At 72.1% G+C, this 54809-nt stretch carries 54 protein-coding genes and 1 tRNA gene; 32 read left to right on the top strand and 23 right to left on the bottom strand.

Annotation, left to right across the window (positions count from 1 at the left end; translation table 11 throughout):
• Positions 1–239: 239 nt before the first annotated feature.
• Positions 240–315, bottom strand: a tRNA-Ala gene (locus QSJ97_RS17890).
• 111 nt (positions 316–426) lie between these two features.
• Here QSJ97_RS17890 and QSJ97_RS17885 point away from each other — a divergent pair.
• The 4 genes from QSJ97_RS17885 (at position 427) to chrA (ending at position 2719) form a co-directional block, all read left to right on the top strand.
• Complete coding sequence (locus QSJ97_RS17885; RefSeq protein WP_285673414.1) at positions 427–720, top strand: YggT family protein; 294 nt, start codon at positions 427–429, stop codon at positions 718–720.
• A 28-nt stretch (positions 721–748) separates the two neighbouring features.
• Entirely contained in the window at positions 749–1030 is a 282-nt protein-coding gene (locus QSJ97_RS17880) for a DUF167 domain-containing protein (protein ID WP_285673413.1), read from the top strand.
• A gap of 100 nt (positions 1031–1130) precedes the next feature.
• Positions 1131–1478 (top strand): rhodanese-like domain-containing protein, encoded by a 348-nt coding sequence (locus QSJ97_RS17875; protein ID WP_285673412.1) that lies wholly within the window; start codon positions 1131–1133, stop codon positions 1476–1478.
• Positions 1475–2719, top strand: a complete 1245-nt coding sequence (chrA, locus tag QSJ97_RS17870; protein WP_285673411.1) for a chromate efflux transporter — start codon at positions 1475–1477, stop codon at positions 2717–2719. The genes QSJ97_RS17875 and chrA overlap by 4 nt, the downstream gene beginning before the upstream one ends.
• Positions 2720–2723: 4 nt before the next feature.
• Here the strand turns inward: chrA and QSJ97_RS17865 are convergent, their stop codons facing one another.
• The 3 genes from QSJ97_RS17865 to QSJ97_RS17855 form a co-directional block, all read right to left on the bottom strand.
• Positions 2724–3350, bottom strand: a complete 627-nt coding sequence (locus QSJ97_RS17865; RefSeq protein ID WP_285673410.1) for a VOC family protein — start codon at positions 3348–3350, stop codon at positions 2724–2726.
• On the bottom strand, positions 3350–4471 hold the full coding sequence (locus QSJ97_RS17860) for a hypothetical protein (RefSeq protein WP_285673409.1): 1122 nt from the start codon (positions 4469–4471) through the stop codon (positions 3350–3352). The genes QSJ97_RS17865 and QSJ97_RS17860 overlap by 1 nt, the downstream gene beginning before the upstream one ends.
• Positions 4472–4655: 184 nt before the next feature.
• Positions 4656–5936: a restriction endonuclease gene (locus tag QSJ97_RS17855; protein WP_285673408.1), complete on the bottom strand. Its 1281-nt coding sequence runs from the start codon at positions 5934–5936 to the stop codon at positions 4656–4658.
• A 235-nt stretch (positions 5937–6171) separates the two neighbouring features.
• Between QSJ97_RS17855 and QSJ97_RS17850 the strand changes: the two genes are divergently transcribed.
• Positions 6172–6765 (top strand): VanZ family protein, encoded by a 594-nt coding sequence (locus tag QSJ97_RS17850; RefSeq protein WP_285673407.1) that lies wholly within the window; start codon positions 6172–6174, stop codon positions 6763–6765.
• On the opposite strand, the gene QSJ97_RS17845 is transcribed toward QSJ97_RS17850, so the two are convergent.
• Together QSJ97_RS17845 and QSJ97_RS17840 are read right to left on the bottom strand one after the other, a co-directional pair.
• On the bottom strand, positions 6737–7096 hold the full coding sequence (locus QSJ97_RS17845) for a hypothetical protein (protein WP_285673406.1): 360 nt from the start codon (positions 7094–7096) through the stop codon (positions 6737–6739). The genes QSJ97_RS17850 and QSJ97_RS17845 overlap by 29 nt on opposite strands.
• 39 nt (positions 7097–7135) lie before the next feature.
• Entirely contained in the window at positions 7136–8101 is a 966-nt protein-coding gene (locus QSJ97_RS17840) for a sodium:calcium antiporter (RefSeq protein WP_285673405.1), read from the bottom strand.
• A 246-nt stretch (positions 8102–8347) separates the two neighbouring features.
• Here QSJ97_RS17840 and QSJ97_RS17835 point away from each other — a divergent pair, with 246 nt between their 5' ends.
• Genes QSJ97_RS17835 through QSJ97_RS17820 form a run of 4 tightly spaced genes read left to right on the top strand, consistent with a single transcriptional unit; the run spans position 8348 to position 11240 of the window.
• Positions 8348–8854, top strand: coding sequence for an acyltransferase (locus QSJ97_RS17835; protein ID WP_285673404.1), 507 nt, complete (start codon positions 8348–8350; stop codon positions 8852–8854).
• A 24-nt stretch (positions 8855–8878) separates the two neighbouring features.
• On the top strand, positions 8879–9139 hold the full coding sequence (locus QSJ97_RS17830) for an acyl carrier protein (protein WP_285673402.1): 261 nt from the start codon (positions 8879–8881) through the stop codon (positions 9137–9139).
• Positions 9136–10500, top strand: a complete 1365-nt coding sequence (locus tag QSJ97_RS17825; RefSeq protein WP_285673401.1) for an AMP-binding protein — start codon at positions 9136–9138, stop codon at positions 10498–10500. The genes QSJ97_RS17830 and QSJ97_RS17825 overlap by 4 nt, the downstream gene beginning before the upstream one ends.
• Positions 10497–11240, top strand: a complete 744-nt coding sequence (locus tag QSJ97_RS17820; RefSeq protein WP_285673400.1) for an SDR family NAD(P)-dependent oxidoreductase — start codon at positions 10497–10499, stop codon at positions 11238–11240. Before QSJ97_RS17825 ends, QSJ97_RS17820 begins: the two co-directional genes overlap by 4 nt.
• A 169-nt stretch (positions 11241–11409) precedes the next feature.
• Here the strand turns inward: QSJ97_RS17820 and QSJ97_RS17815 are convergent, their stop codons facing one another.
• Genes QSJ97_RS17815 through QSJ97_RS17795 form a run of 5 tightly spaced genes read right to left on the bottom strand, consistent with a single transcriptional unit; the run spans position 11410 to position 16981 of the window.
• Positions 11410–12423: a glycosyltransferase family 2 protein gene (locus QSJ97_RS17815; RefSeq protein WP_285673399.1), complete on the bottom strand. Its 1014-nt coding sequence runs from the start codon at positions 12421–12423 to the stop codon at positions 11410–11412.
• A gap of 12 nt (positions 12424–12435) precedes the next feature.
• Positions 12436–13374, bottom strand: coding sequence for a glycosyltransferase family 2 protein (locus tag QSJ97_RS17810; protein WP_285673398.1), 939 nt, complete (start codon positions 13372–13374; stop codon positions 12436–12438).
• Between the two features lie 24 nt (positions 13375–13398).
• Positions 13399–14145 (bottom strand): SDR family oxidoreductase, encoded by a 747-nt coding sequence (locus tag QSJ97_RS17805; protein WP_285673397.1) that lies wholly within the window; start codon positions 14143–14145, stop codon positions 13399–13401.
• 2 nt (positions 14146–14147) lie between these two features.
• On the bottom strand, positions 14148–15554 hold the full coding sequence (locus QSJ97_RS17800; RefSeq protein ID WP_285673396.1) for an FAD-binding oxidoreductase: 1407 nt from the start codon (positions 15552–15554) through the stop codon (positions 14148–14150).
• Positions 15555–15565: 11 nt separating this feature from the next.
• Positions 15566–16981 (bottom strand): UbiA family prenyltransferase, encoded by a 1416-nt coding sequence (locus QSJ97_RS17795; RefSeq protein WP_285673395.1) that lies wholly within the window; start codon positions 16979–16981, stop codon positions 15566–15568.
• A gap of 363 nt (positions 16982–17344) precedes the next feature.
• On the opposite strand from QSJ97_RS17795, the gene QSJ97_RS17790 reads away from it, so the two are divergent.
• Positions 17345–18988: an O-antigen ligase family protein gene (locus QSJ97_RS17790; protein ID WP_285673394.1), complete on the top strand. Its 1644-nt coding sequence runs from the start codon at positions 17345–17347 to the stop codon at positions 18986–18988.
• On the opposite strand, the gene QSJ97_RS17785 is transcribed toward QSJ97_RS17790, so the two are convergent.
• The gene (locus QSJ97_RS17785) at positions 18925–20133 is read right to left on the bottom strand and encodes a glycosyltransferase family A protein (RefSeq protein ID WP_285673393.1); all 1209 of its coding nucleotides are present in this window, start codon (positions 20131–20133) and stop codon (positions 18925–18927) included. The two genes, QSJ97_RS17790 and QSJ97_RS17785, sit on opposite strands and share 64 nt — an antisense overlap.
• A 144-nt stretch (positions 20134–20277) precedes the next feature.
• On the opposite strand from QSJ97_RS17785, the gene QSJ97_RS17780 reads away from it, so the two are divergent.
• From QSJ97_RS17780 to QSJ97_RS17765, 4 genes are all read left to right on the top strand, one after another.
• Positions 20278–22548: a glycosyltransferase gene (locus tag QSJ97_RS17780; RefSeq protein WP_285673392.1), complete on the top strand. Its 2271-nt coding sequence runs from the start codon at positions 20278–20280 to the stop codon at positions 22546–22548.
• Positions 22549–22780: 232 nt separating this feature from the next.
• Positions 22781–25396: a right-handed parallel beta-helix repeat-containing protein gene (locus QSJ97_RS17775; RefSeq protein ID WP_285673391.1), complete on the top strand. Its 2616-nt coding sequence runs from the start codon at positions 22781–22783 to the stop codon at positions 25394–25396.
• A gap of 74 nt (positions 25397–25470) precedes the next feature.
• Positions 25471–27018, top strand: coding sequence for a lipopolysaccharide biosynthesis protein (locus tag QSJ97_RS17770; RefSeq protein WP_285673390.1), 1548 nt, complete (start codon positions 25471–25473; stop codon positions 27016–27018).
• Entirely contained in the window at positions 27015–28187 is a 1173-nt protein-coding gene (locus QSJ97_RS17765; RefSeq protein ID WP_285673388.1) for a glycosyltransferase, read from the top strand. Before QSJ97_RS17770 ends, QSJ97_RS17765 begins: the two co-directional genes overlap by 4 nt.
• An 18-nt stretch (positions 28188–28205) precedes the next feature.
• On the opposite strand, the gene QSJ97_RS17760 is transcribed toward QSJ97_RS17765, so the two are convergent.
• The 6 genes from QSJ97_RS17760 to QSJ97_RS17735 all read right to left on the bottom strand — a co-directional run bounded on the left by QSJ97_RS17760 (position 28206) and on the right by QSJ97_RS17735 (position 33799).
• Complete coding sequence (locus tag QSJ97_RS17760; RefSeq protein ID WP_285673387.1) at positions 28206–29417, bottom strand: argininosuccinate synthase; 1212 nt, start codon at positions 29415–29417, stop codon at positions 28206–28208.
• Between the two features lie 723 nt (positions 29418–30140).
• Positions 30141–30662, bottom strand: a complete 522-nt coding sequence (locus QSJ97_RS17755) for an SRPBCC family protein (protein ID WP_285673386.1) — start codon at positions 30660–30662, stop codon at positions 30141–30143.
• An 89-nt stretch (positions 30663–30751) separates the two neighbouring features.
• Entirely contained in the window at positions 30752–31609 is an 858-nt protein-coding gene (locus QSJ97_RS17750) for an ankyrin repeat domain-containing protein (RefSeq protein WP_285673384.1), read from the bottom strand.
• Positions 31606–32178: a hypothetical protein gene (locus QSJ97_RS17745; protein ID WP_285673383.1), complete on the bottom strand. Its 573-nt coding sequence runs from the start codon at positions 32176–32178 to the stop codon at positions 31606–31608. The genes QSJ97_RS17750 and QSJ97_RS17745 overlap by 4 nt, the downstream gene beginning before the upstream one ends.
• Positions 32179–32195: 17 nt before the next feature.
• Positions 32196–33200: an alpha/beta fold hydrolase gene (locus tag QSJ97_RS17740; RefSeq protein WP_285673382.1), complete on the bottom strand. Its 1005-nt coding sequence runs from the start codon at positions 33198–33200 to the stop codon at positions 32196–32198.
• Entirely contained in the window at positions 33167–33799 is a 633-nt protein-coding gene (locus QSJ97_RS17735; protein ID WP_285673380.1) for a uracil-DNA glycosylase family protein, read from the bottom strand. The genes QSJ97_RS17740 and QSJ97_RS17735 overlap by 34 nt, the downstream gene beginning before the upstream one ends.
• A 217-nt stretch (positions 33800–34016) precedes the next feature.
• On the opposite strand from QSJ97_RS17735, the gene QSJ97_RS17730 reads away from it, so the two are divergent.
• The 11 genes from QSJ97_RS17730 to QSJ97_RS17680 are packed head-to-tail and all read left to right on the top strand — an operon-like array spanning position 34017 to position 42824.
• Complete coding sequence (locus QSJ97_RS17730; RefSeq protein WP_285673378.1) at positions 34017–34496, top strand: Na+/H+ antiporter subunit E; 480 nt, start codon at positions 34017–34019, stop codon at positions 34494–34496.
• Positions 34496–34780, top strand: coding sequence for an MrpF/PhaF family protein (locus QSJ97_RS17725; RefSeq protein ID WP_285673376.1), 285 nt, complete (start codon positions 34496–34498; stop codon positions 34778–34780). Before QSJ97_RS17730 ends, QSJ97_RS17725 begins: the two co-directional genes overlap by 1 nt.
• Positions 34780–35274, top strand: a complete 495-nt coding sequence (mnhG, locus tag QSJ97_RS17720) for a monovalent cation/H(+) antiporter subunit G (protein WP_285673375.1) — start codon at positions 34780–34782, stop codon at positions 35272–35274. Before QSJ97_RS17725 ends, mnhG begins: the two co-directional genes overlap by 1 nt.
• A 5-nt stretch (positions 35275–35279) precedes the next feature.
• Positions 35280–35843: a DUF4040 domain-containing protein gene (locus QSJ97_RS17715; RefSeq protein WP_285673374.1), complete on the top strand. Its 564-nt coding sequence runs from the start codon at positions 35280–35282 to the stop codon at positions 35841–35843.
• A 3-nt stretch (positions 35844–35846) separates the two neighbouring features.
• Positions 35847–36266, top strand: coding sequence for a Na(+)/H(+) antiporter subunit B (locus QSJ97_RS17710; protein ID WP_285673372.1), 420 nt, complete (start codon positions 35847–35849; stop codon positions 36264–36266).
• Positions 36266–36643 (top strand): cation:proton antiporter subunit C, encoded by a 378-nt coding sequence (locus QSJ97_RS17705; protein WP_285673369.1) that lies wholly within the window; start codon positions 36266–36268, stop codon positions 36641–36643. Before QSJ97_RS17710 ends, QSJ97_RS17705 begins: the two co-directional genes overlap by 1 nt.
• Complete coding sequence (locus tag QSJ97_RS17700; protein WP_285673367.1) at positions 36640–38241, top strand: monovalent cation/H+ antiporter subunit D family protein; 1602 nt, start codon at positions 36640–36642, stop codon at positions 38239–38241. Before QSJ97_RS17705 ends, QSJ97_RS17700 begins: the two co-directional genes overlap by 4 nt.
• Positions 38222–39760 (top strand): proton-conducting transporter transmembrane domain-containing protein, encoded by a 1539-nt coding sequence (locus tag QSJ97_RS17695; RefSeq protein WP_434220930.1) that lies wholly within the window; start codon positions 38222–38224, stop codon positions 39758–39760. Before QSJ97_RS17700 ends, QSJ97_RS17695 begins: the two co-directional genes overlap by 20 nt.
• Complete coding sequence (locus QSJ97_RS17690) at positions 39757–40047, top strand: hypothetical protein (protein WP_285673365.1); 291 nt, start codon at positions 39757–39759, stop codon at positions 40045–40047. Before QSJ97_RS17695 ends, QSJ97_RS17690 begins: the two co-directional genes overlap by 4 nt.
• A complete protein-coding gene (locus tag QSJ97_RS17685; RefSeq protein WP_285673364.1) occupies positions 40037–41755 on the top strand; it encodes a Na(+)/H(+) antiporter subunit D in 1719 nt (572 codons plus the stop codon). Before QSJ97_RS17690 ends, QSJ97_RS17685 begins: the two co-directional genes overlap by 11 nt.
• Positions 41756–41774: 19 nt before the next feature.
• Positions 41775–42824: an NAD-dependent epimerase gene (locus tag QSJ97_RS17680; RefSeq protein ID WP_285673362.1), complete on the top strand. Its 1050-nt coding sequence runs from the start codon at positions 41775–41777 to the stop codon at positions 42822–42824.
• Positions 42825–42991: 167 nt separating this feature from the next.
• Here the strand turns inward: QSJ97_RS17680 and QSJ97_RS17675 are convergent, their stop codons facing one another.
• The gene (locus tag QSJ97_RS17675) at positions 42992–44608 is read right to left on the bottom strand and encodes a lytic transglycosylase domain-containing protein (protein ID WP_285673361.1); all 1617 of its coding nucleotides are present in this window, start codon (positions 44606–44608) and stop codon (positions 42992–42994) included.
• Positions 44609–44817: 209 nt separating this feature from the next.
• Here QSJ97_RS17675 and dapA point away from each other — a divergent pair, with 209 nt between their 5' ends.
• From dapA to QSJ97_RS17650, 5 genes are all read left to right on the top strand, one after another.
• Entirely contained in the window at positions 44818–45696 is an 879-nt protein-coding gene (gene dapA / locus QSJ97_RS17670) for a 4-hydroxy-tetrahydrodipicolinate synthase (protein ID WP_285673359.1), read from the top strand.
• Between the two features lie 114 nt (positions 45697–45810).
• Positions 45811–46431, top strand: a complete 621-nt coding sequence (locus QSJ97_RS17665) for a hypothetical protein (RefSeq protein WP_285673358.1) — start codon at positions 45811–45813, stop codon at positions 46429–46431.
• Between the two features lie 69 nt (positions 46432–46500).
• A complete protein-coding gene (gene smpB / locus QSJ97_RS17660; protein ID WP_285673356.1) occupies positions 46501–46980 on the top strand; it encodes an SsrA-binding protein SmpB in 480 nt (159 codons plus the stop codon).
• A 1-nt stretch (position 46981) separates the two neighbouring features.
• Positions 46982–47704, top strand: coding sequence for a GNAT family N-acetyltransferase (locus QSJ97_RS17655; RefSeq protein WP_285673355.1), 723 nt, complete (start codon positions 46982–46984; stop codon positions 47702–47704).
• Between the two features lie 17 nt (positions 47705–47721).
• Positions 47722–48726 (top strand): OmpA family protein, encoded by a 1005-nt coding sequence (locus QSJ97_RS17650; protein WP_285673353.1) that lies wholly within the window; start codon positions 47722–47724, stop codon positions 48724–48726.
• A gap of 203 nt (positions 48727–48929) precedes the next feature.
• Here the strand turns inward: QSJ97_RS17650 and QSJ97_RS17645 are convergent, their stop codons facing one another.
• Positions 48930–50621 carry a thiamine pyrophosphate-binding protein gene (locus tag QSJ97_RS17645; protein ID WP_285673352.1) on the bottom strand — a complete coding sequence of 564 codons (1692 nt, stop codon included), beginning with the start codon at positions 50619–50621 and terminating at the stop codon, positions 48930–48932.
• A gap of 133 nt (positions 50622–50754) precedes the next feature.
• Here QSJ97_RS17645 and QSJ97_RS17640 point away from each other — a divergent pair, with 133 nt between their 5' ends.
• On the top strand, positions 50755–51885 hold the full coding sequence (locus QSJ97_RS17640; RefSeq protein WP_285673351.1) for a carboxylate-amine ligase: 1131 nt from the start codon (positions 50755–50757) through the stop codon (positions 51883–51885).
• 75 nt (positions 51886–51960) lie between these two features.
• Positions 51961–53157 (top strand): hypothetical protein, encoded by a 1197-nt coding sequence (locus tag QSJ97_RS17635; RefSeq protein ID WP_285673349.1) that lies wholly within the window; start codon positions 51961–51963, stop codon positions 53155–53157.
• A 12-nt stretch (positions 53158–53169) separates the two neighbouring features.
• Here QSJ97_RS17635 and QSJ97_RS17630 read toward each other — a convergent pair whose 3' ends face one another.
• From QSJ97_RS17630 to QSJ97_RS17620, 3 genes are all read right to left on the bottom strand, one after another.
• Entirely contained in the window at positions 53170–53592 is a 423-nt protein-coding gene (locus tag QSJ97_RS17630; RefSeq protein WP_285673348.1) for a hypothetical protein, read from the bottom strand.
• A 98-nt stretch (positions 53593–53690) separates the two neighbouring features.
• A complete protein-coding gene (locus QSJ97_RS17625; protein WP_285673347.1) occupies positions 53691–54146 on the bottom strand; it encodes a hypothetical protein in 456 nt (151 codons plus the stop codon).
• A gap of 4 nt (positions 54147–54150) precedes the next feature.
• On the bottom strand, positions 54151–54809 hold a 659-nt coding region (locus tag QSJ97_RS17620), incomplete at its 5' end, for a hypothetical protein (RefSeq protein WP_285673346.1).

The raw sequence follows: 54809 nt of genomic DNA, 5'->3' as shown, positions 1-54809 counted from the left end.
GCGGCTGGGCAAAACCGGCAAGCCGCGGGAGAGCTTCGAGAAGATGTTCGAACTCGCGCTCGACTTCCTGTCAAACCCTTGGAAAATCTGGGAAACAGGCCGGTTGGAGATGCGCCGGACGGTGCTTCGGCTGGCCTTTCGGGACCGGCTCAGCTACTGCCGGAATGAGGGGTTTCGAACCCCGAAATTGTCACTACCGTTCAATCTCTTAAGAGAGATCAACATGCCAAATTGCAGATTGGTGGACCCGAGGGGATTCGAACCCCTGACCTCTGCAGTGCGATTGCAGCGCTCTCCCAACTGAGCTACGGGCCCGGTGGGGGTCCGATACGCGCCTCCTCGGCCCCTGTCAAGCCGCCGCGCTTGCCCGTTCCCGATCGGGTCGCTAGGTGTGTGGCGCAGCCCGCAAGCCTCAGGACCCAGCCCATGCAATCCTTCCTCGCGATCTTCAACCTCGCCCTCGATCTGGTCTTCTGGATCATCATCATCCAGGCGATCCTGAGCTGGCTCGTCGCCTTCGACGTGGTCAATCTCCGCCAGCGCTTCGTCTACCAGGTCTGGGGCAGCCTCAACCGCCTGACCGAGCCGCTCTACCGCCCGATCCGCAACATCCTGCCGGACATGGGCGGCATCGACCTTTCGCCGCTGGTGGTGATCTTCGGGCTCTATGCCCTGCGGATCGTCGTCAACAACAACCTCGCGCCGCTGGCCTATGGCTGAGCTGCCCTGGCGCGCCGGGCCGGAGGGGATGCGGCTGACCGTCCGCCTCACCCCGCGGGCCGGGCGCGACGGGATCGACGGGCTGGCCGAGATCGACGGTCGGCCGGTGCTGCGCCTGCGGGTGGCGAGCCCGCCGGTGGACGGCGCCGCCAACGCCGCGCTGGTGAAGCTCGTGGCCAAGACGCTGGGCGTGCCGCGCTCGGCGGTGCGGATCGCCTCGGGCGAGACGGCGCGGATCAAGACGCTGGAGATCGCCGGCGACGGCGCGGCGCTGGCCGCCCGCTGCGCCGCCCTCACGGAGGGCTTCTAGGCGCCCGCGATTGGGTGTATGGTGCAGCACGCGGGATATGGCGGTCTCCCGCGGACAGGCTCAGGCCCAAGTATCGCAGGATGCTGCATGGGAGCCTGCCATGGACCACGCCCTTCCCTCCGCAACCCCGGCCGAGGCGCTTGCCGCGCAGGCCGGTGGCGCGGTGCTCGTCGATCTCCGCAAGCCGGTGGCGCGCATCGCCAGTGGCCAGACGATTCGCGGCGCGGTCACGCGCGATCCCTTCGCCTTCGGCCATGACGATCCGCTGACCGCGAGCGCCGCGCCGGTGATCCTGTTCTGCGTCCATGGCCACGAGGTCAGCCAGTATGGCTGTGCGCTGCTGCTGCTGCACGGGCGGCAGGCGCGCTATGTGACGGGCGGGTTCGCCGCGCTGGTCGAGGCCGGCGCGCCGCTGGTACCGCTCGCGGCCGAGGAGCACGCGCGATGAAACATGCCGATCCCGCCCCGCGCCTCGCCGAGGCGCTGCCGATCTACGTGAAGATCGGGCTGCTGTCCTTCGGCGGCCCGGCCGGGCAGATCGCGTTGATGCAGGGCGAGCTGGTCGAGCGCCGCGGCTGGGTTCCGGCGGCGAGCTTCGACCGCGGGCTGGCATTCTCGATGATGCTGCCGGGACCGGAGGCGCAGCAGCTCGCGACCTGGCTCGGCTGGCGGCTGCACGGGCTGAAGGGGGGCATCGCGGCCGGGCTCGCCTTCATCCTGCCGGGCATGGCGCTGATGATCGGGCTGGCCTGGGTGGCGGCGGCGCATGGCGCGGTGCCCTGGGTGGCGGCGATCTTCGCCGGCATCCAGCCGGTGGTGATCGCGGTGGTGCTGCAGGCGATGCGCAAGCTCTCCGGCCGTGCGCTGGGCTCGCCCTGGCACTGGGCGCTGGCGGTTGCGGCCTTTGCGGCGATCTGGGGGCTGGGCGCACCCTTCCCGCTGATCGTGGCGCTGGCGGCGCTGGCCGGGCTCGCCCTGCCCCACGGCGCGGCGGAGGCCCCGGCGCCGGACGCCCCGCGCGGGCTCTGGCGGCATTTCCTCGCGACGCTGCTGGGGTTTGCCCTGCTGATCCTCGGTGTCTTCGGGGCGAGCCTCGCGCTGTTCGGGACGGAGCCGGTGCTCGACGTTGCCGAGCTCTTCCTCACTGCGGCCTTCGTCACCTTCGGCGGCGCCTATGCGGTGCTGCCCTTCGTCGCCGACCAGGCGGTGGAGAGCTATGGCTGGCTGACCCCGGCGGAGATGCTGAACGGGCTCGCCATCGCCGAGGCGACACCCGGGCCGCTGATTCTCGTCAACACCTATGCCGGCTTCTTCGCCGGCTGGACCGGGACAGAGAGCGCCGGGCTCGGCGTCGCCGCCGCCCTGCTCGCGACCTTCTACACCTTCGCGCCGAGCTTCATGCTGATCCTCGCCTTCGCCCCGGCGGTGGAGCGGCTGCACCGGATCGGCTGGGCGCGGCGGGCGCTGGCCGGGGTCTCGGCGGCGGTGGTCGGGGTGATCGCCAATCTCGCGGTCTATCTCGGCGAGGCGGCCTTCCTGCCGGCCGGACCGGCGGCGCCGGACTGGGCGAAGATCGTGCTCTTCGCGGTGGCGCTGCCGCTGGTGTTCTGGTGGCGCATCGGCGTGCTCTGGCTGGTGGCGGGGGGCTGCCTCGCCGGGCTCGGGCTGCATGCCGCCGGGCTGCTCTGAGGGCTCAGAGCTCGGCCTCTCCCGCGGCGGTTGCGATGCTGGCGGCGAGGCGGGTGGCGCCTGGACCGGGGCGGAATTCGACCGGCGCCGCCCCGGTCACCGGCCCGAAGGCGGCCCCGGCCGCCTCGGCACCGGCGCCCGCGATCTCCAGCCGCCGCAGCCGAAGCCCCTGATCGCCCAGCCGTTTCGCCGGATGCAGCCCGCTCTTCCAGCGGATCGCCAGCGGCCAGGCACCGCCGAGCGGCAGCGCGGCCGCGGTGGTCAGCGCCACCTCCCAGGTCAGATCGTCGCGCGCGAAGGGCAGCCGCTCCAGCGCGAGGCCTGCGGGCGGCGCGAGCCCGTCGAGGGCTTCCAGCGCCACCGCCCAGGTCGCGAGCACCGGGCCCCCGGCGAGCCGCGCCTGCATCGCCGGATCATCGAGCCCGAACCAGCGCGGCCGGGGAGGGGTCCGGCCCTCGGGATCCACCGCGATCACCTCGAGATAGGCATTCCCGAGCCCCCAGAGCGCGTTCCTCGTGCCCATCTCGGCATGGCGGCCGAAGGCGCCCGGCGGCGTGCCGAGCCGTGCCTCCGCCCAGGCGACGCCGCCTGCCAGATCGGCGGCGCAGACCACCAGGTGATCGAGCTGCATCAGTCTTCCTCCCGCCGCGCGCGCCGCGCCTCGAACCAGCTCCGGGCGCCGGCAAGCCCGGCCCGCCCGTGCTGCAGGGCCTTGCGGGCCGCGCGCAGCGCGCCGGCGGAGTGCCGCGGCGCGTGCTTCAATTCGGTGCCGAGCGCCTGTGCCCCGCGGCCGAGCATCGGCAGCGCCGAGGACATCGCCGCCCCCGCCTGCCGGCGCAGATGCCGCGGCAGCTCCGCGGCGGCCGCCTTCAGCCCGTCGGTGCTGGCGAGCTTTGGCAGCACCTGCATCAGCCGGTCCGGCGCCGCCCGGCGCACCGAAAGGCTCTGCGCATCCACCACCGATCCCGGCCCGACCAGCACATAGACCGGCACGCCGGGGCGGAGCCATTCGCGCACCGCGCGCACCCGCGTCACCTCGGTTGCCAGCGGATCGGAGAGCTCCTGACCGTCGGCCAGCGGCGCATCGCCGTCGAGCGCGGCCCAGGCGGCGCCGTGCAGCTTGTCGAATGCCTGGCGCGGGGTCACCGGAAGCGGCGCCAGCACGATCTCCCGCCCGATGAAGGGCGCGAGCCCGCGGGTCATCGCGCCGTGACATTCCGGCAGGCCCGGATTCTCCGGGGCGAAGACATGGATGGCCACCCAGGCCTCGAGCGGGCTGACCCCGGTGAAGGCGGTGCGGGCCGCCTGCCTCGCGCCATCGGGCGACAGCAGCACCCCGGAGCCGCCATAGCGCACCGCCGCCACCGGCCCGATCCCGGCCAGCGTGCCGGCGACCAGCGTCACCACGGTGGCATAGGCCTTGGCCCAGAGCGGCCCGCTGCCGAGGCCGGTGCAGGAAATCCGCAGATGCGTGCGGTGCAGCGCCAGCGCCGGCTCGGGATCCCAGCTCGAGGCCGCCCGCAGCCCCGGATCGAGCGGCGCCGGGGCGAGCTTCGTGCGGTGGACCTCGAAGGGCACCCGGGCGCCCTCGATCTCGAGCGCTGCCGCAGGCTGGCCTTCGGGGCCCGCGATGCGGGAAACCCCGAGCGTGCCGATGCCCGGATACTGATCGGCGAGCAGGCCCGCGACCCGGTCGAGGTCGAGCCGCCACGGCTTGTCGAGTAGCACCTCGGCGCTGTAGCCCGATTCCACGCCCGCCTCCCCGAAATCGCGTCACCGGGAGACTAGCGCGGCCGGCGCGGCGGGAACAGCCTCGAGGACGGCCCGGGCGGGCACGGTGCGCGAAGAAGACGGCGCCGCGCGAGGGGGCGGCGCCGGGTCGCGTCCGGCCGGGGTGGCGTGGCTTGCCGCCCCCGCGCAGGCGGGGGCGCGTCGCTCAGGCCTGGGCCTGCGCCTGCTGGCCCTTGAACAGCGGCACCACCTTCTTGCGATGGGCGACGAAGAAGTGGAGATCCGCCAGATCGCCCTCCTCGAGCAGGCAGATGCCGTTGATCGTGGCTGCCGCGCGGGCCGCGGTGGTGACGCCCGCGGTGGTCACGATGCCGGCGGCGTCGAGGCCGAAACGGTCGCGCGCCTCGATCACCGTGGTCAGCACGTCCTCGTCGAGCGGCTCGCCGGTCTGGCGGCAGCGCAGGCCGACGATCAGGTCGCCGCGCTCGGCGAAGATGTCGATGGCGTCGCTGCCGGGCGAATCGGTGGTCTGGGTCACCCAGCCATGCTCGTCGAGCACGGCGGCGCAATCGCGCGCGAAACCGTGGGTCCGGCGCGAGAGCAGGCGGCGCTTGAGCCCGTCGGACATCCGGGGGCCGCCGGAGGATGCGGCGGGGGCGGGGGCCTCGCGGCTCATCGCCGGGTCGAGCAGCTCATGCGGCATCGGCGGCATGTAGGCCGGCGAGCTCGGCCGGCTGGGCTGGTAGCCGAGCGAGACCTGCCGCGCGCCGATCTCCTCGGGCGAGGGCGGCGCGAGCAGCACCGGCGCCGGGCGCGGCGGCAGCGCGGCGCGCTCGCGGGTCTGGCGCTGCGAATCGCTGATCAGGAACTCCACCTCGGCGGTCACCGTGGCGATCGCCTCGTGGCGGCTCAGCGTGCGCGCCATGAAGGAGGAGGACATCAGGAACCGGTCGGCCTCGTAGGCCCAGCTGCCATATTCCGGTGCCCCGAACTCGTCGCGCGCCACCGAGCGGGCGAAGGCGTTGAGCAGCGAGGCCTCGTTCTGCACCACCAGGGATTTCAGCTGGCGCAGATCGGCGACGCGGTCGATCAGCATGGCGCCGGGGCTCTGCGCGCGGCTCTCGGCCAGCGGGTCGCGCAGGTCCTCGAAGCCGCGGAGCGCCTCGCGGGCCTTGCGGCGCTGCTCCTTGGCGCGCAGCTTGGCAGCGAGGCCGGGATCGGTGTCGGCAGGCAGGCCGGACATGCTGTCGGCCGGACGTTCCGGTGTCGCGCTGCGGGCGCGCTCGACCCGCCGCTCCAGTGTGCGCTTGCCGCGCCGGTCGCTCAGCCAGATCCAGTATCCGGCGGCGGAGATCACGAGCACGACAAGGCCCTGCACCGGCGGAATCGTGGTCCCGCCGTTGGCATACATCAGAATCAGCAGGCCCGGGGTCGGGGCGACGAACAGGGAAACGGCCAGATTGAACAGGAATGTCAGAGCTTTCATAGGACAACTCACCTTCACGACACGAAAACCACACCACTCTTTGATTTATGATATGCCACGGTCTGAAGGGTCAATGGAAACTGCCGGAATCCTTCGAAAACACACTTCATATGCCTCCGAAACGCAACAAAGATAGCAATCTGGCACAAACCATCTCGGTTTGCGGGGCGATGTGCAGGATGCAATTGGGGGGCGATTCGGTCATGGAGCGGCTGCCTTCGGAGCGTAACCACGGATGACCGGCGGCGAGCTTTCTGTCTATTTGTCGTCCGCCCTCGGGTTCGGCGGGCTGGCGGCCGGGGCGCTGCTGGCGGCAGTCCGGGTCGCCGGCAGGCGGATCGGGCTCCGGGGGGCGCTGCTCGCCGCGGCGGCGGCGGCGATGCTGGCACTGGCGCTGCATCCGCTGCCCGATCCGGCAGGGCTCGATTGCAGCACTGGCGGCGTGCCGTGGCGGCTGGCGCCCTTCGCCTTCCTCGACCGGGCGACCGAGCTCGCCGCCGAGGGGGCGCCGCTCCGGGCCTGGGCGGGCGATCTCACGGTGAGCTCTGCGGCGGCGAATCTCGCGATCTTCGCGGTGCTCGGCTGGCTGGCCGCCGGTCTCCCCGCTGTCCGGGCCTGCGGCCGCGGCCGGGCGCTCGTCGCCGTGACGGCGGCCGGTGCCCTCTACAGCCTGGGCCTGGAGACCGCGCAGGCGACCGGGCTGTTCGGGCTCTATCCCTGTCCCTACCGGGCCTTCGACCTGGACGACCTGATCCTCAACACCGCCGGCGCGGCACTCGGCGCAGCGCTGGCAATCGCCGTCAGAGGATCCCGTCGAGCGCCTCGGTGAGATCGAGCCCGCGATCAGTGGCATCGGCGATCAGGATCACCCGGCGCCCGAGAATCGCGGAATGCACGGCGCGTGGCCGGCCGTCTTGCTCCACCCCCTGCGCGCCGAAGGCGATCGAGCGCAGCAGGCCCGCATCCGAGGTCTGGTCGCATTCCTCGGTGATCAGGATCAGGCTGGCATAGGGGTGGAACGGGTGCCCGGTGCGGCGATACCACTCCACCGCGACGAAATGGTGGCCGCGATGGTCGAACCGCGCCTCGGCCATCGAATAGGTGGTGTTGAGCACCCCGCCGGTCTCGCCGTCGTTCCATTCGAGATCCGAGAGTTTCATCGCACCATCTCCGCGCCAGCCAGGCCCCGGCGATCCCTATCAGCCGGAAACATAGACAAGATACCCCCCATAGATCCCATAAATCGCGAGCAGGGCAACGGGGAGCACCCGGCGGGCCGGTGCCGAGCGGGCCAGCGCGAGGAGCACGAGGGTGGCGACGACGAGCAGCGCGGTGTCGATCGCGAGATGCCGCGAATAGACGATCTCGGTGACCAGCGCGGTGACGCCGAGAATGCCGAGCAGGTTGAAGATCTGGCTGCCGGCGATGTTGCCGAAGACGATGTTGGGCCGGCCCTTGCGCGCCGCCGAGATGCAGGAGAACACCTCCGGCAGCGAGCCGCCGGCGGCGATCACGGTCGCGCCGATCACCGCCTCGGGGATGCCGAGATAGGTCGAGATCGCGACCGCGCTGCCCACCGCCATGTCGGCGAGAAAGGCCATCGCAACGCAGCCGCCGACCAGCAAGGCGAGGCTCGCGGCGAGGCTCTTCTCGGGCCCGGAGAAGCCCGGATCGGCCTCCGCCCCGGCGCTGCCGCCGCCATTGAGGCTCTGCCAGACATAGACGACGAAGAGGATCGTCAGCCCAATGCCGGCGACGCGCGGGATCACCGCATGATCGCCGCTGCCAGTCATCACCGTGACCGCGAGCAGCGCCAGCGACGCGGCGAGGCCGATCACCAGCGCCCGGGTATACTCCCCGCCGATCGGCCCATAGGCGACGAACAGCCCGGCCAGCCCGATCCCGAGGCAGACGTTCACGATGTTGGAGCCGACGAGGTTGGAGATCACGATGTCTCCCTGCCCCTCGAGCCCGGCGGCGATGTTGATCGCGAGCTCCGGCGCCGAGGTGCCGACCGCGACGATCACGCTGCCGACCACGAACTCCGGCAGGTTGAGCCTTCCGGCGATGGCGATCGCGCCGGTCAGGAAGAAATCCGAGGCCATGATGAGCAACGCGAGGGATGCGGGCAACGCGACGATGCTGAACCAGAGATCGGCGGTCACGCGGCCCTCCTGCACGGCTGAACGGCCCGGCGGTGCTCGAATGGCCCGGGCGCGATGGGTGCTTAGAAAGGTGCTCGGGCGCTGACTGTCAAGGCGTGGCTCCGTGCCGCCGGGCCGCGGGGCAGTTTTCCGTTGCACCCGCACAGCGGGAGCGCTAGGCCGCAGGCAACCGAGAAACGCCGCCCCTGCGGCCCCTGCGCGGCGCATCGCCCGCGGCGCGCCCGCCGATCCGAGGAGAGACCGCCGATGCGGCGCCCCCTGCTCGTCCGCCTGCGCAACATGGCACATCGCGTCGTCGTGCATGCCGTGCGGCTCTGGTACACGAAGCTCTGGGGCATGCAGATCGGCCGCGGCAGCCGGATCTCGCTCAGCGCCAAGCTCGACCGCACCAACCCGCGCGGCGTGGTGATCGGCGAGCACACGGCGCTGACCTTCGGCGCGGTGGTGCTGACGCATGACTTCGTCAACCGCGAGCACAAGACGACGCGGATCGGCAGCTATTGCTTCATCGGCACCGGTGCGGTGATCTTTCCGGGGGTGACGGTGGGCGATCATTGCATCATCGGCGTCAACTCGGTGGTCATGCGCGATGTGCCATCCAATTCCCTGGTGATGGGCAACCCGGCGCGGGTGATCGAGCGCGGCATCGAGACGCTGGCCTTCGGGATGCGGCCGCGCCCGGGCGAGCGGCTGCCCGACGGGCGGATCTTCGGCGAAGGCGAGCCGCCGGCAGAGCCCCCGGGACCGGGCTGAGGCGAAAGGAAGAGGAGCGGGACGATGCGGGAGAAGATCCGGACGGTGTTCGAGGAGCTCTGGGCCGAGCAGGAGGAGGGACCGGCGCCGGCGCTGGCCGACGACACGGTGCTGCTCGAGACCGGGCTCGACAGCCTCGGTTTCGCGATCTTCGTGGCGCGGCTCGACGAGGAACTGGGCTTCGACCCCTTCTCCGCCGCGGAGGAGGCCTATTATCCGCAGACCTTCGGCGAGTTCGTCGCCTTCTACGAGAAGCACGCAGGCCGGAGCGCAGCGGCGGAATGACCGCGGCGGGCGCTGTGCGGCTCGGCCCGGCGCTGGCGGCGCGCGGCGATGCGGTGCTGCTGCTGCCGGGGCGGGACGTCGCCGGCGCGGCGCTGGCGGCGCGGGTTCCCGGCGCCGCGCTGGCCCCGGCGCTCGGCGCCGGCGCGGCGCTCTGCCTCGACGACCCGGCGGAGCTGATCGGCGCGCTGGCGGCGCTCGACGGGCGGGCGGCACGGCTGCTGCTGCTGGCGCCGGGGCTGCCGGCGGCGCCGGTTTCCGAGCTGATGGCGGCGGCGGGTCTCTCCGCGCTGGTCAGCCGGCGGGAGGATCTGCCCGGCGCCATCGCCCCGGAGGCAGCCTTCGCCGAGGGCAGCGCCCCGGCGCCGCAGGAGACCGACTGGGTGCTCACCACCTCCGGCACCACCGGCACGCCCAAGATGGTGCGGCACCGGCTCGCCGGGCTCGCGCGCACGGTGAAGCCCGCGCCGGAGGGCGCCGCCCCGGTCTGGGGGCTGGTCTACGAGCCCACGCGCTTTGCCGGCATGCAGGTGGTGCTGCAGGCGCTGCTCGGCGGCGGGCGGCTCGCGGCGGCGCCGGAGGGCACCCCGATCTCCGACCGGCTCGCGCATTTCGCGGCCAGCGGCGTCACCCATCTGTCGGCCACGCCCACCCTCTGGCGGCGCATCCTGATGGATCCTGCCGCCGCCGGCCTCGCACCCGGCCAGATCACCCTCGGCGGCGAGATCGCCGACGATGCGGTTCTGGGCGCCCTCGCCCGGCGCTTCCCGGAGGCGCGGATCCGGCACATCTACGCCTCCACCGAGGCGGGGGTGGGCTTTTCCGTGCGTGACGGGCGGGCGGGCTTTCCCGAGAGCTACCTCGCCGGGGCGCCGGGCGGCGCCGCGCTGAAGATCCGCGGGGAGCGGCTCTGGCTGCGGCCGCCGGGCATGCCGCCGGAGCCGATCGGCCCGGGGCCGGCGCGGGACCCGGACGGCTTCATCGACAGCGGCGACCGGGTCGCCGTGGAGGATGGCCGGGTGCGCTTCCTCGGCCGGCAGTCGAGCGCGGTGAACATCGGCGGCGCCAAGATCCAGCCCGAGGAGATCGAGCGGCTCGTCAACGCGCATCCCGAGGTGGCGCTGGCCCGCGTCGCGGTGCGGCCGAGCCCGATCACCGGCGCGCTGCTCACCCTTTCGGTGGTGCCGGTGGCGGCGCCCGAGGACCCGGCGGCGCTGCGCCGCAGCCTCGCCGCCTATTGCCGCGAGCACCTGCCGCGGGAGGCCCGGCCCGCGAAGATCACCATCGCCGGGCCGGAGGCGCTGGACGAGGGCATCACCGCGGCGGGAAAGATCGTCCGCGCACCGGCCGGAGGGGAAGCATGACCGCGACAGAGACCGACACCGCCCGCCGCCAGGTCTGGGTCACCGGGGTCTCGCGGGGGCTGGGGCTGGCCATCGCCGCGCGGCTCCTCGACGAGGGCCATGCGGTGCTCGGCCTCGGCCGCCGCCCCGGCGGGTTCGCCGCGTTGGCCGAGGCCATGCCGGAGCGCGCCGCCTTCGCCGAGATGGATCTCTCCGCGCCGGGCGCGATCGGCACCATCGCGCGGGATCTCCTGCGCATCCACGGCACCCCCTGGGGGCTGGTCAACAACGCTGCCGTGGGGCTCGACGGGGTGCTGGCGACGCAGCACCAGTCCGACATCGAGCGGCTGATCGCCACCAACCTGACCGGCCCGATCACGCTGACCAAGTTCGTCTGCCGGGCGATGCTGGCGCGCTCCGAGGGGCGCATCGTCAACATCTCCTCGATCATCGCCAGCACCGGGTTCCACGGGCTCAGCGTCTATGCCGCCTCCAAGGCCGGGCTCGAGGGCTTCACCCGCAGCCTCGCCCGCGAGCTCGGCAAGCGGGGGGTGACGGCGAACTGCGTCGCGCCGGGCTACATGGAGACCGAGATGACCGCAGGGCTCGCGGGCGGGCGGCTCGAGCAGATCCGCCGGCGCGCGCCGCTCGGCCTCGCGGCGCCGGAGGATGCGGCCGCGGCGGTGGCCTATCTCATCGGCCCTGGCGGCGCGAAGGTGACCGGCACGGTGCTGACGGTGGATGGCGGCAGCACAGCCTGAGGGCGCCGGCCGGGACCGCGTGCCATGGCGGCGCCCTTCGCTCCGGAACGCAGCATGTCCGCCGGCCCGGAACCCCCGTGGCCGCGAAAGGGCGCGAGATCCGGGTGCCCTGCCAAAATCGGAGCCATGCCGGGGCGGCGCCGGTTCCAGAGGCCGGGATGCGGGGCGTTCAGCGCTCCCCGGCCGGGGGGTAGCCGCGGATCCACTCTGCCTGCCGGCGCCAGAGCGCGGCCCAGGGCTCGGCCGCCTCGCGGTGGCGTTGGCGCCCGGTGAGCCGCGCCGCCAGCCCGTAGCCGAGCGCCCTGAGCCCGACCCCGAGCCTGTAGAGGTTGCGCCCCGCCCAGGCCGCAGGGGGGCTCCAGTGCTTGGCGATCAGCGTTGCCTTGCCGGAGAGCAGGCGCAGCGCCTTCTCGGTACGCACCCGCTCGGAGGCGCCGCCGTGGTGGACGATCATCGCCTCCGGCGTGCAGCGCGGCCGGGCGCCGAGGGCGCGGGCGCGGTGGCAGAGATCGGCCTCCTCGGCATACATGAAGTAATCCGGGTCGAAGCCGCCGAGACGCTCCCAGAACGCCCGCTCGATCAGCAGGAAGCAGCCGGAGACGATATCGACCCCGCGCTCGGTGTCGCGCCCCCAGCCGCCGATCCCCTCCGGATTGGTCAGCTCGGAGCGCGGGAACAGGACGGAGAGCCCGGTGGCGAAGGCGGTGAGCGACCAGAGCGAGAGGCGGCCCCAGGCGGAGCTCGGATTGGGGGAACCGTCGGCGAAGATCGTCCGCCCGCCCCAGATCATGGCCTCCGGACGGCGCCGGGCGAAGGCCACCAGCCGCTCGATGGCGCGGTCGCGGACCACGGTATCCGGGTTCAGCAGCAGCAGGTAGCGCCCCCGCGCCGCCTCCGCCGCCCGGTTGTTGCCGCGCCCGAAGCCGATGTTCTCGGCGAGCCGGATCAGGGGAATGTCCGGATGCGCGGCTGCGATGGCATCGGCCGAGCCGTCGGCGGACGCGTTGTCGAGCACGATCAGCTCGTGCGGCAGCTCCGGTGTCTCGGCGATCACCGAGGCGAGGCAAGCCAGCGTCATTTCGCGGGTGTTGTAGCTCACCACGAGGATGGAGACCTCCGGGGCGGGCGGTGGCGGGGGCGGGGCCTCGCCGGCGCCCTCGGCGGCCGGGTCACGGGTGGCCATGGCGCATCTCCCTCAGCGGTTCCAGGTGGCGGCGCCGCGGCGGGCATCGCCGGCCACCAGCAGCGCCAGCATCCGCCGCGCGCGATAGGCCCGGATGCGCGCGAGGGCATAGATGGCCAGCGCCCGCTCGCGCGGGCCGGCGACCCGGTCCTCGCGCAGGATCCGGGGCAGTTCCGCCGGCGGCGAGAGCGCCAGCGCGGCCGCCTTGGCAGCCCAGCGCAACCGGGCACCGGCGCCGCGCGGCAGCTCGGCGAAATCATGCGCCATCTGCCGGTCGATCTTGGCGAAATACTCCGTGAAACTCCGCCGCGCCGGGTGATACACCACCATCTCCGGCACATAGCCGAGGCCGAGCCCCAGCGCGCCGGCACGGCGGCCCCAGTCGCGGTCCTCTGCGACGCCGATGCCGGCGAAGGGGCCGACGCGGGCAAAGCTCTCTGCCCGCATCGCGAGATTGCCGGTGCCGGTGAAGCCCTGCCGCGCGATGTAGTGCTCCATGCGGTAGGCATAGATGCTCTCATAGGCCTCCAGCGCGGAGGTGCGCGGCGCCTCGCGGGGAATGCGGACATCGCCGCCGAGCACCTCCGGCCGGCCGGGCGCCTCGGGGCCGAGCCGCGACCAGATCGCCGCGAGCCAGCCCGGGGCGGCGCGGCAGTCGGCGTCGATGAAGCCGAGCACCGGGGCGCGGGCCGCCGCGGCGCCGCGGTTGCGCGCCGGGCCGGGGCCGGGCTCGGGCTCCGCCAGGAGGCGCGCGAAGGGATGCGCCGCGACCTCGGTCTCGGGCAGCACGGCGGAGCCGTTGTCCACCACGATCGCCTCGAAGGGCGGTGCGTCCGCCTGCGCCGCCAGCGCCGCGAGCCCGCGGGCGAGCTCCGCCGGCTGGTTGAGATGCGGGATCACGACGGAGATCTGCGGGGCAGGGGCGGTGTCGGGGGCGATCGCGGGCTCCATGGGTTCGGCCGGCCTCCGCAGAGGCTAGAAGCTGAGGCGTTTGAAAACGGTTTCCGGCAGCGCGCAGATCACCCCCATCACCAGGCGCCATTTCCACGGCATGTAGACCGCGCGGCCCCTGTCGGCGGCGCGTTTCACGTGGCGCGCGAGCCCGGCCGCGCTGTCGGTAAGCGGCGCGGGAAGGTCCATGCCCTCGGTCATCCGGGTCGCGACGAAGCCCGGCTTGACGGTGAGCACCTGCACGCCCTCGCGCCACCAGCGCTGGCGGAGCCCGGAAAGCACCGCGGTGAGGCCGGCCTTCGCGGCGCCGTACCAGTGGTTCTTGGCGCGGCCGCGCTCGCCCGCCACCGAGGACAGGCCGATGATCGTGCCGCCCCCTGCGGCGGCAAGCCGCCGGGCGGCCTCCTCGAGCGCCGCGGCGGGGCCGATGAGATTGGCGGCGACGACATGCGCGGCCTCCTGCGGATCGGCCTCGGCGCGGGCCTGCTCGCCGAGATAGCCGACCGCCTGGATCACCACCCGGGGCGTTGCCGGCAATGCCTCGAAGAAGGCGGCTATCGCACCGAGATCCAGCGCGTCATAGGCATGCGCCGTGGCGGTCACCCCGTGGCGCAGCGCGAGATCGGCGCAGTCCGCCGCCAGCGTTGCCGGATCGCGCGCCGCCAGCATCAGCGGATGGCCGGCGGCGGCATACTCATGGGCCAGCGCCCGGGCAATGTCTGAGCGCGCGCCGAGGATCAGCACCGGGCTGTCGGCGGGGGGAAGCGGCATTGTCACAATCCGAGCCTTTCCGATTGGGCAGAGGCGAAGCGTCCCGCAAGCCCGCGCTCCTGCCGCAGCGCGCGGAAGGCGGCGGCGCGCGGCTCGGTCGCCTCGAAGCGGGAGCGGGTGAGGCGGGCATCCTTGGCGAGATAGAAGCGCCCCCCGGCCGCGGCGGCGATGGCCTCGAGCCGGTCGGCCAGCTCGTGGCCGCGCCAGCCGGCGGGGATGTCGAGCGCCAGCGTCCAGCCGGCACGGGGGAAGGAGAACGGGCTCGCCTGCGGCCCGAAGCGCTTGAGCACGCCGAGAAACCCGAGCCCGGCGGCGGCGCTCGCATCGAGCATCTCGGCCAGCGCGTCGCGGGCCGGCGCGGCGGGCAGCACGGATTGCACCTGCAGGAAGCCGCGGCGGCCATAGAGCCGGTTCCAGCCATGCAGCGCGTCGAGCGGGTAGAAGTAGCGCTCCCAGTCGGTCAGCCGCGGCCCGGCGGCGGCGCGGCGCTGCCCGGCCGCCCAGTAGAGCGCGTTGAAGGCGCCCATGGTGAGCCCGTTGAGCAGCCATGAGGGCGCGTCCATCGGCACCGTGAGGCTCCTGCGCGGCGGCGTTGCGTAGGGGTCGCGGCCCTCGAGCTCCGCGGCCGTCGCATGGGCGCCGAGATGCAGCAGCATCCGCCCCCGTTCTGGCCCGCGCGCCAGCGTGTCGATCCAGGCCACCGAATAGGGCGGCGCATCCGCACGGGCTTCGGCGGCATCGAAGGCAGCCATGCCGGCATCGAGGCTGCCGGCGGCCACCGTTTCCTCGCGGATCCATCCGCTCTCCACCGGCTGCAGGCGGAGCGCGGCGCGCAGGATGACCCCGGTGAGCCCCATGCCGCCGCAGGTGGCGGCGAAGAGCGCCGGGTCGGTCTCGGGGCTCACCCGGCGGATCTCCCCGTCTGCCCCCATCAGATCGATCCAGCCGAGATGCGCGCCGAAGCTGCCGGCGACATGGTGGTTCTTGCCGTGCACATCGGCGGCGATCAGCCCGCCGAGCGTGGCGTATTGCGTGCCGGGCGTCACGGCGGGAAACCAGCCCCGCGGCAGCATCGCGCGGATCAGGTCGCCGAGCACCACGCCGGCCTCGGCGGTGAGCGTTCCGGAAGCGGGGTCGAAGCCGAGCAGCCGGTCGAACCGGTGCATCGAGAGCGCGAGCCCCCCCTCGGCGGCGAGTGCCGCATCGCCATAGGCCCGCCCCGCCCCGCGGGCGATCGCCGGGCGCCCGGCGCGCAGCAGGGCGGCCAGCTCCGCCGCGTCGCGCGGCGCGGCGAGGGCTCCGCGGCGGCGCGGCACCCGGCCCCAGCCCGCGAGCTCCGCCGACGCGAGCGGCGGGCACCGGCCGGCGGCAGGCGGGGGGGCGAGATCGCGCGCGCTGTCCATGTCCATTGCCGGGCGCCTCAGACCGGCCCCGCGGCGAGCCCGATGGAGGCCAGCAGACAGGCGCAGAACAGGCTCGTCCCGTCGCGGATGGCGAAGACCAGCGGGTCGTCATGCATCTCGCCGCGCTGACCGATCAGCACGATCCGCACCAGCCAGTAGAGCAGCACCGGGCAGGCCGCCCAGAGCATCATCGGACGGCGATAGAGCGCCTGCACATCGGGGCTGGCGATGTAGAGCGCCAGCACCAGCACCGCGGCATGCGCCGCGGCCACGGCGACCATGGTGGCGACCGGCAGATCCTCCGACCGCCAGGCCCGCCCGGCCACCGCCTCGAGCCCCCGGCGCGCGGCATCGGCCAGCTCGGCCTGGCGCTTCACCGCCGCGAGCGCGAGGAACAGGAACCCCGAGAAGCCGATCATCCAGGGCGAGATCGCGATCGCCGCGGCGGCGCCGCCGGCCAGGATGCGCAGCGTGAAGAGCCCGGCCAGCGTCACGATGTCGATCATCAGCCGGCGCTTGAGCACCAGCGAATAGGCCAGCGTCAGCCCGCCATAGGCCAGCAGGCACAGCCCGAAGGCGAGCGGCAGGAAGAGCGCGATGCCCCAGGCCACCAGCCCCAGGCCGAGCGCCAGCGCCGCCCCCGGCGCGAGCCCCGCCGCGCCGCTGGCGAAGGGCCGCCGGCGCTTGCGCGGATGCGCCCGGTCTGCCGCCAGGTCGAGCAGGTCGTTGACCAGGTAGACGCTGGAGGCTGCGAGGCAGAAGGCGACGAAGGCCATCAGCACCGGGCCGAGCACCGCGCCGTCGAGCCGGTGCGCCATGATCGCTGGCAGCAGCAGCAACAGGTTCTTCAGCCACTGATGCGGCCGCATGGCGCGGATATAGGGCAGCGCCCGGGCTGCGGCGCCCGGCGCCGGGGCGAGGTGGCGCGCCTCGGGCGAAAGCGCCTCGGCGGCGCGCCGGAGCCCCGCGCCGGCCCCGGCGGTGATCGGGGTGTGCGCCGCCTGCCAGACCGCCAGATCGGCCCGCGCATCGCCGATATAGTCGAACCCGCCGGCGCCGAAGCGCTCAACCAGGAAGTCGCGCTTGCGCGGACCCTTGAGATTGTGCCCGGGCGTCGTGCCATGGGCCTCGTCGAACAGCCCGAGATGCGCCGCCACCGCCGCGACCAGACCGGCATCGGCGGCCGAGACCAGCACCACCCGCCGCCCTGCGGCGCGGGCGCGCTCGGCCTCCGCCAGCACCGCCGGCTCATAGGGCAGCGTGGCGACATCCGGCGCCGCCAGCGCCGCCAGCCGCGCCTTGAGCCCGGCCCGCCCGCCGCCACCGAGCAGCGCGCCGAGCGCCGCCAGCGGCGCCGCGCTCATGGCCGCGGCGAAGCACTCCACCAGCATGTCGCTGCGGATCAGCGTCCCGTCGAGATCGATCGCGAGCACGCGGCCCGGGGCGGCCCTGCCCGCAGGCGGCGCCGTCTCGCCGGCTGGGTCGTCCCCCGCCGCCGCCGGTAATGCCCTGGAGCCCGTCTCTGTCATGCCACCGGATCGCCCAGCCTCGCCGCGCCGCGCCCGCCGGTGCCTCGCCGGATCGCGAGGCGCGGCCGGACCGGTCCGCAGCCGTCTAGCATGCCCGCCCGCCCATGCAAACGCCGGAGCGCCGTCCCGCGGCGGAACGGTCGTCCCGCGGCGCGGCAACCGCCTGTCTCGTCAAACCGGAAGGCCGCCGCTATAGTCTCGGCCAGGGGTCAGACGACGCGAGGCGGGGCCGCAGCCCGGCCGGATGACGGCGAAGCGCGAGGTTCGATGGCGATCACCGAGACCGACACGCCGGGGCGGCCCGGCGCGCTGCGCCGCGGGCGCCGGAAGGACACGGGCGAAACCGGGACGGGGCGCATCGGCGCCCGCGCCGACCGGGTCGAGGTGCCGGTCCTCGCCTGCCTGTTCATGGCGCTGATGGCGGTGCCGGCCTCGGCCTTCTTCTCGCTCGGCGGGCTCGCCCTCAGCCCGCTGCGGATCTTCCTGATCCTCGTGACGGTGCCGGCGATCCTCGGCTTCCTTTCCGCCCACCGGCTGCGCAACTGGGACTATCTCTTCTTCGGCGCGGTGTGCTGGTACTGCTTCTGCAACATCCTCTCGCGCGGGCTCGGTCAGGGGGTCGAGTTTTCCGGCATCTACTTCGTGCAGAGCATCGGCACCTACTGCCTCGTGCAGATCTCGATCAGGCGGGTCGAGCAGATCGACATCGTGTTCCGGGTCGGCTTCCTGATCGTGCTCTTCCTGCTGCCCTTCGCGGCCTATGAAAGCTATACCGGGCACCGCGTCCTCACCGAGTTCTTCACCGCGATCTTCGGCTTCGAGCCGCGGATGCAGGACGACCGCCGCTTGGGCCTGCTGCGCGCCGCCGCCTCCTTCGCGCATCCGATCCTGTTCGGCGTGTTCTGCGCGACGATCTTCTCCTTCGTCTGGTATTCCGCGTCGAGCATGCCGGTGCGGCTGGCCAAGGCGCTGATCGTCGGGCTGGCCACCTTCTTCTCGGTCTCGTCGGGCTCCTATCTCACGCTCGTGCTGCAGATCCTGCTGATCGTCGGCGAGAGCCAGAGCCGCTGGGTTCCGAACCGTGCCAAGCTGCTCTTCTGGGCGCTGCTGACGGCCTATGTCTTCCTCGAGTTCGCCGCCAACAGCGGGCCCTTCGGCGTGCTCGCCAACTACCTCACGCTCAATCCCGGCACCGCGCATTACCGGATCGCGACCTGGAACCACGGGATCGACGACGTGATGCGCCACCCGATCTTCGGCTTCGAGGCGTCCAACTGGACCCGGCCGCACTGGATGGCGCCCTCGGTCGACAACCAGTGGCTGGTGATGATGATGCGCGGCGGCCTGCCCACTGCGGGCCTGCTGATCCTCTCGCTGATCCTGATGCTGCGGACGCTGATGCTCGAGCCGGACGCGCGGGTGTCGCCGGCCTTCGCGCGGCTGCGGCGGGCCGCGCTCTATGCCATCGTGGCGCTCTGCTTCGCCGGCGCGACCGTGGCCTTCTTCGACAAGCTGGAGCCGCTCTTCGCCTTCTTCATCGGCATCGCGGCGGTGCTGGCGCGGATGGACCCGGCGACCGGCCGGATGCCCGAGGCGCCCACGCGGCGCGAGCGCCGTGCCGGTGCGCGGCCCGCGAAGGCGCCCCGGCCGCTGCGGCGCGCCGGGCTCAGGGTCGGCGCGGCGGGGACCGGCCCGCAGGACGCCGGCACGGGCGATGGCGCGGATGCCGACGAGACGGACGCGGCGGAGGCCGGTGCCGAGGCGCCGCCGAAGCCGAAGTTCCGCAATCTCGCGCGCGAGGGGCTGCCGCCATCCGCGCCCGGCGGCCCCGACCTCTCCGCCGGCGATCAGCCTTCGGGCAGGCGCGGCGGCCCGGCCTCCGGCGCAAGGCGCCCCATCAGGCCGCGATAGCGCGCGGAGAGGCCCTCCTCCGGCGTCTCCGGCGCCAGCAGCGGCCCGACATGCCGGAGCCCCGCCGCCGCGCCGCGCGCCCGTGCCCGGCTCCAGTCGTCGCGCGCCATCAGCCGGTAGGCCGCAGCCCGCCCCGCGAGATAGAGCCTGAGGCGCCAGGCCTCCCGCCCGGGGCGCGGGAACAGTGCCGGGTTCGCCCGCACGTGCCGCATCGCCACATAGGCGCGGTTGAGCACCGACCAGAGACCCACGGGAAAGCCGTCGCCGCGGCGCCCGGGGAAGCGGTGGTGGTAGATCAGCGCCCGTTCGGCGCCGAGCACCGGCCCGTGCGCCATCGCGGCGAAGCTGGCCTCGATGTCCTCGAACCAGGCATAGCGGGTGAGCGTCTCGTCGAAACCGTCGGGGACGGCCCCGCCGCGGGCCAGCGCGGCACGGCGGAACGACATGCGGAACCCGGTCATGTAGGGCACCGCCACCGTGCCGCGCTCGCCGAGCCAGCCGGGCGGTGGGTGCTGCCCGCCGAGCCGCCGCCCGATGGCAAGGAAGGGGTTCGCCCCCGCGGCCGCCTCGGTGACGCGCTGGCGCAGGCGCTGCGCAGTGCGGCGCAGCCTGCCCGGTGGTGGCGCGACATAGGCCGCGCCGAGATCCACCCCCGGCGGCGGCACGCGGGCCTCGGCGGCGCAGACCGCGGCGATGCCCGGGTCACGGGCATAGACCGCCAGGATCTCCGCCATGGCATCCGGATAGAGCAGCGAATCGTCGTCCGGGAACAGCACGACCTCCGCCGCGCCGCCCGCTGCCTCGAGCGCCTCGAGCCCGCGATTGCGCTGCGCCGAGGAGGAGGCCGCGGCACGCAGCAGCATGACCTCCGGTCCGGGTCCGGCATTGGCACCGGCGACCAGCGCCGCCACCGGCGCGGGGTCGTCCGATGCGTCCACGATCACCACCCGCTTCGGCGGCACCGTCTGCCCGCGCAGGAGCGGCAGCGAGAGCGCCACCGCCTCCGGCCGGTTGCGCGTGGCCATCACCGCGTCATAGGCCGGCAGCGCGCCGCCCGGCGCAGCGACCGGCCCCGCAACGGGGTCCGGGTCGACTGCCTCGCGTGCGCCTGCACCGGGCGCCCCTGCGTCTCGCTCCTCGGCCATGTCGCGCCTCGCCCTGCCGTTCCGGCTCCGGGGCTGGCTAGCGCAGCCCGTGGCCGCGTGCAACGCCGGAGCCCCCGTCGGAGCCTTTCGCATCTGCGGCACATCCTCTAGAGAGGCCGGACAGGTTCTCCGGAGACTGCCGCCTTGCCCGACGCCCATCCCTCCGACGCTGCAGCGCCCGCTGCCATCGCGCCCGCCGCCGGGGCTGCCGACGGGCCGGACCTCGCGATCCTGCTGCCGGATTTCGCCGGCGGCGGCGCCGAGCGCGCGGCGATCACCCTGGCCCGCAACTTCGCCGCCGAGGGACGGCGGGTGGAGCTCGTGGTGTTCTCCCGGCGCGGGCCGCTGGTGGGGGACGTGCCGGAGGATGTCGTCATCGTCGAGCTCGGCTGCACCCGCGCCCGCTCGGCCCCGCGCGCCATCGCCGGCTATGTCGACCGCGCCCGGCCGCGGGTGCTGCTGGCCCTGATGATCCACACCTGCGTCGCCGCCTCCATCGGGCTGCGCCTGGCGCGCCACCGGCCGCGGTTCGTCTGGTCGGCGCGCAACCTGCCGCAGGAGGTGATCGCCGAGATGGGGCCGCTGCGCGGGGCGATCTTCCGGCGCCTGCTGCGCGGCTTCGCCGGCATGCCCGACCGGGTCGTGACGGTCTCCGAGGGGGTGGGGGCGGCGCTGGCCGAGCTGGTGCCGGCGCTGGCGCCGAAGATCGTGCCGATCTTCAACCCGGTCATCGATCCGGCCAAGGTGCTGCCGCGCCGACCGCGCGCGCCGGGCACACCGCCCATGGTGCTGGCGGTGGGGCGGCTGGCGCCGCAGAAGAACTACCCGCTGCTGCTCGAGGCCTTCGCGCTGCTGCGCCGGGAGATGCCGGCGAAACTGGTGATCCTCGGCGAGGGCCCGGACCGCGCGGCGCTCGAGGCGCAGGCGGCAGGGCTCGGCATCGCCGGGGATCTCTCGATGCCCGGCTTCGTGCCGGATACGGCGGAGTGGATGGCCCGCGCCGATGTGCTGGCGATGAGCTCGCGCTTCGAGGGGCTGGCCAACGTGGTGCCGGAGGCGATGGCGGTGGGGCTGCCGATCGTCAGCACCGACTGGCCGCCCTCGGCGCGGGAGGTGCTGGAGGACGGTCGCTGGGGCCGCATCGTGCCGCTCGACGATGCCCCGGCGCTGGCCGCGGCGCTGGCCGAGACGCTGCGCGATGGCGGGCCGGATGCGCGCCGGCGGGCGGAGGATTTCACCGTCGACCGCGCCTGCGATGCCTATGCCGAGGTGCTGTTCGGAGCGGCGCCGGCCGCGCCCGCCGCCCCGGCGCTCGCCCGCCGGCGCGAGGACAGCCCCGACGCGGCGATCCTGATCCCCGACTTTGCTGGCGGCGGCGCCGAGCGCGCGGCGCTCAACCTTGCCGCCGCCTGGCAGGCGGAGGGCCGGCGGATCGAACTCGTGGTGTTCTCCGACACCGGCGCGCTGCGGCAGCGCCGGCCCGAGGGCGTGCCGCTGGTCGATCTCGGCTGCGGACGGGCCCGCGCGGCGCCGCGGCCGATCGCGCGCTATCTCGACCGGGCGCGGCCGAAGGCGCTGCTCTCGCTGATGCTGCACACGAACCTTGCCGCGGCGCTCGGCGTCATGCTGGCACGGCACCGGCCGCGGCTGGTCTGGTCGGCGCAGAACCTGCCGCAGCCGGTGATCGCGGCGATGGGGCCGGTGGCGGCACCGATCTTTCGCCAGATGCTGCGCGCCACGGCGCATCTGCCCGCGCATGTGGCGACGGTCTCGCACGGCGTCGGCACCGAGCTCGGCACGGTGATCCCGAAGCTCCGGCCGAAGATCGTGCCGATATACAACCCGGTGGTGGATTTCGCGAAGTTCCCGCCGCGGCCTGCCCGCGTGCCGGGTGCGCCGCCGATGATCCTCGCGGTCGGCCGCCTCGCGCGGCAGAAGAACTACCCGCTGATGCTCGAGGCCTTCGCGGCCCTGCGCCGGGAGATCCCGGCGGCGGAGCTGACCATCCTCGGCGAGGGGCCGGAGCGGGCGGCGCTCGAGGCGCAGGCAGCGCGCCTCGGCATCGCCGGGCATCTGCACATGCCGGGCTTCGTCGATGACCCGGCGAGCTGGATGCTGCGCGCCGATGCCTTCGCCATGAGCTCGCATTTCGAGGGGTTGGCCAACGTGCTGCCGGAGGCGATGGCGGCGGGCCTGCCGATCGTCAGCACCGACTGGCCGCCCTCGGCGCGCGAGGTGCTGGAGGATGGCCGCTGGGGCCGCATCGTGCCGCTCGACGACGCGCCGGCGCTCGCCGCGGCCCTGATCGAGACGCTGCGCGGTGGCGGGCCGGATGCGCGCGCCCGCGCGAGGGATTTCACTGTCGAGCGCGCTGCGGCAGAGTATGGCGCGCTGCTGTTCGGCCCCGGCCGCTGACGCCGCGGGCCGCGGCTTCCGCTGCAGCCACCGCCACCGGCACGAGGAGGCACCGATGAGACCCGCCAGCGCAGCCGTCATCGCCCGGACTTTCGCGCTCGCCCTGATGCTCGCCGCCCCGGCGGGCGCGGTTCCGGCAACGCAAGACTTCCTTGACCGTGAGGGTAAACCCCAAGCTCACGGGCCCGGGTTAGTTGTGGCGTCAACCACAGCTCCCACGGGAACCGACACCATGACCGATACGGCCATCGAGACTGTCACCGTCGCCAGCAGCGCCGAGCTTCGTGCCGCGCTGCAGACCGCCGCCGCCGGCCCGATGCGCATTCTCGTCGCGCCCGGCGAATACGATCTGATGCTGCGCGCCCGCCATGGCGACACCTTCGCGATCTACGACCACCCGGTCGAGATCGCCTCGGCGGACCCGGCGGACCCGGCTGAGTTCACCTGGCTCGAACTCGACGGCGTGGCCAACATCACGCTCGACGGCCTTCTCTTCGACTTCGATGTCGAGGACCGGGGCGAGGAGTGGAAGCCCTTCACCATCGGCGAGGGCGCGCAGGGCATCACCATCCGCAACTCGGTGTTCGACGGCGACATGCGCCCCGGCGACAGCATCCCCGAGGGCGGCGGCTTCCCGATGGGCTACGGCCTCGTGGTGCGCGATGCCGGCGGGATCACGCTCGAGGACAACCTGTTCCGGCAGTTCTTCCGCGGCATCATGGTCCAGGACGTCGCCGACATCGCGATCCGCGGCAATGAGATCACCGAGATGCGCTCGGACGGCATCGTGGTGCCGCAGGCCACCGACATCCTGATCGAGGACAACTATTTCCACGATTTCATGCAGGCCACCGAGACCGGCGACCATGTCGACTTCATCCAGTTCTGGACCGCGACGCAGACCCGGCCCTCCGAGAACATCACGATCCGCGGCAACCTGTTCGACAGCGGCAACACCGCAGACGGCGTGCAGTCGATCTTCATGCGCAACGAGATGGTCGATACCGGCACCCTGCCCTTCGAGCAGATGGCCTATCGCAACGTCCTGATCGAGGAGAACGTGGTCCGCAGCGGCCACACCCACGGCATCACCGTGGGCGAGGCAATGGGGGTCACGGTGCGCAACAACACCCTGCTGCACAACGCCACCGGCTCCTATGGCCCGCCCTCGATCAATGTCGAGAAACCCTCGCTGGACGTGGTGATCGTCAACAACATCGCCAGCAACATCCGCATCGGCGAGGGCGACGAATGGTATGTCGACAACAACCTGATCGTGCAGGACGTCTCGCCCAACCACCAGAACTTCTACGACGAGCTCTTCGTCAACGCACGCGCGGCGCATTATTCCGATCTGGCGGACTGGCAGGCGCTGCCCGGCGGGGTGATCGAGAGCATGGGGGTCGGCGCCAGCCGCACGCGGTTCGAGGCGACCCCCGAGAGCCTGACCGCGCTCGCCATGGTGCGCGAGGTGCCCGGCCGGCACGGCAGCTTCACCTTCGACGGCGGGCTCACCGCCGATGCGGAAGGGCTGGTGGATGCCGCCGAGGCCGAGTTCCTCTGGGATTTCGGCGACGGCAGCAAGGCCAGCGGCATCGCGGCGACGCATGTCTATGCCGAGCCCGGCGGCTATATCGTGCGCCTCGAGGTGCACCATGCCGATGGCAGCATGGATGTCGGCACCAGCTTCGTCGAGGTGCCGGAGACCAGCCTCCTGCATCTCGAGATCGGCGCCGAGGGGCCGGTGGACCGCTCGCCCTTCGCCGAGACGCTCGAGCTCTCCGGGGCGGAGACCCTCACCGAGGGGCGCGATGGCGGCCTTGCGGTGGTGCTCGGCGACGCGGTCTCGCCGCATATCGCCCGGGGCGCGACGCCGCAGCTTCTCGACCAGCTCCAGGGCACGATGATGTTCGGCCTGCGTGCCGCCACCGGCACCCCGGCCGATGCCGGCGTCTTCTTCCGGATGCATGGCGACCGCTTCTTCACCATCGAGGGGGATGGCGAGGTCTCGGTGAGCTTCTCGACTACCCAGGGCAGCCATGCGCTGCGGAGTGTCGGCGCCAACCTGCTCGACGGCAACTGGCACGACCTCGCGGTGGTGTTCGACGCCTTCGCCGGCCGGCTCGAGATATTCGTCGACGGCGTCTCGGTGGGCGTGGGGAGCTTTGCCGGCGCGACGCCGCCGGCCTCGTATTACGACCTGCAGCTCGGCGCGGCGGCCAGCACGGCGCAGTTCGACGGCGCGCTCGACTATCTCGAGATCTCCGCGATCCCGCTGGATGCCGATGCGATCGGCCAGCGCCAGGGCGGGCTCGCGGCGCCGGGGCCGACGGAGACCGGCAGCGCCGGCGCGCCTGGCCCCGATGGCGCCCCGGACGCGGACGCCGATGCCGGCAACGATTCGGGCAACGATACGGGCAGCGACAGCGGCGGCCTCGACGGCGGCACCGGTTTCGCCGGCGAGGTGCCGCCCCTGCCCGCCGCCGAGACCGAGCTCGCCTCGGTGGTCGACCGGCTCTACCTCACCGCCTTCGGGCGGGCTGCGGATGCGGCCGGGGCCGCCTTCTGGGAGGCGGCGCTGTCCGCGGGCCATGTCGCGCCGGACGGGCTCGCCGACCGCTTCGCCGACAGCATCGAGTTCCTCGAGCGGCATGGCGAGGCGTCGGCGGAGGCGCTGGCCGACGCCCTCCTCGCCGCCGCCCCCTGGCCGGAGGACAGCGCGGCTGCGGCGGAGGCCGCCCTCGATGCGCTGGCCGGGGCCGGCGCCGATGCCGGCGATCTGCTCGACTTCGCCGCCTTCGGGCCCGAGGGGCTGGCCGGCGCCTGGCATCCCGAGCTGCTCGCCTGAGGGGGATGGCGCGCCGGGCCCTGCCGGTCTAGACGGACGGCCATGACCGTGATCCCACGCCCGAGCCCGCAGCGATGACCCGCGCCGAGCGCAATGCCCGCGCACTCGCCGCGGCGGATGCGAGCCAGTCGATCGGCCGGCGCGCGGCGCAGGGAGCCGGGATCGCCCTCGCCGCGCAGGCGCTGCGCCTGACGATCCAGATGGGCGCGACCGCCTGCCTCGCGCGGCTGCTGCTGCCGGAGGATTTCGGCCTCTATGCCATGGCGCTCACGCTGACGGGCATGGTGCTGCTGTTCACCGATCTCGGCCTCGCGCAGGCCACGGTCCAGCGCCCCGAGATCGACCAGAAGATGGTCAGCGGGCTTTTCCTTCTCAACCTCGCCATGGCCGGCGCGGTGGTGCTGGCGACGGCGGCGCTGGCGCCCCTGCTGGTGCGGCTCTACGGCGCGCCGGAGGTCGGGCCGCTCGCCCTCGTGGTGGCCACGGCGGCGGTGTTCAACGCCCTCGGCGCGCAGCACCGGGCGCTGCTGATGCGGGGAATGCGCTGGGTCGCGCTGCAGCGGGCCGACCTCCTCGGCCAGTTCGGCGGGAGCCTGCTCGCGGTGCTCCTGGCCTGGGGCGCCGGTGCCGGCTACTGGGCGCTGGCGGTGCAGCCGCTGGCCACCGCGGCGCTGGCCAGCGCGCTGCTCTGGCGGGCGACCGACTGGCGCCCGAGCCTGGTGCGGGATCTGCGGCCGGCGCGCGAGGCGATCCGCTTCGGTCTCAACTACACCGGTTTCAACCTGCTGAACCACTTCCAGCGCAACGGCGACAACATGCTCATCGGCTGGTTCTGGGGGGCCGGGCCGCTCGGCTTCTACACCCGCGCCTACAACCTGATGATGCTGCCCGTGCAGGCGCTGCGCGGGCCGGTGAGCTCGGCGCTGATCCCGGCGCTCAGCCGCCTGCAGGACCGGCCCGAGGAATGGCGCGCGCTGCTGCTCGACGCAGCCGGCCTGCTCGCGGTGGCCACCGCCGGGGTCGGCGCCCTCCTGGTTGCGGCGGCGCCGGAGATCGTCGCCATCGTCTACGGTCCGGGCTGGGAGCGCGCCGCCACCGTGATGACCTGGCTCGCCGGCGGGGTCTTCGCGACGGCGCTGGCGGACTGTCTCGGCTGGATCTATCTCTCGCTCGGCCGCACCCGCCGGATGCTGCTCTGGACACTGCTCGGCACCGCGCCGGCAATGCTCGGCGCCTTCGCGCTGGCGGTGCCCCACGGCATCGAGACGGTGGCGCTTACCTTCTCGGTGGTGATGCTGGCGCTGGTCGGGCCGGGGCTTTTCGTCGCCTGCCGCGGCACGCCGGTGAGCTGGCTCGCGGTGCTGCGGATGACCGGGCCCTATGCGCTCGGCGGCTTCGCGGTGGGGGCGGCGCTGGCGCTGGCGGCACCCTGGGCCGGGCTGCCGGGAGCGGCGCTCCGGCTCGGTCTCGACGCCGCAGCAATCGGCGCGGCGCAGGCGGCGATGCTGGCGCTCTGGCCGGCGATCGACCCGGCGCATCGGCGGATGCGTACGCGGGCGCTGCGCCAGCTTGGGGCGCTGCGCGAGCGGCTGGCGCGGCGGCGCGCGGGAGGCCCGGCATGAGCGGCCGCCCGCGGCTCGGCATCGTGACCACCGAGCTCGACCGGCCCTCGGAGGTCTGGATCCTGCGCCAGGCCCGCGGGCTGCGGCGCTTCGAGCCGGTGCTCTTCGGCTGGCGGCGCGACGGCGAGGCGCTGGGCGGCGGTGCGGCGGCGGAGTTCGAGACGCATCTCTTCGGCGGCGATCCGCGCCCTCCGGCCACCACCTGGCGCCGGGCGCTGGGGCGGCTCGGCCGGCCCGAGGCGCTGCGCCCCGGAAGCCGCGCCCGCGCCGCGCTGCGCGAGACGCTGCTCGGCGCAGGGCTGGACGGCGTGCTCTGCCATTTCGCCTGGAACTACATCCCGCTGATGGAGGCCGTGGGCGATGCGCTGCCGGTGGTCCTGCATGTCCATGGCCGCGACGCCTCTGCCTATCTCGCCTGGCCGGGCAATCGCGGCGCGCTCCGCCGGCACCTCAACCGGGCCGCGCATCTGGTGGCGGTGGGGCGGCACCAGCTCGAGGCGCTGGCGCCGCTCGGCCTGCCGGCGGGGCGGAGCGTGATCCCCTGCGGCACGCCGCTGGCCGGGCTGGTGGAGCCGCCGGTGCCGGAGCGCTGCCCCGGTGCGCCGCTGCGCATCGTCAATGTCGGCCGGCTCTCGCCCGAGAAGGGCGTTCTCGAGACGCTGGCGGCGGCGGAGCGGCTGGCGCGGGAGGGCCAGGAGATCGCGCTCACCTATATCGGCGACGGTGCGCTGAGGGCCGAGATCGCCGCGCGCAGCGCCGCCGGGCCGCTGGCCGGGCGCGTGCGGCTGGCGGGCTGGCTGGCGCCGGAGGCGGTGGCAGAGGCGCTCGGCGAGGCGCATGTCTTCACCCTGCATTCCCGCCCGGCAGGCGGCTGGGTCGAGGGGTTCGGCGTCGCCATCACCGAGGCCGGCGCCCGCGGGCTGCCGATCGTCGCGAGCCGGCTCGGCGGCATCCCGGACCAGGTCTTCGAGGGGGAGAACGGGTTTCTCTTCGCCCCGGACGATGTCGCGGGGCAGGCGGCGGCGCTGGCCCGGCTGGCGGCGGACGAGGCGCTGCGCCGCCGCATGGGCGCCCGCGCCCGCGCGGTGGCGCGGCGCTTCGACACCGCGCTGATGGTGGCCGAGCTCGAGGCGGTGCTCGCCGCGGCGATCCCGCGGCGCCCCGGCTGAGCGCCGGGGAACCCGCCCTCAGCGGGCGTTGCGCTTGGCGAGCAGGCGCAGGCGCAGCGCGTTCAGCTTGATGAAGCCCTCGGCGTCCTTCTGGTCATAGGCGCCGGCATCCTCCTCGAAGGTCACATGCGCCTCGGAATAGAGGCTGTCCTCCGACCAGCGGCCGATGCAGCTGGCCGAGCCCTTGTAGAGCTTCATCCGCACCGTGCCGTTCACCCGCTCCTGGCTGCGGTCGATCAGCGCCTGCAGCATCTCGCGCTCCGGGCTGAACCAGTAGCCGTTGTAGATCAGCTCGGCATAGCGCGGCATCAGCTCGTCCTTGAGATGCGCGGCGCCGCGGTCGAGGCAGATCGATTCGATGCCGCGATGGGCGGCGAGCCAGATCGTGCCGCCCGGGGTCTCGTAGATCCCGCGCGACTTCATGCCGACATAGCGGCCCTCGACGAGATCGAGCCGGCCGATGCCGTGCCTGCCGCCGAGTTCGTTGAGCCGGGTGAGCATCTCGGCGGGCGAGAGCGCCTCGCCGTTCAGGCTCACCGGGTCGCCCTTGGCAAAGCCGATCTCGACGATCTCCGGCGTGTCGGGCGCGTCCTCGGGGTTCACCGTGCGCTGGTAGACATAGTCCGGCGCCGGCTCGGCCGGGTCCTCGAGCACCTTGCCCTCGGAGGAGGTGTGCAGCAGGTTCGCGTCGACCGAGAAGGGCGCCTCGCCGTGCTTGTCCTTCGGCACCTGCACCTGGTGCTCCATGGCCCATTCGATCAGCCGGGTGCGCGAGGTCAGGTCCCAGTCGCGCCAGGGCGCCACCACCTTGATGTCAGGCTCCAGCGCATAGGCGGCGAGCTCGAAGCGCACCTGGTCGTTGCCCTTGCCGGTGGCGCCGTGGGCGATCGCGTCGGCGCCCTCGGCGCGGGCGATCTCGACGAGGCGCTTGGAGATCAGCGGCCGGGCGATCGAGGTGCCGAGGAGGTACTGCCCCTCGTAGACCGCGTTGGCGCGAAACATCGGCATGCAGAAGTCGCGCACGAACTCCTCGCGCAGGTCCTCGACATAGATCGCCGCGGCGCCCATCTGCTCGGCCTTGGCGCGGGCGGGCTCGAGCTCCTCCCCCTGGCCGAGATCGGCGGTGAAGGTGACCACCTCGCAGCCCTTCTCCACCATCAGCCATTTCAGGATGATCGAGGTGTCGAGGCCGCCGGAATAGGCGAGGACGACTTTCTTCGGCGCGGACATGGCATCCCCCTTGAGGCGCGGTTTGGGGCGCTAATAGGGAGTTTGCCGGGGTGCTGCAAGCGGTGCGCGCGGCGCCGGGTCCCGGCGCTGGCGACGCGGGGCCGGAGGCAGCGGCGGCAGGCTGGCCGGCCGCAGGGTCTCCCGGAGGGTCGCCCCGAGGCGCGGTCCGGCCGTGGCGCCCCTGCGCTTCGAGGTCACGGAGAAGGCGCTCCCGCCGCCGCCCGGCTCGCGCAGATGCGGGCCGACAGGTCGGAGCGAATCCCCGATCGAAGGGGGCGACCCCGGAATCGACCTCAATGTCGGTAAGCTCGCGCCCGCCGCTCGCCTCCGCAGGGATGACGTACACACCAATGTCGGCACCGATTTCGATGCCACAGCCGAGGAGCTTGCCATCGGTGACCGTTGCGCCATCGGGAAGTCCGGCGGCGGCGAGTTTCGGCGTGACCTGCGCCTCTGGGTCGCCGCCGTGCCTGGCCGCCATAAGGTCGCGGATTGCCCAGATGGTGTCGAGCTCCTCGAGGCAGCCGGACAAATCGCCGCCCCCATCTCCGTTGGCCGGCAGCAGGACGGTGGCCGCCGGGGCGATCCCTGCGCCGAGGCAAGGGGCGGTCGCGTGGGCCGTCTTGCGGGAACGATGCAGCGCCAGGCCCCTGAGTACGGATGCCTCGTAGAAAGTCTTTCCGGAGCGTAGGACCAGCGAACAGGCAGGGGAAATATCGGGGCTCAGCTGCCCTCGACCCGCGCCTTCAGGTTGGCCAGGCCCGCCTCGTAGTCGGCGCCGACCCAGTCGTCCATCATCAGCCCCATCCAGCGGGCCACCGGGTCCATGCCGGTATCGGTCTCGAAGCGCCAGGTGACGCGGGTGCTGCTGCCGTTCTCCTGGGTCAGCGCGAAGCTGGCGGTGGCCGTGCCCATATCGCCGAAGTCGAGCGCCGTGACGACATGCCGGTAGGGCACCGCCTCGGTGATGGTCTGGCTGCCGGCGCCCATCTCCTCCGAGCTCCAGGACATGCGCTGGCCCTCTCCCGGGCCGCCGGTGATCTCGACCGCCATCGCGGCGTCGCGCATCGACCAGGGCGACCATTGGTGGAACGCCTCGAGATCGGCGAGATGGGGGTAGATCTCGGCCGCCGGGCGGTCGATCACCACGCTGCGGGCGACCTCGACATGGCGCGGCAGCAGATAGCTCCCGCCGACCAGCGCGAGGACGAGGACGACGATGCCGATCAGGATCTTGCGGAGCATCCGGGGGCCCTCCAGGGCGCATTGCGGGGCGGGGGCAGCGCCGGAAGGATAGCGCGAATTGCCCGGGGCCGGAAGCGCCGGGCCCCGGATCAGCCGCCGGGATGCCTGCGCGGGGGCAGCAGCGCCAGGATCTCGGGATGGCCGCAGTGCTGCGCCCAGGCCCAGGCATCGCCGCCATGGACCCGGTCCGGCAGATACGGATCGGCGCCGCCGGCCAGCAGCGCCGCCACCGTCCCCGCGGCCCCGATGCTTACCGCCTGGTGGAGCGGCGCGGAATGGGCGTGCACGCCCTCGGGGTTGTAGCGGTCGGGGTCCGCCCCGCGGGCGAGCAGCGCCGTCACCGCCGCGGCCGCGCCGTTGCAGGCCGCGAGGGACAGCGCCTCGTGCAGCGCCGCCTCTCCGGCCGCCTCGGCCAGCGCCGGGATCGCCTCGGTCCGGCCGAGCCCGGCGGCGGCAGGGAGGGTGAGCGCCGCGCCGGCGGCCAGCAGCGCCTCCGCCGCCGCCCGCTCGCGATGGGCCAGCGCTGCGCGCATCGCATGGTCCGGCTGGGCGCCTTCCGCCACCAGCGCGGCGATCAGCGCGGCCTGCTGCCCCTCCTCCCGCGCGATGCGGCCCGAGGCGACGAGGCCGAGCGTGGTGTCGAGATCCGCGCCCAGATCCGGCGCGCCCTCGGCCCGCGCCGCCGCGATCACCGTCTGCGCGACCGCCACCGCATTCCGGGGCATCGCCCCGGTGCGGACAGGGTTCTCGGCGACGAACCAGAGCAGCCGCGGGGCCCGGAAATAGGCGCCGGGATCCGGCCCGTCCAGCTCCAACCGCCGCGCCACGAGCCCGGGCTGCGCCGCGAGCCGCTCGGCCAGCGCCGCCACCGCGCCCGCATCCATCAGCCGCACCGCCTCCGCCGCGTCCGGCGCCCGCGGGCGCAGCGTGCCGCCCTGCCCGCTCATCGGATGCAGCCGAGCAGCCGGGTCTCGATCGCCACCGGATGGCGGAACCGGCGGCTGTCGAACTCGCCGAGGCCGCGCGCACGGCGCACCACCGCCGAGAGCTCGCGGGCATCGACCCGGATCGCCGCACGGTGGAAGACGCAGGCCTCGGTGGAGAAATCCAGCACCTCCGCGTCGATCTCGTAGATCCCCGCCTCGAGCCGCCGCGCGCCGTGGAACGCCCAGACATCGGCGACCGGCGTCAGCGACCAGGCGGTGCCGAACTCGGCGATCACGTTGAACATCGCGAGATGCAGCGACTGCCGCTCGGAGACGTCGGTGGCGGGGCCGAGATCGAGCACCAGCAGCGTGACGCGCAGATCGCTCTCGGCCATGTGCGGTGCCCCGCCCCAGGTGACCCCGATCTCGCGCGTGCTGCGCACCAGCGGCACCGCCTGCTCCACCGCGGCGAGGCGGTGGGCCAGGCTGTCCCAGCCCTCTCCGGCGATCTCGGCGGGGATGCGGCTGTGCTGCGCCGGCGCGGGCAGGGCGGCGAGCAGGGCGAGGGCGACGGTGAAAGCGAAGCGCATGGGTGTCTCCTGCGGTGTCAGGGGAGAGCGGTGTCCGGGCGGGCCTTGGCGACCCGGAGGGCGGTGCAGGCCGCGGGGCGCGCCCGGGCCAGCACCCAGGCGGCGACATCGGCCCGCACCCGCGCGGCCTGCAGGTCGCGGAACAGCATATGCCAGCCCTCGGGATAGCGGATCGTCTCGCGCGGGCCGGCGAGCCGGGCGAAGACGCGGGCGGTGGCGCGCTCCGGCACGATCTCGTCCTTCTCGCCGAGCAGCAGCAGCGCCGGCGCGGTGACCTCGCCCGCCGCCGCCGCCGCCCGGTCGGTGACGCGCACCAGGCCGAGCAGTTCCCGCGCCGAGGGCGGGCCGTGATGCAGCGGATCGCGGGCCAGCGCGCGCAGCATCTCGATGTTGTCGGAGGGCTGGATGCGCACCACCCCCTCGCCGGTGAAGCGCTGCTCGGGCACCAGGAGGGCGGCGACCCAGGCGGCGGCGCGGTGCAGCGGATTGAGCGCATCGCCGCCCCAGATCGCCGGAGCCGCCAGCACTAGCCCGTCGATCGGCGCACCGGGAGCCGCGGCCAGTGCCAGCCCGCCGCCCATCGAGTGCCCGACCACCACCAGCGGCAGGCAGGGATGGCGCGCGCGCAGGATGCCGATCTCGGCGCGCAGATCGGCGACCAGCCGGTCCGCCCCGGCCCAGCGGCCGAAGGAGGGGCTGTGCCCGAAGCCCCGCCGGTCCGGCGCATAGGTGAGGATGCCGGCGGCTGCCCAGTCCGCCGCGGTATCGCCGAAGGTGCTGGCGCCATGGTCGCCGAAGCCGTGTACCGCGAGCACCACCGCGCGGGGCTGCCGCGCCTCCGCCGGCCGCACCGTCTCGGGCGCCAGCGGCACGAGCGTAGCCGGATCGGGGAGCGCCTCCGCCACGCCGGCAACGGGGGGCATCGGCCCGCCGGCAGAGCACCCCGCGAGGAGCAGGGCGGCGAGCGCCCCGAGCAGGCGCCAGCGGATCAGAGCCGCGCCGCGACGGCCGTTCGTAGCCATGGCACCACCTCCTCCTCGAACCACGGGTTGCGCCTGAGCCAGCCGGAATTGCGCCAGCTCGGATGCGGCAGCGGCAGCGCTCCCGGCAGATGCTCGCGCCAGTTCCGCACGGTCTCCGTCAGGCTCTGCCGCCGCGCCCGGCCGAGATGCCAAGCCTGCGCATATTGCCCGATGCAGAGCACGAGATCGACCGCCGGAAAGGCGCCGAGCAGCCGCGCCCGCCAGAGCGCCGCACAGTCCTTCGGCGGCGGCAGGTCGGCGCCCTTCGCGTCATAGCCCGGAAAGCAGAAGGCCATGGGCAGGATGGCGATCCGCGCCGGATCATAGAAGGTTTCCCGGTCCACCCCCATCCAGCCGCGCAGCCGGTCGCCGGAGGGGTCGTCGAAGGGCAGGCCGGAGGCATGCACCCGCTTGCCCGGCGCCTGGCCTGCGACGAGGAGCCGCGCCGAGGGCAGGCCCTGCATCACCGGCCGCGGTGCATGGGCGGTGGCGGTTGCGGCGAAGCGGGCCGCGCAATGCCGGCAGCCGGCGAGCTCGGCGCGGAGGCGCGCGAGATCGGGCGGTGCGGGGAGGTGCTGCGGCGGGGCTGTCTCAGGCATTCTCGGGGCTTGGCTCTTCGATTCGGAGGCGCTCCGGGCGCGCATCCGAGGCTGCCGGTTGACCGCCCGGAATTTCCAGTCCCAACTGAAGACGAATGATATTCACCGCTCGGTTTTTTGGTATACCAAAAACCAGATCGGTGGCCAATCGCATCTTGCGCGGCAGATCGACCGTGTTAAACAAACTGGTACGAACCGGCCGGAGGGGAGCGCGCAGATGATACGCATGGTGCTGATTGCCCTCGTCCTGTTCGCCTTCTGGCTCCTGCTCTCCGGCAATTACAAGCTCTGGCTGGTCGCCTCCGGCGCCGCCTCGGCGATGTTCGTGGTGGCCTTCGCCCGCGCCAAGCAGGTGACCGACGGCGAGGGCTTCCCGGCCGAGATGCTGCCGCGCGCCCTGCTCTACTGGCCCTGGCTGATCTGGCAGATCGTGCTCTCCGCGATCAATGTCGCGCGGATCATCCTCGATCCCAAGCTGCCGATCTCGCCCACCGTTGTGCGGGTCGATGCGAAGCAGAAATCCTCCGTGGGCCTCGTCACCTATGCCAACTCGATCACGCTGACCCCGGGCACGATCTCGGTCGAGGTCGGCGAGCGGGTGAAGCGGATCTGGGTGCATGCGATCACCAAGGAGAACGCGGCCGGCTTCGCCGATGACGAGATGAACGCCCGCGTCGCGAAGATGGAGGGGCGCTGATGTTCACCGCGGCAATCCTCGGCGTGCTGGCGGCCATGGCGCTGGCGGTGGCGCGCTGCCTGATCGGCCCGACCGCCTTCGACCGGCTGCTGGCGGCCAATGCCATCGGCACCTCGGCGATCCTGCTGCTGGCGCTGTTCGGCTTCCTGACCGACCGGCCGGAATTCCTCGACATCGGCATCACCTACGCCCTGCTCAACGTGATCGCCATGCTCGCAGTGCTGAAGTTCTTCCGCTACGGCGCGCTCGGCCATGAGCAGGATCCCGAGAAGGACCCGAACTGATGGAGTTTCTCGGGGATGCCGCGGGACTGGTGCGCGATCTCGTCAGCGGCGTGCTGCTGATCGCCGGGGCCGGCTTCTATCTGATCGGGGCGATCGGGCTCAACCGGATGCCGGACGTCTTCACGCGGATGCACGCGACCTCGGTCTCCGACACGCTGGGGCTCGGGCTGATGTTTGTCGGCATGCTGGTGCAGGCCGGGCCGACGCTGATCGGCTTCAAGCTGGTTGTGATCTTCGCGCTGCTGTTCCTCACCGCGCCGATCGCCACCCATGCGCTGGCCCGCGCGGCGCTGCATGACGGCGAGGAGCCGCTGCTCGCCGACGAGGAGGGCCGGCTGGTGCCGACCGATCTCGCCGCCAGCTTCCCCGATCTCGAGCAGCGCATCGAGTCGCCGCTGACCTCGGAGAGCGTGACCGCGCCCGAGGGCGGCGAAGGCGACGGGAACGACGACGACACGGCGCAGCAAGGGGAGGACCGGCCATCGAACTCCTGATCAACATGGTGCTGCTGACGCTGATCGCGGCGATCACCGTGGGCATCATCCGGCTGAAGAACCTCTTCGCCGTGGTGGTGCTGTTCTCCGCCTACAGCTTCCTGATGGCCTCGGTCATGCTGGTGCTCGACGCGGTGGACGTGGCGCTGACCGAGGCGGCCGTCGGCGCGGGCATCTCCACCGTGCTGCTGCTCGGCGCGCTCTATCTCACGAAATCCGAGGAGGCGCCGGCGCGCTTCTCGTCGCTGGTGCCGCTGCTGGTGGCCGGCGGCACCGCGGTGATCCTGGTCTGGGGCACCTGGGGCCTGCCGGATTTCGGCAGCGCCACCTCGCCGGTCAACACCGGCGTCGGCTCGGAATACATCGCGCGCTCCTATGAGGAGACGCATATCCCCAACGTGGTGACGGCGGTGCTGGCCTCCTATCGCGGCTTCGATACGCTCGGCGAGGTCACCGTGGTGTTCACCGCCGCAATCGGCGTGATGATGCTGCTGAACCGCGGCCGCGGCAAGGGCGAGACCCAGGGCGAGGCCGACGGGGTCGGCGGCGGCGAGAACGGGGAGGGCTGAGCGATGCGTCTCGACGTCATTCTCCGCATCGCCGCGAAGCTGATGATCCCGTTCATCATGCTGTTCGCGATCTACGTGCAGTTCCACGGGCACTACAGCCCGGGCGGCGGCTTCCAGGCCGGCGTGATCATCGCCGCGGCGGTGATCCTCTATGCCATCGTCTTCGGCATCTCGGCGGCGCTCCGGGTGATGCCGCGCGCGGCGGTGGAGTTCATGGTGCCGCTGGGCGTCGGCATCTATGCCGGCACCGGCATCGTCTCGATGCTGCTCGGTCGGCCGTTCCTCGATTATGACCCGCTGCTCGCCGACCCGGTCGCGGGGCAGTACTGGGGCGTCTTCATCGTCGAGGTCGGCGTGCTGGTGACGGTGGCCGGGGCCATGCTGGCGATCTTCTACGCCTTTGCGCTGAGGGGGCGTCCGTGATGGAGCTGATCTCCGCAATCGTCGAGCACTACAACTACTGGGCGGTGATCTTCCTGATGGTCGGCGGGCTCTACATCGTGGTGGCCAAGTCCAACATGATCAAGACGCTGATCGGCATGGCGCTGTTCCAGACCTCGGTCTACCTGCTCTATCTCTCGCCGGGCAAGGTTCTGGGCGGCACGCCGCCGATCCTCGACAAGGCGATCAAGACCTATTCCAACCCGCTGCCGCATGTGCTGATCCTCACCGCCATCGTCGTCGGGGTTGCCACGCTGGCCATGGGCCTCGCGCTGATCGTGCGCATCAACGAAGCCTATGGCTCGATCGAAGAGGACGAGGTGATCGACCTCGTCGACCGGGAAGACGCAGCCGAATGAGCCTGATTCAAGCCATTTCGGCCGCGGCCGGCGGTGCCGCGGCGGTGCCCGCAGGTCCGGCGCTCGGACTCATCGAGCAGCTCCCGGGGCTGCAGGTGGCGCTGCCGATGCTGGGCGCCGTGCTCGCGGCCCTGCTGCGCCCCGGCTGGCTCGCCTATGCGGTGATGCTGGTCGTGGCGCTGCTGAGCCCCGTGATCTCCTTCGCCATCCTGCACGAGGTGCTGGCCTACGGGCCGATCTCCTACGAGATGGGCGGCTGGGAGCCGCCGGTCGGCATCGAGTACCGCATCGACGAGGCCAATGCCTTCCTGCTGGTGCTGGTCTCGATCATGATGGCGATGGTCACCATCTATGCCCCGCGCGCCACGGCGAGCGAGATCCCGGCGCGCCTGCACAGCTGGTACTATGCCATGCTGCTGATCTGCTTCTGCGGGCTGCAGGGCATGGCGATCACCGGCGATGCCTTCAACATCTTCGTCTTCATGGAGATCAGCTCGCTGGCGATGTATGCGCTGATCGCCATGGGCAAGGACCGGCGGGCCCTCGTCGCGGCCTACCAGTACCTGGTGATCGGCACCATCGGCGCGACCTTCTACGTGCTCGGCATCGGGCTGGCCTTCGCGCTCACCGGCACGCTCAACCTCGTCGACCTGGCGGTGAAGCTCGACCCGGTGCAGGACAGCCGCGGCGCGCTGGCGGCGCTGGCCTTCATTTCGGTCGGCATCGGGCTCAAGCTCGCGCTGTTCCCGCTGCATCTCTGGCTGCCCAACGCCTATGCCTTCGCGCCCTCCGTCGCGACCGCGCTGATCGCCTCGACGGCGACCAAGGTCGCGGTCTACATCCTCGTGCGCTTCGTCTACTCGGTCTATGGCGTCGATATCAGCGAGACGATGGCCTACGACACCGCCTTCGTGCTGCTGCTCGCCTCGATCGCGATGATCGCCCCCTCGCTGGTCGCGGTGTTCCAGTCCAACGTCAAGCGGATGCTGGCCTATTCCTCGGTGGCGCAGATCGGCTACATCATGGTCGGCGTGGCGCTGCTCAACGAGGCCGGGCTGACCGGCGGGCTCAGCCATCTCTTCAACCACGCGATCATCAAGGGCTGCCTCTTCCTCGCGGTCGGCTGCGTGGTCTATTCCACCGGCATCACCAAGATCGACCAGATGGCCGGGCTCGGCCGCACCATGCCGCTCACCATGGGCGCCTTCGTGGTGGCCGGGCTCGGGCTGATCGGGGTGCCGGGAACCGCGGGCTTCGTCTCGAAGTGGTATCTGATCCAGGGCGCGGCCGAGGTCGGCTACTGGTGGCTGGTGGCGGCGATCGTGATCGCCTCGCTGATCGCGGTGTTCTATGTCGGGCGGGTGGTCGAGCTGGCCTGGTTCCGCGAGGCCCGCGGCGCGGCCGCGTCGCCGAGGGCGCCGGCGCCGGAGATGCTCGCGGTGACCTGGGCGCTGGCCCTCGCCGTGCTCTATTTCGGGTTCCAGACCGATATCTCCGCCGGCGTGCCGGCCCAGGCGGCCGAGGTGCTGCTCAACGGCTACACGGGCGGCGCGATGCCGGTCGCAGAAACTCAGGGGGGTGTCAGCCTTGGAGAGTGAGACCCTCCTCTGGATGAGCCTCGGGATTCCCGCGGCCGCCGCCTTCGGCATCCCCCTCGCCGGCCGCTGGCCGAACATCCGCGAGGGCGTGACCCTTGTCGCGGCGGGCGCGCTGTTCCTCACGGTGATGACCCTGCTGCTGCGCGTGCTGGACGGCGAGCGCCCCGAGGCCTACGGCTTCGAGGTGGTCGACGGGGTGGCGCTGGCGCTTGCCGTCGAGCCGCTCGGCATGCTCTTCGCCAGCGTCGCCTCGACGCTCTGGATCGTGAACTCGATCTACTCCATCGGCTACATGCGCGGGAACAACGAGCCGCGGCAGACCCCGTTCTACATCTGCTTCGCGGTGGCGATCGCCGCCGCCATCGGCGTCGCCTTCTCGGCCAACCTGTTCACGCTGTTCCTGTTCTACGAGATCCTGACGGTCTCTACCTATCCGCTGGTCGCGCACAAGGCCAACGAGGACGCCCGGACCAATGCGCGGGTCTATCTCGTGCTGCTGATGGCGACCTCGATGGTGCTGCTGCTGCCGGCGATCATCTGGACCTATGTCGCCGCCGGCTCGGCGGACTTCATCCAGGGCGGGCTGCTTGCCGGGGCGGGGCTCTCGGCCGGGATGCTGACGCTGCTCTATGCGCTCTACATCTTCGGCATCGGCAAGGCGGCGGTGATGCCGGTGCATTTCTGGCTGCCGGCCGCGATGGTGGCGCCGACGCCGGTCTCCGCGCTGCTGCATGCGGTGGCGGTCGTCAAGGCGGGCGTGTTCTGCGTCATCAAGGTCACGGTCTATGTCTTCGGGCTCGACCTGCTGACGGAGACCGGCGCCTCGCAGCCGATCGCCTATGTCGCCGGCTTCACGGTGATCATGGCCTCGCTGATCGCGCTGATGCATGACAACCTGAAGAAGCGGCTCGCCTTCTCCACGGTCAGCCAGCTCTCCTATGTGGTGATGGCGGCGGCGGTGGCGAGCCCGCTGGCGATCCTCGGCGCCGCCATGCACATCGCGGCGCATGCGGTCTCCAAGATCACGCTCTTCTTCGGTGCCGGCTGCATCTACACCGCGGCGCATCTGACCAAGGTGAGCGAGCTCGACGGCATCGGTCGGCGCATGCCCGTCACCATGACCGCCTTCCTGGTCGGCACGCTCTCGATCATCGGCCTGCCGCCGCTGATCGGGGTCTGGAGCAAGTGGTGGATCGGCGTCGGCGCGGTGGACAGCGACAATCTCTGGGTCGTCGCGGTGCTGATGATCTCCTCGCTGCTCAACGTCGCCTATCTGGTGCCGATCGCCTCGCGCGGCTTCTTCATGCCGCCGAAGGACGCGAAGCCCGGCGAACCGATCGCCGTCGCCGAGGCGCCGCTGCCCTGCCTGATCGCGATCTGCGTCACCGCCGGGCTCTGCGTCGTGCTGTTCTTCGGCGTGAACGAGCTCGAGGCGCTGCTGCTGCCGATCACCGAGGGCGCCGCCCCCGCCGCGGCGGCCCAGGCACCGGCCGATCTTGCGCAAGGAGCCATCCAATGACCGACCGGACGCCCGAGCCCGCAGAGATCCCGCGCAAGGCGCCGGACGAGCGCCCCACCTGGATCGACGACAGGAAGAACGTCGACCGGATCTGCTATGCGCTCTACGCCGTCAGCGCGGCGCTGCTGCTGGTCGATCCGCTGATCCACAAGCACGGGCCGTTCGCGATCGAGCACTGGTGGGGCTTCTACGGCATCTACGGCTTCGTCGGCTGCGTCTTCCTGGTGCTGGCGGCGAAGGAGCTGCGCAAGCTGGTGATGCGTTCGGAGGACTATTATGACCGCTGAGATGGTGCCCACGGGGGCGCTCGGCGGGCTCTCGCCGGGGCTCATCCTGATCATCGGCGCGCTCGCCGTGCCGTTCCTGAAGGAGCAGGCGCGCGGCCCCTACCTGCTGCTGCTGCCGGTGCTCGCCTTCTTCCAGCTGATGAGCCTCGACCACGGGCTGATGGGCGTCGTGTCGGTCTTCGACATCGAGCTGGTGACGCTGCGGGTGGACCGGCTGAGCTTCATCTTCGGCACCATCTTCCTGATCGCGACGCTGCTCAGCATGATCTACCAGTATCATGTGAAGGGCTGGATGGAGCACACCGCCGGCATGATCTATGCCGGCAGCGCGGTCGGCGCCGTGTTCTCGGGCGATCTGGTCTCGCTCTTCCTGTTCTGGGAGGGTACGGCGATCGCCTCGGTTTTCCTGATCTGGGCGACCCGCACCCCGGAGGCGATGGCCGCCGGACAGCGCTATCTCATCGTGCAGGTCGGCTCCGGCGTGCTGCTGCTCGCCGGCACCATGGTGCATTACGGCCAGACCGGCTCCCTCGCCTTCGACAGCTTCGATGTCGAGACCACGGCGGGGCTGCTGATCTTCCTCTCCTTCGGCATCAAGTGTGCCTTCCCGCTGATGCACAACTGGCTGCAGGACGCCTATCCCCAGGCCACCGTCACCGGCACGGTGATGCTCTCGGCCTTCACCACCAAGCTCGCGGTCTATGCGCTGGCGCGCGGCTTCGCCGGCACCGAGATCCTCGTGCCGATCGGCGCGGTGATGACCGCCTTCCCGATCTTCTACGCGGTGATCGAGAACGACCTGCGCCGGGTGCTGGCCTATTCGCTGAACAACCAGCTCGGCTTCATGGTGGTGGGTATCGGCATCGGCACCGAGCTTGCGGTCTCGGGCGCCGCGGCGCATGCCTTCTGCCACATCCTCTACAAGGCGCTGCTATTCATGAGCATGGGCGCGGTGCTGCTGCGCACCGGCACCGTGAAGGGCTCGGAGCTCGGCGGCCTCTACCGCACCATGCCCTGGACGGCGACCTTCTGCGCCATCGGCGCCGCCTCGATCTCGGCCTTCCCGCTGTTCTCCGGCTTCGTGTCGAAGTCGCTGATCATCTCGGCGGCGATGAAGGAGGGGTATTTCGTCACCTGGCTGGTGCTGCTGTTCGCCTCGGCAGGCGTGTTCCACCATTCCGGCATCAAGATCCCGTTCTTCGCCTTCTTCGCCCATGACAGCGGCATGCGGCCGAAGGAAGCGCCGACGAACATGCTGATCGCCATGGCCATCGCGGCGACGCTCTGCATCGGCATCGGCGTGTTCCCCGGGCCGCTCTACGCGATCCTGCCCTATGACGTGAGCTATCACGCCTATTCGCTCGAGCACGTGATCACCCAGCTGCAGCTGCTGATCTTCTCGGCGCTGGCCTTCACCGTGCTGATGCGCACCGGGCTCTATCCGCCGGAGCTGCGGTCCACCAACCTCGACAGCGACTGGATCTGGCGCAAGGGCGGCGGCTGGGTGCTCGGCCGGCTCGAGGCCGCCTGGCGGGGCGCCAGCGCCGCGCTCCAGCAGGGCGCGATCCGGGGCGTGCAGCGCTTCGTGGCCAATCTCTACAAGGCCCACGGGCCGGAGAGTGCGCTGGCGCGGACCAGGCCCTCGGGCTATATGGCGCTCTGGATGACGCTTCTGCTCGGCGTCTTCATGCTCTTCGCCTTCATCTGACGCGCAGGGGGCGCGCCCCATGAGCCATTCCGACTGGGCGGCCGCGATCGGCCGCGACACGCCCGTGCTCGTCACCGGCGCCGCCGGCTTCATCGGCTATCACCTGTCCGAGCGGCTGCTGGCCGCGGGCATCCCCGTGGTCGGGCTCGACAATCTCAACGCCTATTACGATCCGCGGCTGAAGGAGGCTCGGCGCGACCGGCTGCTCGACCGGCCGGGCTTCACTTTCGAGCGGGTGGATCTGGCCGACCGCGAGGGGCTCGCCGGCGTCTTCGAGCGGCACGGGCCGCGGCGGGTGGTGCATCTGGCGGCGCAGGCGGGGGTGCGCCACTCGCTGACCCATCCGCACGACTACGTGGACGCCAACATCACCGGCTTTCTCAACATCCTCGAGGCATGCCGGCACCGCGAGGCCACGCACCTCGTCTATGCCTCCTCGAGCTCGGTCTATGGCGGCAACGCCAAGCTGCCCTTCGACGTGGAAGACAGCGTCGATCACCCGGTCAGCCTCTATGCCGCGACCAAGAAGGCGAACGAGCTGATGGCACATTCCTACAGCCATCTCTTCGGCCTGCCGGCGACCGGGCTGCGCTTCTTCACGGTCTACGGGCCCTGGGGGCGGCCCGACATGGCGATCCAGATCTTCACCAAGGCGCTGTACGAGGGGCGGCCGATCCGGCTCTTCAACCATGGCCGGATGGAGCGGGACTTCACCTATGTCGACGACATCGTCGAGGGGGTGGTGCGGCTGATCCCCAGGGCGCCGGCGCCCGATCCGGGCTTCGACCGGCAGGCGCCGGACCCGGCGACGAGCTGGGCACCGCACCGGGTCTTCAACATCGGCAACCACCGGCGCGAACAGCTGCTGGACCTGGTGGCGATGCTCGAGGAGCTCACCGGCCGGACGGCGATCCGCGAGCTGGTGGAGATGCAGCCCGGCGATGTCGAGGCGACCTTCGCCGATGTCTCGGCGCTGGAGCGCGAGGTCGGCTTCGCCCCGGACACGCCGCTGCGCGAGGGGCTGGCGCGCTTCGTCGACTGGTACCGGAGCTTCAACGGCATCGGCTGAGAGCGGGTTTCTGTCCCGAAACGGGACATGATGGGTAGGTAGGGCAAGGGGGGGCGAGGTCCGCCCCCTTCGCGAGGCAGGGCCGCCGCCTGCCCCACCCTGTCGACCTTCCGCCTTTGGACGACGGTTTCAAGAGCCCACCCATGGCAGGCGGCGGGGGCCCGGCTTCAGCCGCCGCGCGCGAGATCGGCCGGCAGCGTCATCGGCCCGGCGCGCCCGGCGATGCGCGTGCGGTAGACATAGAGTGCCTCCATCACCCGCTGCACGTAGTTGCGCGTCTCGCGGAAGGGGATGGTCTCGATCCAGTCCACCGCATCCACCGAGGCGAGGCGCGGGTCGCCATAGGCCGCGATCCATTCCTCGGCGCGCCGCGGGCCGGCATTGTAGGCCGCCGCCGCCAGCAGGTAGGAGCCGCCGAACTGCTTCACCCGGTCGCCCATGTAGCGGCTGCCGAGGCGGGCATTGTAGCGCCAGTCGGTAATCAGGCGGCGCTGCGAGTAGGGCTCGCCGATCTGCCGGGCCACGAGCTGCGCCGTCCGCGGCATCAGCTGCATCAGCCCGCGCGCGCCGGAGCGGCTGATCGCGGTGGCGTCGAACTCGGTCTCCTGGCGCGACACCGCGAGCGCCAGCGCCGGCTCGATCTCGGTCACCACGCCGCCGACGGCATGCAGGGGATAGTAGGCCGGAAAGATCAGCATGCCCTTGCGCGCGGCCATCTTGGCGACGCGCACCGCCACCTGCGGCTGGCCGATCTCGATCGAGAGGGCGCCGAGCGCGGCCAGCGCGGTCTCGTCGTTCAGCCCGCGGCCGATGCGCCGGAAGCTCGCCGCAGCAAGGCCCTCCTGGCCGGCATAGTAGAGCACGGCGGCCATACGCACATCGTCGGTGGCCAGCGCCGGCGTGGTGCGCCAGTCCGGCAGCGCGGCATCGGCGAGGCGCTGGTCCGGCGCGGCGCCGATCTCGGCGGCGGCGAGCTGGCCGTAGAAGGCGGTCTGGAACTCGGCGGCGCTGGCATAGGCGGCGCGGGCCGCTGTCTCGTTGCCGAGGGCGGCATGGGTCCGCCCCAGCCAGTAGCCGGCGCGGGCGCGGCTGATCGGGGTGTCGACCGCGGCGTCGAAGCGTTCGAAATGCGGCAGCGCCGCGGCCGGGTCCTTCAGCCCGCGCAGCGCGATCCAGCCGGCGGCCCATTCGCAGTCGGCATAGGCATAGCCGTCGCCCGGGCCGAGGTGGTGCTGCGCCGCCAGCCGGTAGCCGAGCGCCGGATTGCCGTCGCGCATCGCGTCGCGGGCGAGGCGGCGACGCCGGTCGGCCCAGCGCGCGGGCTGGCCGAGGGCCTCGGCGCTCGCCGAATAGCGGTCGAGCAGGGCGGCGGCGGCATCGCGGTCCTTGCCGTAGGCCTTGGAGAAGGCGCGCCAGTTCTCCGCGGCCTCGCCGCTCAGCCCGGCGGAGCGTGCCGGCGGCACCTCGCCGAGCACCGCCTTGCGCAGCTGCTCATGGCCCGGCCAGTTCGCCCGGCGGGCGGCATAGGCACGGTATTCGCCCTGCGTGCCGGCGCCGGCCCTGAGCTTGCGCCAGAGCACGATATCCGCCAGCAGCGGATCGGAGACCGCCGCCACGCGGGCCTCCGCCGCCGGCCAGTCGCCATCGGCGCCGAGGGCCAGCGCCTCGCGCAGCACGGCGCCCTGGCGCTGTGCCTCGGCAAGGTCGAGCGCCGCCGCCATGGCCGTGGTCAGCGGGGCGATAAGGGTGAGGATCGTGAGGATTATTGTCGTTGCTGCTCGCATCGCGCGCGCTCCCGGGTTCGCGTTCTGCCTGTGCGCGCAGTCTAGCACAGCGCTGCTGCGCCGCACCCCGAAATCCCCGTGAGCGCTGGGTTCTCCACAGGTTTCGCCCGGCCGGGCGGCAGGCGGCCCGCGCATGGCTTGCCCATCGACGCGAATCTCCCTATGAGCGGCGGATAACCCCTCCCCCTGCCAGCCCCGGAGCCAAGGCCATGCTCAAAGGATCGCTTACCGCGCTTGTCACCCCTTTCACTGCGGAAGGGATCGACGAGAAGGCCCTGCGCGCGCTGGTCGACTGGCAGATCGACGAGGGCAGCCACGGGCTCGTGCCCGTCGGCACCACCGGCGAGAGCCCGACGCTGAGCTTCGAGGAGCACGAGCGGGTGATCGACATCGTGGTCGAGCAGACCCGCGGCCGGGTGCCGGTGGTCGCCGGCACCGGCTCGAACAACACCACCGAGGCGATCCGCTTCACCGCCCATGCCCAGGCGGCAGGCGCCGATGCCGCGCTGGTGGTCACGCCCTATTACAACAAGCCGACGCAGGAGGGCCTCTACCGGCACTTCCATGCGCTGCACGATGCGGTCGAGATCCCGATCGTGATCTACAACATCCCCGGCCGCTCGGTGGTGGACATGAGCCCCGAGACCATGGGCCGGCTGGCAAGGCTGCCGCGCATCGTCGGCGTCAAGGACGCCACCGGCGATGTCGCGCGCACCAGCCTGCAGCGCGCAGCCTGCGGGCACGACTTCATCCAGCTTTCCGGCGAGGACGCCTCGGCGCTCGGCTTCAACGCCCATGGCGGGGTCGGCGCGATCTCGGTGACCGCGAATGTCGCGCCGGCGCTCTGCGCCGAGTTCCAGGAGGCGACGCTGGCGCGCAACTATGCCCGCGCGCTCGAGCTGCAGGACCGGCTGATGTCGCTGCACACCGCGCTGTTCCTCGAGCCGGGTCTGGTCGGGGCGAAATACGCGCTCTCCGTGCTCGGCCGCTGCGAGCCGACGGTGCGCCTGCCGCTGCTGGAGGCGACCGAGCCGGTCAAGCAGGCGATCCGCGCCGCCATGGTCCATGCCGGGCTGATCGCCGCCTGACGGCCGCAAACCCGGACAACCCGGGCGCCCCCGGGGCCGCGAGCCCCGGGTGGCTCATTGTGCCGCCTCATCTTTTCCGCTACCGTTCGGCAAGCGGAAGAGATGGAGGCGAAGATGGCAACGACACCTGCCAACGACCCCACCGCGCCGGTCCTCAAGGCCGTCGAGATCTACCAGAAGCGGATCTTCGAGATCTGGAAGGTCGTCTTCAAGAAGATCGATTCCAAGTTCAAGTCTGCCACCAAGTTCTTCGATAACGTCGTGAACAAGGGCGAGGAGATCGCCTCGAAGGTGGGCAAGGCGGTGGTCGAGAAGATCATCGGCTATCGCGACACCGTGTTCGGCGCGCTCGAGCGGGTGCCGCAGATCGTCAAGAGCGCGCTGCGCCTCGGCAACAAGATCATCAACCTGATCCGGAGCGCCGCCGACCCGAACAAGATCATCAACGTGATGAAGCGGCTCTTCATGCGCTATGTGAAGATGCTGCGCGAGATCTTCGCGATGGTGAAGCAGTTCTTCGAGGCGCTGAACCCGCTCGGCACGGCGCTGGCGGTGGTCAACGCGCTGAAATCCGTGCTGCGGCTGATCGTCAGCTGGGTCGGCGAGGTAACCAACGCGAACAACGCGGTCAAGAAGGCCAAGACGCTGCTGAAGAAGGTCGTCAAGGCGATGAAGCTGGAGATCAAGGAGGCGATCCTGCTGCGCAAGAAGGTGCTGCGGCTCCGGCCCGCCTGACCGCGGGTTTCGCGCCCGGAACCGCGCCGCATGGACAACGGGCCCCGGCTCGCCTAAATCGGCGCGGTCATGTCCCAGAACAAACCCAAGCTCGACCACAAGCTCGCCGCCGAGAACCGCAAGGCGCGGCACCAGTATTTCATCGAGGACAGCCTCGAGGCCGGCATCATGCTGCAGGGCTCCGAGGTGAAGTCGCTGCGCGAGGGCAAGGCCAACATCGCCGAGAGCTATGCCAGCGTCGAGGATGGCGAGCTCTGGCTGATCAACAGCTACATCCCGGAGTTCTCCCAGGCCAAGGCGGCGGCCTTCAGCCACGATGCCCGGCGCCGGCGCAAGCTTCTGGTGCACAGGCGCGAGCTCGCCCGGCTGCACCAGGCGGTGGGGCGCGAGGGCATGACCATGGTGCCGCTCAAGCTCTATTTCGACGCGCGCGGCCGGGCCAAGCTCGAGATCGGCCTGGCCAAGGGCAAGAAGCTCTCCGACAAGCGCGACACCGAGAAGAAGCGGGACTGGGAGCGCGAGAAGTCGCGCCTGCTGCGGGACCGCTGAGATGAACGCATCCCCGAGCGCGGAGCGCCTGCTCGCCGCCATCGACGCGACCTGGCCGCCGGCGGAGATCCGCGCCGCCGATGGCTGGCTGCTGCGCCGCGGCGCCGGCGGCGGCAAGCGGGTCTCCGCGGCCTCGGCCGGGCGGCCCGGTGCGGTGCCGGAGATCGACGCCGCGGTGGCCGGGCTCGCCGCCTGGGGGCAGGGGCCGCTGTTCCGCCTCTCGCCCGGCGAGGAGGCGCTCGACGCCGCGCTCGAGGCCCGCGGGCTCGCGGTGGTGGACCCGACGGTGGTCCATGTCGCGCCGGTCGTGAGCCTGACCGACGACCGCGACGAGACTGCCCGGGTGATCCGTGCCTCGACACCGATCGCGCTGGTCGAGGAGATCTGGGCGGCCGGCGGCATCGGCCCCGGGCGCCTCGCGGTGATGGCCCGCGCCGCCGGACCGCGCATCACGCTGATCGCGCGCATCGGCGACCGCCCGGTGGGGGTCGGCTTCATCGCCTGCGACGGCGCGGTGGCGATGCTCCATGCGGTCGAGGTGCTGGCGGCGGCGCGGCGTCGGGGCGCCGGCGAGATGCTGCTCCGCGGCGCGGCCAACTGGGCGGCGGAGCAGGGCGCCGAGGTGCTGGCGCTCGCCGTCACCGAGGCCAACGCCCCGGCCCGTGCGCTCTATGCGAAGCTGGGGATGGGCGTCGCCGCGCGCTATCATTACCGCGCGGGGTGAGCGGCGAAAGGCGAGACATGGTCTGGCATGCGCGGATCGGGGCGCTTGCGACATCCGTCGTGCTCGGCGCGGGGTCTGCCGCCGCCGATCCGCCGGTGCTGCCGGTGCCCGAGGGTGCCGCGCTGACCGCGCGGGTGGAGCGCCAGGCGGACCGCTACGACATCCCCGTCGCGCCCTTCGGCGGCGCGGCGGAGCCGACCCGCATGCTGAACGGACACGTGATCTGGGAGGGCTACCGGATGCCGGCGGGCGAGGACGGCCTCGCCGGGGTGATGGCGGCCTATCGCGAGCTGCTGCGCGCCGGGGGCTGGGAGATCCTGCTCGACTGCACCGGCGCGGCCTGTGGCGGGCTCGATTTCCGGTTCGGGGTGGCGCTGCTGCCGCCGCCGCAGATGGTGGTGGATGCCGCCGCCTTCGCGCAGCTCTCGGCGCGTAGACCCGGCGGGCAGGGCGCCCCGGTCGCCTGGGCCTCGGTGCTGGCGAGCCGCGCGCTCGGCCGCATCCACATCCAGACCGTGCGGGTGGAGGCGGCGGCCGTCGCGGCGCTGCCGGCCCCGCTCGAGGTGCCCCCGGAGGCGCCGGCGCCGGAGGTCACCGGCGGCACCGAGCTGCCCCATGACGCGGCTGCCGAGACCGGCGGCGGCGATGCGGCGGGCGGCGACCTGCTGGCCCGGCTCACCGCCGATGGCCATGTGCCGGTCGAGGGGCTGAGCTTCGACACCGGCGGTGCCCGGCTCGGCGCGGCCTCCGCCCCGGCGCTCGACGGGCTGGCGCGGCTGCTCGATGCGAACCCGGCGCTCGAGGTCCTGATCGTCGGCCATTCCGACAACGAGGGCAGCCTCGCGACCAACCGCGCCCTCTCGAAACGCCGCGCCGAAGCGGTGCGCCAGGCGCTGATCGCCCGCGGCGTCGCCGCCGGGCGGATGGAGGCGGCAGGCATCGGCTTCCTCGCACCGCGTGCCTCCAACGCCACCCCCGAGGGCCGTGCCCGCAACCGCCGGGTGGAGATCGTCCTGCGCTGACGCAGCCCGGCCGGCCCGGCCGCGGCGAGGCCGGACTGCCCGGCAACCCACCCCCACCGCCGCCTTGCGCGCACAGCGCGCAAGGCGGCGGTGGGGGTGGGGGCGGGCTTTCGCGGGCGCCGGAGGGGGCCGGCAGGCCCCCGGAGGCGGGCGAAACACGGCGCCCGGGTATCGGTTCGAAGGCAGGCGGGGTCAGGGGCGCCTCAGGCGCCGGCCTTGCGGGCCTCCGCCGCGGCACGGATCTGGCTGAGCGTCGCCTTCGGGGTCAGCGCCTCGGTGTCGACGATCAGCTCGAGCAGCGCCCCGGTGGCCGAGCTGCGGGCGCGGGCGAAGGCCTCCGCGAAGGCCTCCGCCGTCTCGACCTGTTCCGCATGCATGCCATAGGCCCGGCCGATGGCGACGAAATCCGGATTGACCAGCTCGGTGCCGCTGACCCGGCCGGGATAGGTCTTCTCCTGGTGCATCCGGATCGTGCCGTAGCTGCCGTTGTTGAAGACCAGCACCACCGGCTGCGCGCCGGCCTGCATCGCGGTGCCGAGCTCGGTCATGGTCATCTGGATGTCGCCGTCGCCGGCGAAGCAGAGCACCAGCCGCTCCGGGCAGGCGAGCCGTGCCGCCACCGCCGCCGGCAGCCCCGCCCCCATGGCACCGGCCTCGGGCCCGAGCAGCCGGTGCTTCGGCCCGTAGCGGAGCAGCCGCCCCGGCCAGATCGCGAAATTGCCCGCGCCGTTGGTGACGATGGCATCCTCCGGCAGCACCGCGCGCAGATGCGCCATCACCGCGCCGAGATCGAGCCGGCCGGGCTGCGGTGGCAGATCGAAGCTGGCCTCGTAGCCCGCACGCGCGCCCGCGGCCCAATCCGCGCGGGACGGGTCATGCGCCGTGTCGGCCCGCGACAGCGCCGCGAGGAAGGCCGCAGGCGAGCCGTGCAGCGCCAGATCGGCCTGCAGCACCTTGCCGAGCTCGTCGTCGGAGGGATGCACATGCACGAGCTTCTGGCGCGGCGTCGGCAGGCCGAACAGGCTGTAGCCATCGGTATCGGTCTCGCCGAAGCGGATGTTGACCGCGAGCACCAGATCCGCCTCGTCGAGCACCTTGCGGACATGCGGCGCGATGCCGAAGCCGGCATCGCCGATATAGGCCGGCGAGCCGTTGTCGATCAGGTCCTGGTGGCGGAACTCGACCACGATGGGGATCTGCGCGGCCTCGGCGAAGGCGGTGAAGGCGGCGAGCGCGGCGCGCCCGTCGCGCCCGGAGATGTCCCAGCCGCCGCCGCCGATGAAGGCGACCGGGCGCACCGCCCCGGCGAGCAGGCGCTGCGCCTCGGCGAGCGCCTCGGGCGCGAGCCCGGGCCAGGGCGGCAGGATCGGGCGGGGATGCACCCGGGCCTCGCTGAGCCCGGTCAGCACGTCCTCCGGCAGCGCCACCACCACCGGCCCGGGGCGGCCCGAGAGCGCCACGTGGAAGGCGCGGGCGACTATCTCCGGCACCCGGTCGGCGCTGTCGATCTCGGTCGCCCATTTCGCGACGCCGCCATAGAAGGCGCGGTAGTCGATCTCCTGGAACGCCTCGCGCTCGCGCATCGTGGTCTCGATCTGGCCGATGAAGAGGATCATCGGCGTCGAGTCCTGCATCGCGGTGTGCACGCCGATGGCGGCATTGGTGGCGCCGGGGCCGCGGGTGACGAAGGCGATGCCGGGCTGCCCGGTGAGCTTGCCCCAGGCCTCGGCCATGAAGGCGCAGCCGCCCTCGTGGCGCCCGAGCACGAAGCGGATCTGGCTGTCATGCAGCGCGTCGAGCACCGCGAGATAGCTCTCGCCCGGCACCCCGAAGGCGGTGCGCGCGCCCTGCGCCGCCAGCGCCTCCACCAACAGCTCCGCGCCCGTCTTGGCCATCATGCCCTCCCTCGGTTTGCGCGCAGTTGCGCATGGGCGCCGGGCGGCTGTCAACGCCGGGCGGCCGGCGGCGCGATTGACCGGCCGGGCGGGCGCGGTCAGGATTGCTGGAGGCCATGCGGGGGGACCGCCGATGATCGACCGTCCGAGCTTCACCATCGGGATCGAGGAGGAGTACCTCATCGTCGATCGCGAGAGCCGGGACCTGGTGCGCGAGCCGACGCCGGACTTCCTCGTCGCGCTGGCCGAGGAGATCGGCGAGAAGGTGAGCCCGGAATACCTGCAATGCCAGGTCGAGGTCGGCACCGGGGTGCACCAGCGCGTCGGCTATGCCGCGGCGGAGCTGGCGACGCTGCGTCGGGGGGTGGCGGCGGCGGCCGAGGCCCATGGCTATGCGCCGATCGCGGCCTCCACGCATCCCTTCGCGAAATGGCGCGAGCAGTCGCACACCCGCAAGCCGCGCTACGATGCGCTGCAGGACGATCTCGGCCTCACCGTGCGGCGGATGCTGATCTGCGGCTGCCATGTGCATATCGGCATCGAGGACGAGGACCTGCGCATCGACCTGATGAACCAGGTCGCCTATTTCCTGCCGCATCTGCTGGCGCTGACCTGCTCCTCGCCGTTCTGGGAGGGCACCGATACCAAGCTCGCCTCCTATCGCCTGACGGTGTTCGACGCGCTGCCGCGCACCGGGCTGCCGGACCAGATGAGCTCCCATGCCGAGTATCGCCGCATGGTCGGGCACCTGGTCTCGGCCGGCTGCATCGAGGACGCGACCAAGATCTGGTGGGACGTGCGCCCGTCCGACAAGTTCCCGACGCTGGAGCAGCGGGTCACGGATGTCTGCTCGCGGCTCGAGGATGCGGTGACGGTGGCGGCGCTCTACCAGTCGGTGCTGGCCTATCTCTACCGGCTGCGGGCGCGCAACCAGCGCTGGCGGATCTATCCCGCGACCCTGATCGGCGAGAACCGCTGGCGCGCGCAGCGCTATGGCTGCGCCGGCCGGCTGATCGACCATGGCCGCGGCGAGCTGGCCCCGGTGGGCGACCTGATCGAGGAGATCATCGACCTCGTGGGCGCGGATGCCGAGGATCTCGGCTGCCGGCGCGAGCTGGTGCATGCCCGGCGGATCGCCGAGCGCGGCAGCTCCGCCATGCGCCAGCGCGCGGTGCGGGCCGAGGCGGAGAAGGCCGGCGCCAGCCGCGAGGAGGCGCTCTGTGCCGTGGTCGACGCACTGATCGAGGATTTCGTGCCGGACTGACCCGGAGAATCTTGATTCATGATTTTTCGATGCCGACAATCACCCGGCGTGCGTGTGTATGTAGGGAGACATTGAATGAAGGCGAATGCGAAGCCCGAGCTTGAACAGAAGTGGTGGCGCAAGAACAAGGCGAAAACCCTGAAGTCGACCGGGTTCGGCAAGGTGCTCGGGGAATACGAGACGGCGCTCAAGGATTTCGAGACCTGGCCGGCCAATGGTGCCGAGAAGGCCTATGAGACCGCGGTGGCGCTGCTGTCGAAGCGCCTGCCCTCGGCGGCGGATGCGGCGATCAAGGCCTGCAACGCCAGGCTCCACAAGGACACCGTGGCCTGCCTCGAGACCTACAGGAAGAAGACCTTCCCGGAGGAGCTGAAGCGCATCCAGGCGATCCGGAAGAACTTCGACGAGCTGGCGAGCAAGGCCGAGCGCGAGGTCCGCGGGCATTTCGACACCATAGGCAGGCTGTTCGACGAGGCGGCGGACCTGCAGGAGGAGATCTACACCGCCATCGGCGGCATCGAGGATGCCAAGAAGGCCGCCATCGCCGCCTCGAAGAAGGCCGACAAGCCGGCGCTCGAGGCCGCCGGCAAGATTGCGACGGCGGCGATGCAGAAGGCGAGCGCGGCCTATGGCAAGCTCGGCAAGCTGCAGAAGCCCGCGGAGACGGCCTACAGGAACCTCCAGGCCGCGATGGCGAGAGCGGCCGACCCGGGCGCCGTCGACCGTCTGCGCAAGGATGCCGAGCTCGGCAAGGACAAGATCGTCAACGTGATCCAGGACATGGATTACGAGATGAAGGACGCGATGAAGGCGGAGAACCAGCTCCTCGGCATCATCGAGGGCCGGATCGACGAGACCGCGGCGCTGGCCGAGACCATCGAGCGCAGCTGCCGCCTCTTCATGGAGGCCAACAAGGGCGTGAAGGGCAACCTCAACCAGATCTCCGCCGAGCTGAGCTCGCTGCGCGACGCGATCCGCAGTGCCGGCACGCCGTCCGACGGGGGCAAGCAGGCGACCGCCTTTGCCCGCAGCCTCAAGACCCTGGTCGAGCGCTTCGCCAAGTCGGCGAAATCCGCCGCCGCGCAGCACAAGAAGCTCACCGCCGAGCGCAAGACCTGGCCGAAGGACCTGCTCTCCCAGAGCAGCTTCGCCCGGCTCAAGCGCGACGTGGAGATCGCGCTGGGGCAGGACGACGCCACGGTGAAGGATGTCCGCACGATCACCACCAAGCTGAAGGAGACGCAGCAGATGATCGTCGGGTTGAACGGCTGAGCCGCGCCAGCCTCACTCGGGCAGGGGCGCGAGCAGCGCGTCCCAGCGCCCGACATCGAGCGAGACCTGGCCGCAGAGATTGATCTGCCAGTCGCCCGCCGCGCCGTAGAGCCGGACGAGCTGCGGCCCCGGCCCGAGCCGGGCACCGCAGGCGGCGCCGTCGAGCGGCGTCGCCACCCGGATCTCCGCCGGCCCGGCATAGTTCACCCCAGCCTCGATTCGGAGTGCATAGTGGCGCAGCAGGTTGCTCGGCGTGAGCTTCGGGCGCCCGGCGGGCATCTCCTCGCCGGTGACCAGGGCGCGGACCACCACGGCGCCGGACGCCGTCAGCTCCGCCGGCGTGCCCGAGGGCGCCGCGCAGCTGCAGGCCAGCGCCGGACCGGCGGGGCCAAGCAGCGCGAGGGCAAGAAGGGCGGCGGCGATGCGGCGGGTCATGGCATGTCTCCTCGGGAGCCCGATGCCGGCAGCTTGCGCCTGTGCCCTGCCCGGAGCAATCCCTGCGGGCTTTGCGGGCTTTGCGGGCTTTGCGGGGTTCAGCGGATCTGGCGGAAGCTGGTGATGTCGCAGCCGCCCCAGTCGTCGCAGTCGCGGTTGACGATCATCCGCGGCAGGCGCAGCGTCACCGGGCCGGGCGGGCCCGCCACTGCAGCGCAGCCGGCGAAAGCGCCGGGGCCGAGCGGGCCGCGCTCCTGCGCCATGAAGCCGATATTCTGCAGCACCCGCCGCCCGCCGACGAAGACGATCCCGGCCCCGAGCACCTGGTAGGCATAGTCCCGCGCCTCGGGGCCGTCACCCACCCATGCGCCGCAGATCATGCGCCCCTCGGGGGTCTCGTGCAGCTCTGCGGCGATCACGAGGGTCGAGCCGCCGGGATGGAACACGCCCCCCGCAACCGCCGGCGCCTCGCCGAGACGCGCCGTTGCAACCCGCTGCGGCACGCAGGCGGCCAGCGCCAGAAGGAGAGCTGCCGCGAGAAGGTGCCCGCGCATCCGCTCAGACCTTCGCCGAGGCGGCGGACTCCGCCGGCGCAGCCAGCACCGTCACCGCCGGGTCGCAGACCCGCATCGGCCCGGTCACCGCCCTCGCCCTTTGCGCCGCCGCACTGGCGCCGCCGGCCGTCCTCACCCTTGCCGGCGGGCCGGCGGGCCTCCCGGCCCCTGCCACGCGGCGCACGCCCGCGCGACCCCGCCGGTCGATGCCCCCTGGGACCTCGCCGGTGGGATAGGCCACGCCCTCGAGCCGCTTCCCGTCTCGCCCGAGGCCGACCAGGCGTTTCGCCGGTGCCGCGACAATGGCACCGTGCGGTCCGGTCCTGCGGCTGGTCATCGCGAGGTGGGCACTGGCTCCGGCCATCTCAATGGCGCAGCGCGTGGAGCCCGAATCGGCCGGCGCGGTGGCGGCGTCCGCTGCGCGCCGAAGATCCCGATGCGCTGACGCAATGGTCCCGGGCACAGCCTGCCGCTCCGCCGTCCTCGCCCCTGCCATGCAATCCTCCCGCTGGAAATGCCCCGGAGAAACCCCGGCGAGCATGCCACCGGCGGGGCCGCAGGGGAAGGCGGGAAGTGCCATGCGAAAACCGCCGCCCGGTCTCCCGGACGGCGGCTTGCAGCTCATGCGGCTCTCACGCGGCGGCCCGAAGGCCGGCGGCGATC

The organism is Paralimibaculum aggregatum (assembly GCF_030270585.1).
Classification (GTDB): Bacteria; Pseudomonadota; Alphaproteobacteria; order Rhodobacterales; family Rhodobacteraceae; genus Thermohalobaculum; species Thermohalobaculum aggregatum.
Note: the sequence above shows the minus strand (reverse complement) of the source record. Positions and strands in the feature narration are given on the sequence as shown.

Coding starts and splice junctions, on each gene's coding strand:
- QSJ97_RS17885 (WP_285673414.1), top strand. CDS start 427: ATGCAATCCTTCCTCGCGATCTTCAACCTCGCCCTCGATCTGGTCTTC.
- QSJ97_RS17880 (WP_285673413.1), top strand. CDS start 749: ATGCGGCTGACCGTCCGCCTCACCCCGCGGGCCGGGCGCGACGGGATC.
- QSJ97_RS17875 (WP_285673412.1), top strand. CDS start 1,131: ATGGACCACGCCCTTCCCTCCGCAACCCCGGCCGAGGCGCTTGCCGCG.
- chrA (WP_285673411.1), top strand. CDS start 1,475: ATGAAACATGCCGATCCCGCCCCGCGCCTCGCCGAGGCGCTGCCGATC.
- QSJ97_RS17865 (WP_285673410.1), bottom strand. CDS start 3,350: ATGCAGCTCGATCACCTGGTGGTCTGCGCCGCCGATCTGGCAGGCGGC.
- QSJ97_RS17855 (WP_285673408.1), bottom strand. CDS start 5,936: ATGAAAGCTCTGACATTCCTGTTCAATCTGGCCGTTTCCCTGTTCGTC.
- QSJ97_RS17850 (WP_285673407.1), top strand. CDS start 6,172: ATGACCGGCGGCGAGCTTTCTGTCTATTTGTCGTCCGCCCTCGGGTTC.
- QSJ97_RS17845 (WP_285673406.1), bottom strand. CDS start 7,096: ATGAAACTCTCGGATCTCGAATGGAACGACGGCGAGACCGGCGGGGTG.
- QSJ97_RS17835 (WP_285673404.1), top strand. CDS start 8,348: ATGCGGCGCCCCCTGCTCGTCCGCCTGCGCAACATGGCACATCGCGTC.
- QSJ97_RS17830 (WP_285673402.1), top strand. CDS start 8,879: ATGCGGGAGAAGATCCGGACGGTGTTCGAGGAGCTCTGGGCCGAGCAG.
- QSJ97_RS17825 (WP_285673401.1), top strand. CDS start 9,136: ATGACCGCGGCGGGCGCTGTGCGGCTCGGCCCGGCGCTGGCGGCGCGC.
- QSJ97_RS17820 (WP_285673400.1), top strand. CDS start 10,497: ATGACCGCGACAGAGACCGACACCGCCCGCCGCCAGGTCTGGGTCACC.
- QSJ97_RS17815 (WP_285673399.1), bottom strand. CDS start 12,423: ATGGCCACCCGTGACCCGGCCGCCGAGGGCGCCGGCGAGGCCCCGCCC.
- QSJ97_RS17810 (WP_285673398.1), bottom strand. CDS start 13,374: ATGGAGCCCGCGATCGCCCCCGACACCGCCCCTGCCCCGCAGATCTCC.
- QSJ97_RS17805 (WP_285673397.1), bottom strand. CDS start 14,145: ATGCCGCTTCCCCCCGCCGACAGCCCGGTGCTGATCCTCGGCGCGCGC.
- QSJ97_RS17800 (WP_285673396.1), bottom strand. CDS start 15,554: ATGGACATGGACAGCGCGCGCGATCTCGCCCCCCCGCCTGCCGCCGGC.
- QSJ97_RS17790 (WP_285673394.1), top strand. CDS start 17,345: ATGGCGATCACCGAGACCGACACGCCGGGGCGGCCCGGCGCGCTGCGC.
- QSJ97_RS17785 (WP_285673393.1), bottom strand. CDS start 20,133: ATGGCCGAGGAGCGAGACGCAGGGGCGCCCGGTGCAGGCGCACGCGAG.
- QSJ97_RS17775 (WP_285673391.1), top strand. CDS start 22,781: ATGACCGATACGGCCATCGAGACTGTCACCGTCGCCAGCAGCGCCGAG.
- QSJ97_RS17770 (WP_285673390.1), top strand. CDS start 25,471: ATGACCCGCGCCGAGCGCAATGCCCGCGCACTCGCCGCGGCGGATGCG.
- QSJ97_RS17765 (WP_285673388.1), top strand. CDS start 27,015: ATGAGCGGCCGCCCGCGGCTCGGCATCGTGACCACCGAGCTCGACCGG.
- QSJ97_RS17760 (WP_285673387.1), bottom strand. CDS start 29,417: ATGTCCGCGCCGAAGAAAGTCGTCCTCGCCTATTCCGGCGGCCTCGAC.
- QSJ97_RS17755 (WP_285673386.1), bottom strand. CDS start 30,662: ATGCTCCGCAAGATCCTGATCGGCATCGTCGTCCTCGTCCTCGCGCTG.
- QSJ97_RS17750 (WP_285673384.1), bottom strand. CDS start 31,609: ATGAGCGGGCAGGGCGGCACGCTGCGCCCGCGGGCGCCGGACGCGGCG.
- QSJ97_RS17745 (WP_285673383.1), bottom strand. CDS start 32,178: ATGCGCTTCGCTTTCACCGTCGCCCTCGCCCTGCTCGCCGCCCTGCCC.
- QSJ97_RS17740 (WP_285673382.1), bottom strand. CDS start 33,200: ATGGCTACGAACGGCCGTCGCGGCGCGGCTCTGATCCGCTGGCGCCTG.
- QSJ97_RS17735 (WP_285673380.1), bottom strand. CDS start 33,799: ATGCCTGAGACAGCCCCGCCGCAGCACCTCCCCGCACCGCCCGATCTC.
- QSJ97_RS17730 (WP_285673378.1), top strand. CDS start 34,017: ATGATACGCATGGTGCTGATTGCCCTCGTCCTGTTCGCCTTCTGGCTC.
- QSJ97_RS17725 (WP_285673376.1), top strand. CDS start 34,496: ATGTTCACCGCGGCAATCCTCGGCGTGCTGGCGGCCATGGCGCTGGCG.
- mnhG (WP_285673375.1), top strand. CDS start 34,780: ATGGAGTTTCTCGGGGATGCCGCGGGACTGGTGCGCGATCTCGTCAGC.
- QSJ97_RS17715 (WP_285673374.1), top strand. CDS start 35,280: ATGGTGCTGCTGACGCTGATCGCGGCGATCACCGTGGGCATCATCCGG.
- QSJ97_RS17710 (WP_285673372.1), top strand. CDS start 35,847: ATGCGTCTCGACGTCATTCTCCGCATCGCCGCGAAGCTGATGATCCCG.
- QSJ97_RS17705 (WP_285673369.1), top strand. CDS start 36,266: ATGGAGCTGATCTCCGCAATCGTCGAGCACTACAACTACTGGGCGGTG.
- QSJ97_RS17700 (WP_285673367.1), top strand. CDS start 36,640: ATGAGCCTGATTCAAGCCATTTCGGCCGCGGCCGGCGGTGCCGCGGCG.
- QSJ97_RS17690 (WP_285673365.1), top strand. CDS start 39,757: ATGACCGACCGGACGCCCGAGCCCGCAGAGATCCCGCGCAAGGCGCCG.
- QSJ97_RS17685 (WP_285673364.1), top strand. CDS start 40,037: ATGACCGCTGAGATGGTGCCCACGGGGGCGCTCGGCGGGCTCTCGCCG.
- QSJ97_RS17680 (WP_285673362.1), top strand. CDS start 41,775: ATGAGCCATTCCGACTGGGCGGCCGCGATCGGCCGCGACACGCCCGTG.
- QSJ97_RS17675 (WP_285673361.1), bottom strand. CDS start 44,608: ATGCGAGCAGCAACGACAATAATCCTCACGATCCTCACCCTTATCGCC.
- dapA (WP_285673359.1), top strand. CDS start 44,818: ATGCTCAAAGGATCGCTTACCGCGCTTGTCACCCCTTTCACTGCGGAA.
- QSJ97_RS17665 (WP_285673358.1), top strand. CDS start 45,811: ATGGCAACGACACCTGCCAACGACCCCACCGCGCCGGTCCTCAAGGCC.
- smpB (WP_285673356.1), top strand. CDS start 46,501: ATGTCCCAGAACAAACCCAAGCTCGACCACAAGCTCGCCGCCGAGAAC.
- QSJ97_RS17655 (WP_285673355.1), top strand. CDS start 46,982: ATGAACGCATCCCCGAGCGCGGAGCGCCTGCTCGCCGCCATCGACGCG.
- QSJ97_RS17650 (WP_285673353.1), top strand. CDS start 47,722: ATGGTCTGGCATGCGCGGATCGGGGCGCTTGCGACATCCGTCGTGCTC.
- QSJ97_RS17645 (WP_285673352.1), bottom strand. CDS start 50,621: ATGGCCAAGACGGGCGCGGAGCTGTTGGTGGAGGCGCTGGCGGCGCAG.
- QSJ97_RS17640 (WP_285673351.1), top strand. CDS start 50,755: ATGATCGACCGTCCGAGCTTCACCATCGGGATCGAGGAGGAGTACCTC.
- QSJ97_RS17635 (WP_285673349.1), top strand. CDS start 51,961: ATGAAGGCGAATGCGAAGCCCGAGCTTGAACAGAAGTGGTGGCGCAAG.
- QSJ97_RS17630 (WP_285673348.1), bottom strand. CDS start 53,592: ATGACCCGCCGCATCGCCGCCGCCCTTCTTGCCCTCGCGCTGCTTGGC.
- QSJ97_RS17625 (WP_285673347.1), bottom strand. CDS start 54,146: ATGCGCGGGCACCTTCTCGCGGCAGCTCTCCTTCTGGCGCTGGCCGCC.